Genomic DNA, 57,671 nt, shown 5'->3' with positions numbered 1-57,671 from the left:
CTCCAGGCCATGACAGGCCGCGCAGTTCTGGGTATAGGCCGAAGCGCCGATTTCCACTGCCTTGTCGTGTTCCGGAGCGGTGCGATACGGGTTCACCGCGGCCCAGCCATCGGCATCGAGCTGCACACCGGTATCTTTTATCGGGGTCAGGCCCTGGGTGGCGACGGCCTGTGGCACCACGTTGCCGTGGGCCCAGACGGAACCTGCGCCGATCAAACTGGCCAATAGGCCGGTCACGAGCAAGGCGTTGCGTTTTGTTGTCATTGTCATGCCCTCTGGATTGCACGCAAAACCTCTTGGCAGAGGCTATGGCAGCCATCTTAGAAAGCCCCGCGCCCAGACCCCATGCTGCTTTGGTGGTCGCCACCTACTCCCTTGGTCGTAAGGCGATCGTTGGACACGGGACGCGGGCCCTGGAGCCGGTCGACGCCGATCAGGGTCAGGATCAGCAGAAACGGCAGGAGCAGTGCTTTGACGATACGCATGGTCAATCCCCTCCAGATCAATGGCCGTAGTTGCCCATGCTAGAACCGCGCCGTGTGTGGCGGGCTACTACCTTGGTACTGGCCCTTCGGTACTTTCTGCATATTTTCACTGCCCCTCAGGCTTCCTATGCTGGCGCTAACGGTCATGGAGAGCCTTATGCGCCAGCTTGCCCCTTACGCCCTGATCTACCTGCTGGCGATTGCCTGCGCCGCCGGCCTGGCCACCCAAAGCCAGGCCGCCGATGCCCCTTTGCAGGTGCGGATCGGCTACCTGGGTTATCGCCCCGACCCCGGCCCATTGCTGTCCAACGTCATCCCCGAACCCACCGATGCCGGGCTGCGCGGTGCCGAACTGGCGATCACCGACAGCAACAGCACCGGGCGTTTTCTCAACCACGGCTACAGCCTGGTTAGCGCCAGCGTCGACAGCCCCGAAGCCTTGCTCGAAGCGGCGAAGGCTCAGCACGAACAAGGCCTGCGCCTGTTTGTGGTGAATGCCCCCGCGACCAGCCTGCGCCAATTGAGTGCGGCACTGCCCGACAGTTTGCTGTTCAACGCCGGCAGTGCCGATGACAGCCTGCGCACCACCGCTTGCCTGCCGAACGTGCTGCACACCTTGCCGAGCCGGGCGATGCTCGCCGATGCGCTGGCGCAGTTTCTGGTGTTGCGCAAATGGCAACGGGCGCTGCTGATCGTCGGCCCGACCCCGGACGATCAAGCCTATGCCGCCGCCCTGCGCCGCGGGGCCAAGCGCTTTGGCTTGCAACTGGTGGCGGAAAAACCCTGGAGCTTCGATAACGACCAACGCCGCAGCGCCCAGGCGGATATGCCGCTGTTCACCCAGACCACCGAGTACGACGTGGTACTGGTGGCCGATGAACGCGGCGACTTCGGTGAATACGTGCCCTACCAGACCTGGTACCCGCGCCCGGTCGCCGGCACCCAGGGCCTGACCCCGGTGGGCTGGCACAAGACCGTGGAAACCTACGGCGCCGCACAGTTGCAAAAACGCTTTGAAGCCCTGACCGGGCGCTGGATGAATGACCGCGATTTCGCCGCCTGGATGGCCGTGCGCAGCATCGCCAGCGCCGTGAGCAAATTGCGCCAGGCCGAGCCGATGGCGATCCGCACGCTTGAAATCAGCGACCAGTTGCCCCTCGATGGTTTCAAGGGTCGCAAGCTCAGCTACCGGCCATGGAACGGCCAGTTGCGCCAGCCGATTCCCATCGTCCAGCCCCGGGCGCTGGTCAGCACCTCCCCCCAGGAGGGCTTTCTGCACCCGTTCAACGAGATGGACAGCCTGGGCTACGACAAACCCGAAGTCAGCTGCCGCTTTCCCTGATCCGAACATCACAACAACAAGGAATCCGCCATGCGCCGCACCCTGCTCTCGTGCACCTTGCTGCTCGCCGCTGGCCATGCCGTTGCCAGCACCGCCTGGGTCTCCAACGAAAAGGACAACAGCCTGAGCCTGATCGACCTGCAGACCCTGCAAGTCACCGACACCCTGCCCGTCGGCCAGCGCCCCCGCGGCCTGCTGCTGTCCCACGACAACAAGCTGTTGTACATCTGCGCCAGCGACTCGGACCGGGTCCAGGTGATGGACGTGGCCACACGCAAGATCATCAAGGAACTGCCCTCGGGCAAAGACCCCGAGCAATTCGCCCTGCACCCGAACAATCGCTGGTTGTACGTCTCCAACGAAGACGATGCGCTGGTCACGGTGATCGACACCGAGACCTCCAAGGTGCTCGGCCAGATCGATGTCGGCGTCGAGCCCGAGGGCATGGCCGTCAGCCCTGACGGACAGTGGGCGGTCAACACCAGCGAAACCACCAACATGCTGCACTGGATCGACACCAGCACCCAGACCCTGGCCGACAGCACCCTGGTGGACCAGCGCCCGCGCTTCGTCGAGTTCTCCCCAGATGGCGCACAACTCTGGGCCTCGGCGGAAATCGGCGGCACCGTGACCATTCTCGATGTGTCTAGCCGCACCGTGCTCAAGACCCTGAACTTCCAGATCAAGGGCGTGCACCCGGACAAGGTCCAGCCCGTCGGCATCAAGCTCAGCGCCGATGGCAAGTACGGCTTCGTCGCCCTCGGCCCGGCCAATCATGTGGCGGTGATCGATGCCAGGACCTTCGAGATACTCGATTACCTGCTGGTGGGTCGACGGGTCTGGCAGATGGCATTCACCCCGGATCAGAAGCAGTTGCTGGCCACCAACGGCGTCAGCGGCGATGTCTCGGTGATCGATGTCGACAGCCTCAAGGTCAGCAAATCGGTGAAGGTCGGGCGCTATCCCTGGGGCGTGGTGGTGACACCATGAACGCCCTTGAAGTCAGTGACCTGAGCTTTGCCTACGGCGCCCGGGAGGCCCTGCGCAAAGTGAGTTTCAGCCTGGAGCCCGGACGTTTCGCCGCGCTGCTGGGGCCCAACGGCGCCGGCAAGTCGACCCTGATTGCCCTGCTGACCCGGCTCTATGATCTGCAGCACGGCGAGATCCGCGTCGGTGGCTGTTCATTGCGCAGCGCGGCACGCCCGGCACTCAGGCAGTTGGGCGTGGTGTTCCAGCAAAGCACCCTGGACCTGGACCTCAGCGTCGAGCAGAACCTGCGTTATCACGCGGCATTGCATGGCCTGTCCCGGCGCCAGACCGACCTTCGGGTCGACGCCGAACTGGCCCGCCAGGCCCTGACCGAGCGCCGCCGCGAACGGGTGCGCGAACTCAATGGCGGCCATCGTCGCCGGGTGGAAATTGCCCGCGCCCTGTTGCATGAGCCGCGCCTGTTGCTGCTCGATGAAGCCAGTGTCGGCCTCGACCCGGCGAGTCGCCTGGCGCTCAACCAGCACATCCGCAGCCTGTGTCGCGAGGAGCACATCAGCGTGCTCTGGACCACCCACCTGCTCGACGAAGTGCAGCCCAGCGATGACTTGCTGATCCTGCATCAAGGCCGGCTGGTGGCCAGCGGGCAGGCCGATGCCCTGAGCCTGGAGCACGGCGGTGACCTCGGTTCGGCCTTCACCCGCCTGACTACATCGGGAGCTGCCCAATGAACGCTTACTGGCAATGTTTCAGCGGTATCGTGCTGCGCGAATGGCTGCGCTTTGTGCTGCAACGCACCCGATTTCTCAGCGCCCTGGTGCGGCCGTTGCTGTGGTTGCTGGTGTTCGCCGCCGGTTTTCGCGCAGCGCTGGGGATCGCGATCATCGAACCCTACGACACCTACATCCCCTACGAGGTCTACATCATTCCCGGCCTGGCCTGCATGATCCTGCTGTTCAACGGCATGCAGGGGTCTCTGTCGATGGTCTACGACCGCGAGATGGGCAGCATGCGCGTGCTGTTGACCAGCCCCCTGCCGCGTACCTTCCTGCTGTGCAGCAAGCTGCTGGCCACGTCGCTGATTTCGCTGTTGCAGGTGTACGCGTTCCTGGCGATTGCCTGGGTCTACGGCGTGCGGCCACCGGCCATGGGCCTGTTGCTGGCGTTGCCGGCGCTGCTGCTGGTGGCGTTGATGCTCAGCGCACTGGGCCTGTTGCTGTCGAACGCGATCCGCCAGCTGGAGAACTTTGCCGGGGTGATGAATTTCGTGATCTTCCCGCTGTTTTTCCTGTCATCGGCACTGTATCCGCTGTGGAAGATGCGCGAAGCCAGCGAATGGCTGTACTGGCTGTGCGCGGTGAATCCGTTCACCCATGCGGTAGAGCTGGTGCGTTTTGCCCTGTACGAACGCTTCAATCCGCTGGCGCTGGCGGTGTGCACGGGGCTGACGCTGCTGTTCGCGTTGCTCGCCGTACTGACCTTCAACCCGCAGCATGCGGCCTTGCGTAAATCCGGGTAAATACATCCCCCTGTGGGAGCGAGCTTGCTCGCGATAGCGGCGGCACATTCAATAAATGAATTGACTGACATAACGCTATCGCGAGCAAGCTCGCTCCCACAGGGGTTCTTCATTAAGCAGGGGGAAGTTACTACTTTAGTACTGGTTTCCCTGTCTATCGTCGCATTCCCAACGCCCCCCGACTGGCATGTAATAGGTCCATAACTATAAGGACTGTACCCATGCCGCGTGCCCGAGACTGTCTACTGCGCCCTTCTTTCGCCGCCCTGTCGCTGTGCGTCGTACTGGGCGTTGCGCAAGCCGATACCCCGCTCTTCTCAGTTGACGGCTATCGCATCGACCTGTACCGCAGCCCGACGCCGAACCAGTTGCCGGGCGCGACCATCGTCGACACACCTGCCCTGCAATTACTGCTTGAGCAAACCCCGCGTCCGCTGCTGATTGACGTCTACCGCCGCCAGTGGCTGCAAGGGCAGTTCATCGAAGACCAGCCCCATGAAAACCTGCCCGGCAGCCATTGGCTGGCCAATACCGGTGACGGTGAGCTGACGCCGCAATGGCAGGACTATTTCGCCGCCAACCTGAAAAAGCTGACCGCCGGCGACCCGACGCAACCGCTGGTCTTCTATTGCCGCTCCGACTGCTGGTTGAGCTGGAATGCGGTCAAGCGCGCAGCCACCATGGGCTATAAGACCCTGTATTGGTATCGCGATGGCCTGGACGCCTGGCAAGCGGCCAATCTTCCGGTTTCGCCAGCCAGGCCCGAACCCTTTCCCTGAGCTTTACGCGTGCGTGTCGATGCCACACCATAATCAAAATAATGAGGTGAAAGGCCATGTACAAAATCCTGATTGCCGACGATCACCCGCTGTTTCGCGAAGCCATCCACAACGTCATCAGCGACGGTTTTGCCGGCAGCGAAGTAATGGAAACCGCCGACCTGGACAGTGCCCTGGCCCTGACCCAGGAACACGATGACCTGGACCTGATCCTGCTCGACCTGAACATGCCCGGCATGCACGGGCTCAATGGCCTGATCAACCTGCGTAACGAAGCGCCGACCATTCCGGTGGTGATTGTCTCCGCCGAACAGGACAAACAGATCGTGCTGCAAGCCATCACCTACGGCGCCGTGGGTTTCATCACCAAGTCTTCACCCCGTGCCCAGATGACCGATGCCATCCAGCAGATTCTCAATGGCAATGTCTACCTGCCCCCGGACATCATCCGCACCGCCAAAAGCAGCACCCACCGGCGGATGAACGACACCCCGAGCTTCCCGCCCGAACTGCTCCAGGCCCTGACCCGCAAGCAACTTCAGGTGCTGGAACGCATGACCAAGGGCGAATCGAACAAGCAGATCGCCTACACCCTGGAAATCGCCGAGACCACGGTCAAGGCCCACGTCTCGGCGATCCTGCGCAAGCTCAACGTGCACAACCGGGTGCAGGCGATCCTGAGTGCCGGGGATATTGATTTCGGGTCTTATCTGCGGCGTTGAGTCATCAAGACCGCGGCGCGCCCTTCGCGAGCAGGCTCGCTCCCACAGGCACGGTGCTGCCCCTGCTCGCGAAAAGGACTTCACATTCACCGAAGATTTCAAGGTCGGCCAAGCAAATGACTCATCGCCGTCTTCAGCTTCATCGGCCGCACCGGCTTGTGCATCAGGGTGTGGCCCAGTTCGCGGATCTGCTGCTTGAGTTCATTGCTGTAGTTGGCCGTGATCATCATCGCCGGGAGCGGTGACGCACGCCGGGCATTGATGCGCGCCACAGCGTCGACACCGTTGCGATCGTTGTCCAGGTGATAATCGGCAATCAGCAAGTCGGCCTCGGCGTTGAAATTGTCCACTTGCCGCGCCAGGTCCTCCTCCGACAGCGCCGTCACCACCCGACACCCCCACCCCTCCAGCAAGGTGCGCATGCCGGCACAGATGGTCGCGTCGTTGTCCAGCACCCATATCCGCGCCCCCCGCAGGCGCTCGAGCATCGGCTCGCTCATCTGCAACGCGAGCTGCGGCTTTGGCGCGGTGGCGCTCAAGGGCACTTCGACCGAAAACATCGAACCCCGGCCCGGCCATGAACGCACATGAATGGGATGCCCGAGGATGCCGGCAATCTTCTCTACGATCGCCAGGCCCAGGCCCAGGCCGCGATCCTGATCGGGTCGCTGCACATCACCGCGCTTGAACTCCTGGAAAATCTCCTCCAGGCGATGCTCGGCAATGCCCATGCCGCTGTCCCAGACTTCGATCGTCAGACACTGATGATGCCGCCGGCAACCGAGCACCACGCGACCACTGTAGGTATAGCGAATCGCATTGCTCAGCAGGTTGCGCAGAATCCGCGCCAGCAGCTGGATGTCACTGCGCACCAGCGCCGAACAGCCAATGAAGTGCAATTGCAGGCCTTCACTGCGCGCCACCTGGGTGTATTCGGCGGCCAGGTTGTCCAGCAGTTCACTGAGGGCGAACGGCGCAATGTCGGCCTTGATCACCCCCGCATCGAGCTTGGAAATATCCACCAGGGTGCCGAGCAGGTTCTCCACGTCTTCCAGGGAATTGCTCACGTTGCGCACCAGAATCTCGCTGGACATCGGCTCGCGCCGTTCCAGCAAGGCACTGGTAAACAGCCGCGCGGCATTCAACGGTTGCAGCAGGTCATGGCTGACGGCGGCGAGGAACTTGGTCTTCGACAGGTTGGCCTGCTCGGCTTCCTGCTTGGCCTCGCGCAAGCGTGACTCCACCAGGCGACGCTCATCGATCTCGCGCAGCAACTGGTCGTTGAGGGTGGTCAATTCCGCTGTGCGCTCGCGTACCCGCAGCTCCAGGTTCTGATACGCCTGATGCAGCGCCTCGGCGGTGCGGCGGCGTTCGGTGATGTCGCGGATCAACACGAAAATCCCCACCACCTCGCCACTGGCCAGACGGTTGGGCACATAGGAGCGCAGCATGTAGCGCTCCTGGTTGTTGACGTTGGTTTCGGCAAACTCGAACGTCACGCTCTCGCCGGCCAGCGCCCTGGCCACGTAGGGCTCCAGCCGCTGGTAATGCTGTTCGCTGTGCACTTCGCGCAGGCTCTGGCCGAGCATCACGCCGCGGGGCCAGCAGTACCACTCTTCGTAGACCTTGTTGGTGAACTCGTAGACCAGGTCGGCATTGAGGTAGGCAATCAATGCCGGCACGTGATCGGTGATCAGGCGAATCCAGTGTTCGCTTTCACTCAGCGCCTCGGCGTGCTGGTAGCGCTCGGTAATGTCGGTGAAGGTGTTGACGAAACCGCCGGTGGGCAACGGATGGGTGCGGATTTCCAGGACCCGGCCATCGTACAGGCGCTGCTCGCATTCGTGCACCGGTCGTCCGTTGCCATCGCGACTGGCCGGGGTCAGCAGGTTCAGCTCACTGTCGGCGATCACCTCGGCAAACGGGCGATGGGCCGCCACCGGCGCCAGGCCGCTCAACTCCAGGAAACGCCGGTTCCACAACTCCAGGATGCCCTCGGCGCTGACCATCGCCACCCCTTGGGACAGGTTGTCGACCGCCCGTTGCAACAGGTGCGATTTCTGCGCCACCGCCTGCTCACGGCGTACGGTTTCGCTGAGTTTGACGTCGGTGATGTCGGTGAACAGGATCACCCGCCCTCCTTCCTGGGTCGGGCGCTCGCTGACTTGCAGCCAGCGCCCGTTCTGCAGGCGGTAAAGCAGGTTTTCGTCGGCATGCCCGCGCGGCTCCTCGGTGAACAGGGCGTTGTTCATCATCAGCCGCTTGACCTCGGTCAGGCGCATGCCGGCGTTGATCCGCACCCGGCTGTTGCTCCAGAACGCCTTGAAGCGACTGTTGAACAGCACGATGCGCTGGTCGGCGTCGAACAGCACGAAGGCGTCGGAAATGCTTTCGATGGCATCGATCAGGTGTTGGTGCGCCGTTTCCGCGCGCAGGCGGGCTTCGCTGAGCAAATGATTGCCGGCCTTGAGTTCGGCCATGGCCTGGTTCAGGGCATCGGTGCGTTCGCGGACTTGCTCGGCCAGCACCACCGAATGCTGGAATGCCGCGTACGGATCGTTGCCCCGGGTTCCCCCGGACTCGACCCGTTCGATCAGCGCGCCATTGATGCGCTGCAGTTTATGGTTTTCCAGGCGCAGCCCGGCCAGTTCGGCCTGCAGTTCAGCGATGTCCTGGGGCACGGCCACGGGCAATGGCAACGCCTGTGAAGGTCTGGTTGATGTGCATGCCATTGAACTGTTCTCCATAGGTGTTGAAACCCATCACCCGCTGCTCGCGCAAAAACCTGCCGATCTGATCAAGACTGCCGTCGTCCTCGAGTTCCAGACGCCGCAGGAAACAGTCGCAACCGATGGTCAGCAGCAAATCACCCAGGCGCTCCTGCAACCCCTCGAACAGGCGCTGCAGGTTCGGCAGCATCGGCCCCGGGGTCATGGCGGTGAGGACGATGCCGTTCTCCACGGCGCAGTAGAAACTCAGGCTCAGGTCCGGATGCACCTGCTGGATGGCCCGCACGTAGTAATGCTGGTTGATCCGCACCGCCAACGGGTGCGCGGCAAAGACCCGGTGATCGAGTTGTGTCACTGGCACGCCGATGTGCCGGGCGTACTCCTCGGCGGCAGGCTCGGCATTGAGCTCGAAGACCCGGCGCAAGGTGCTGTCGGCCCCGGTGACCACCAGCTTTTCGGCGCGGGGCAGCACGTGGTGGGTGGTGAACACTTCGAAATCCAGCCAGGTATTGACCAGCACCACCACGGCCGCGCCGCTGTGGAACTCGCCATCGAAGTACACATGGGTATGGGTCAGGTAGTTATCGTCGCCGGCCGAGCCGCCGAAATGCGGAATGTCGCCCAAGGCCGCACTCAAGGCCGCCAGGACCATTTCTTCGCGGCTGGACAGGCCATCGAGCAGGGTCAGGGCAAAGCTGTTGCCCTTGATCGGGGCCAGGGTGTTGCTGCGACAGCCACTGACCAGGCGCTCGACCATTTGCTGGGCGTCGATCAGGCTGAAGTGCTCCATCTGGTCGATCAGCTCGATCGAGATGGAAAAGTGCCGGTGATCGAAACCCACCGCCGTCACGCAATTGCGCCCGTAGCCCAGCGGGGTGATTTCCCCGGCGCTGGTGCAGCCCGCCAGGCGAATGCCGCCAAAGCTTTGCTGCAAGGCCTGGCCCAGCGCCTGCAAGTCGTATTCGGCGGAACAGAAGAACAGCACGAACCCCAGGTGCGGGTGCAACAACTGTCGTGCCAGTTCCTGCGCGACCTGCCGGGCATCGGTGGCCTGGGACATTGCACTGACGACGCCTTCGCTCTGCTGCATCCTTACCTCCCGCAGGTGCGTGTGTATGAGGCACGAGTGTACGAAGTCTCTGGGGGGTGACGAATGCTACTTGGGTAGCGGGTAGCCGCTTCGATGGGATGAGACAAATAAAGCTCCCACACTAGTTTTGGTTATCCGCAGGTGTTGCGTACACCCGGTACCCTGTGGGAGCGAGCTTGCTCGCGATGGGGCCATCACAGCCAACATCCATGTCGCCTGACACCCAGCCATCGCGAGCAAGCTCGCTCCCACAATTATTTGTATTCCAGCCTGCTACCAGGTCAGCACCGCGCCCACGGCAAAGGTGTCGGTGTCTTCGTTCTGCTCGTCGGTATCGTGGCCGTTGATTTCGAACTGGTTGTACTCGGCCACCAGCTTGAGGTTGTCGTTCACGTCATGGAACAACGCGATGCCGCGGGTCTCGTAATCCGCACCGCTGCCGACCACGCCGTTGCCGTCGTCATTGGTCTTGCCGTAGGACAAGGCCAGGCGGTTCTTGCCCAGTTTGTAGGAGCCCTGCATCAGGTAGCCGTCGCTGTCGACGTTGCGCAGGGTCGGCTCGCCGGCATTGTTGGTGAAAAACGGGTTGATGCCCTTGGCCTGGAAACCGGACCCGGTGAGGGACAAGCCGCCCATCTTCGCCTGCACGCCATAACCGACCCCCTTGGAGGTGACGGTCTCGACCGTGGAATCGGTGTTGTCCGAGGTCTGGTAGCTGCCGTTGACCCAGCTGTAGATCTTTGCCCCGGCCAGGTCGAACTGATAGGTGACTTCGCTCTCGGTACGCGGGTTTTCCTGATAGGCCTTGCCCGTCGGGCTGCTGTCGTTGGTGTCCACCGGGTCCATGATGCCGACCGCCACGCGCAGACCGTCCATCACCGGCGTGCGATAGGTGATCTGCGAGGTCGGGAACGGATACGGGTAACCGGTGCCGATGTTGCCGAACGATACCCCGCCGCCATCCACCAGCCCCAACGTATCGCTGACCTGGCCGTAACCGGCGAGCATTTCGTCGAGCAGGATGTTGGAACGGGCGAACAAGCCGAAGTCCTTGCCGATCAGCACCTCGCCCCACTCCGGGTTGGCCACGGTGCCGAAGAACTGCCGCACATCGATGGCGGTGTCAGTGCCGTTGGTTTGGCTGTCGTTGATGGTGACCCAGAACGAGGCACGGGCGCCGAGCTTGAGATCGTCTACCTGCTTGCCCATGTTGAACCCCAGATAGTTGGGCAAAAAGCCCATCTTGACCCGTGACTGCCGACGGTCGTACTGATCGCTGGCACGGTCGACATCGCTGTTTACGTAGAAGGCGTTGATGTAGCCGTCGGTGGAGAACGTGGTCTGGTCCTTGTCGTACAGCATGATATCCGCCTCAGCCATCTGGCCCAGGCCCAGGGCAGACAGGCTGGCGATAAAGGCTGGCAGAAAACGATGCGTGACGTTCTTATTGTTGTGCATGGCGCGCTCCGAAACGGGGGACTGAGTGTCGGAGGCGATTATCGAAACCTGACGGGCGGCGCCATACGCTGCCTTGGGGCTGGTTTTGAGGTGCTTTGGATTGGCTGGCGGCGCGTGACCGCTATGGCGTAAGACCGCTCGTCAGCGAGGCTCGCCACTTAGGGCGTAGGCCTGTGGACCCGACTGGCATCCACAGGAACCGCTACCGGCTAGGCGTTGGCCTTGAGCAACATGTAGGCGGCGACCACCACGCAGATGCTGGCGAACCCGATCTGCAACGCCCGCGCCGGCACCCGGGCGCAGAGCTTGCGGCCGATGATCATGCCGATGATGCTCGCGCCAATGAAGGTGGCGCCCACGCTGTCGATGCGCACGCCGGCATGAAACGCGCCGATCACCCCGATGGCGGAAATCAGGCTGATCACCATCAGCGAGGTGGCAATGATTCCGCGCATCTGCACATCAGTCAGTTGCTTGAACGCCGGGACAATCAGGAAGCCGCCGCCCACCCCCAGCAATCCCGAGACCACACCCGTGACCGCTCCGAGCGCGGCGAGGGTCGCGGTGCATTTGGCGGTCCAGGAAAAGCGCCCGGTCTGTTGATCGAGCATGCAGTTTTTCTGGCCCCAGTTGGCGTGCCCGTGGTCGCTCGGGCCTTCGTCCTTGCGTTCACGACGCAACATCCGCCAGGCCACCATGACCATCAGCAGGCTGAACAGGATCATCAGGATTTTTTCCGGCAACTGATGGGCGAAATAAATGCCCACCGGCGAAAACACCGCACCGAGCGCGGCGATCAGCAACGCCGCGCGATACCGCACCAGGCCATGGCGCAATCCATCGATGGCGCCGACCGCCGCCGCACTGCCCACCGCAAACAACGCCACCGGAGCGGCCTGGGTCATGCTCCAGCCCAATCCCAGTACCAGGGCCGGCACCGCGAGAATCCCGCCGCCCGCTCCAGTCAACCCCAATACCAACCCCATCACCACGCCAAACAGACTTGCCAGCAACATAGGGAGTTCTCAGTCGACCCTGGACAGACGCGTCAGCCACTCGCGACCCTTGAGCATACCGTTCCAATAGAACCACGGTAGCAGTGTTGCCTTGAGCCACCACGCCGAGCGGCGCGGCGTCGTCGGGTCAAGGGGAAAGGTCGGCAGCAATTTGCCCGCATAACCGAACTCGGCCAGGATCACCTTGCCCTTCTCCACCGTCAGCGGACAGGAGCCATAGCCGTCGTACTTCAGCGGCAGTGGTTGTTGCTTGCGCAAGGCCAGCAGGTTTTCGGCCACCACCACTATCTGCTTGCGCACCGCCGCGGCGGTTTTTGCATTGGTGGTGCCGCAGATATCACCCAGTGCGAAGACGCCTGGATAACGCGGATGTTGCAGGCTGTGGGGATCGACCTCGCACCAGCCGGCGGCGTCGGCCAGCGGACTCCGGGCGACGAAATCCGGGGCCACCTGAGGCGGAACGACATGCAGCAGGTCAAAGGTTTTTGCCTGGCGGGTGACAGTGCCCTCGGCGTCCTTGACCTCGAACCACGCGGTTTTCGCCGGGCCGTCGACCTTGACCAGATTCGAATTGAATGCCAGCCGGGCGTTGTACTTTTCGATGTACTTCATCAGCGGCGGGACAAAGGTCGCCACGCCGAACAACGCCGCGCCCGCGAGATTGAACTCGACGTCAATGTTGTTCAGCACACCGGTCCTGTTCCAGTGATCACAGGACAGGTACAGCGCTTTTTGAGGCGCTCCCGCACATTTGATCGGCATGGCCGGCTGGGTGAACAGCACCTTGCCGCCGCGCAGTTTCTGCACCTGGTCCCAGGTGTAGGTCGCGTGCCGGTAGCTGTAGTTGGAGGTCACACCGTGCTGGCCGAGGGTCTCCTCCAGGCCTTCGATTTTTTCCCAGGCCAGGCGCAGGCCGGGGCAGACGATCAGGTTCTGATAGCTGACCGTGCGCGCGTCACTGAGGATCAGCCGGCAATGCTCTGGATCGATGCCGGTCACGGCAGCCTGCACCCAATTGACCCCGCGGGGCATCACCGACGCCATCGGCCGCACGGTGTTTTCCATGTTGTAGGCGCCACCGCCGACCAGCGTCCAGGCCGGTTGATAGAAGTGCCGGGAGTCGGGCTCGATCAGGGTGATGTTCAGCTGCGGGTTACGCTTGAGCAGGCTGGCGACAAGGCCTATGCCCGCCGTACCGCCGCCGATCACCACGATATCTGCACTGATGGATGGGCCCCAGTGTTGATCGTTCATTGCTTGTTCCTTTTGCTGCACGCAAGGATTTTTCCAGTCAACACACAAAACTACTGTGGGAGCGGGCTTGCTCGCGAAGGCGGTGTGTCAGTAGACATTAACGTGGCTCACACACCGCCTTCGCGAGCAAGCCCGCTCCCACAGGTTCGGTGTGTTAAACAAGATCAAGGTTGAACCCAGCTTTTAAGCACCGCCCCGCAATACAGCCCGGAGAGGGTTTTCATCACCTGGATCACTTCGTGACTGGCGAGACCGTAAAAAATGTACTTGCCTTCACGACGGGTCGCGACCAGTCCTTCATCGCGCAGGATCCCCAGTTGCTGGGACAGGGTCGGTTGGCGCACGCCGGTCATTTTTTCCAGCTCGCCGACGTTGCGCTCGCCCTGGGTCAGCTGGCACAGGATCAACAGGCGATCCTCATTGGCCAGGGCCTTGAGCAGCGCACAGGCCTTGGAGGCCGAGGCGCGCAGTTGGGCGACTTCACATTCGGTCAGACTGGATTGCATTTGCAGGATGCCTTCAACGTCACTTAAGCTGCGAACATTATGTTTTTACATAAAGTGTTGCAACTGACTTTTCCACCCCTGCACAGGTTCGTGTCCATGCCCGCACTGATTGAAGCTTTCCTCGACCCCGCCTCCTCGACCTACAGCTACGTGGTCTACGAGGCCGATGGCGGGCAGTGTGCGATTGTCGACCCCGTGCTCGACTACGACGGTGCGGCCGGGCGTACCGCGACCACCCAGGCTGACAAAATCGTCGCCTTCGTCCGCGCCCACACACTGCAAGTGCAATGGCTGCTGGAAACCCACGCCCACGCCGATCACCTGTCCGCCGCGCCCTATCTGCGCGAGCAGCTGGGGGGAAAAATCGCCATCGGCGAGTCGATCATCAAGGTCCAGGACGTGTTCAAAGCGCTGTTCAATCTGGAGCCATCATTTCGCGTCGACGGTTCGCAGTTCGATCATCTGTTCGCCCCCGACGAATCGTTCATGATCGGCAACCTCAGGGCGACCGCCCTGCATGTGCCCGGCCATACGCCGGCGGACATGGCCTACCTGATCGACGCAGAACAAATCCTCGTTGGCGACACCCTGTTCATGCCCGACGTCGGCACCGCCCGCTGCGATTTCCCCGGCGGCAATGCTCACCAGTTGTTTGCCTCAATTCGAAAATTGCTGGCCTTCCCTGCCAGCGTGAAGCTCTACGTCTGTCACGACTACCCGCCGGCCGACCGGTCGGCCCACTGCCAGACCACGGTCGGCGAACAACGCAAAAGCAACATTCATGTGCATGACGGGATCGATGAGGCCGCATTCGTCGAGATGCGTACACGGCGTGACGCGGGGCTGGGCATGCCGACGCTGTTGCTGCCGGCGATCCAGGTGAATGTGCGGGCGGGGAACTTGCCGCCGGCCGAAGGCAATGGCGTGACCTACCTGAAAATCCCCGTCAATCAGCTCTAACCCCTCTGCGATCTTTTGATTCTGGCGAAAGGTGGATCCCTGAAGATCAAAAGATCGCAGCCTTCGGCAGCTCCTACAGAACGCGATCCTTGATTTCAGTTGCCCAACGTCAGGCCATTGGCCGCACCTGAAAATCCCCATCAATCAGCTATGACCCTGTAGGAGCTGCCGCAGGTTGCGATCTTTTGACTCTGGCGACCGATGGCTCTCTGAAGATCAAAAGATCGCAGCCTTCGGCAGCTCCTACACAGTGCGATCCTTGATTTTCAGTTACCCAACGTCAGGCCATTGGCCGGCAGCGGCAGCGCGGTTTTGTACCTCACTTGCTTGAGGGCAAAGCTCGATCGAATGTTCGCCACCCCCGGCACCTTGGTCAGAAAATCCATCATGAAACGCTCCAGCGACTGGATGGTCGGCACCAGCACCCGGATCAGGTAGTCCGGGTCGCCGGCCATCAGGTAGCACTCCATCACCTCGGGGCGGTCGGAAATCGCCTCTTCGAAATGCTGCAACGCCTCCTCCACCTGTTTCTCCAGGCTGACGTGAATGAACACGTTCACATGCAACCCCAACAGGTCGGCATCGAGCAGCGTCACTTGCTCGCGGATCACCCCCAGTTCTTCCATGGCCTTGACCCGGTTGAAACACGGCGTCGGCGAGAGGTTCACCGAGCGTGCGAGGTCGGCGTTGGTGATGCGCGCATTCTCCTGAAGGCTGTTGAGAATGCCGATATCGGTACGGTCCAGTTTGCGCATGAGACAAAACCACCTGTTTTTTATGCTTATGCAGGTTTTTTATCTGCAAATGATCTTTAGCGCAACGAAACAGAGAGAAATATTCTTCTTGGGCGGGCCTATGATTGTTGTAGGACAAGATTTCTTCTACCGAACGAAATCTGTCAGCTCACTACAAGAAATTCACAAGATCGAGCGTAGAAGCCATGACCCAAGCGTATGAACCGCTGCGCCTGCACGTCCCCGAACCCTCGGGCCGTCCCGGCTGTAAAACCGACTTCTCCTACCTGCATCTGACCGATGCCGGCACGGTGCGCAAACCCCCAATCGACGTTGAACCGGCTGACACGGCTGACCTGGCCCGTGGCCTGATCCGCGTGCTCGACGACCAGGGCAATGCCCTTGGGCCTTGGGCCGAAAACGTGCCGGTGGAGATCCTGCGCAAGGGCATGCGCGCCATGCTCAAGACCCGCATCTACGACAACCGCATGGTGGTCGCCCAGCGTCAGAAAAAGATGTCGTTCTACATGCAGAGCCTCGGCGAGGAAGCCATCGGCAGCGCCCAGGCCCTGGCCTTGAACATCGACGACATGTGCTTCCCGACCTACCGCCAGCAAAGCATCCTGATGGCCCGCGACGTGCCGCTGGTCGACCTGATCTGCCAGCTGCTGTCCAACGAGCGCGATCCGCTCAAGGGCCGGCAATTGCCGATCATGTACTCGGTCAAGGAGTCCGGCTTCTTCACCATCTCCGGCAACCTCGCCACCCAGTTCATCCAGGGCGTGGGCTGGGGCATGGCCTCGGCGATCAAGGGCGACACCAAAATCGCCTCGGCCTGGATCGGCGACGGCGCCACCGCCGAGTCGGACTTCCACACCGCCCTGACCTTCGCCCACGTGTACCGCGCGCCGGTGATCCTCAACGTGGTCAACAACCAGTGGGCGATCTCCACCTTCCAGGCGATCGCCGGCGGTGAAGCCACCACCTTCGCCGGTCGCGGCGTCGGTTGCGGCATTGCCTCCCTGCGGGTCGACGGCAACGACTTCTACGCGGTCTACGCCGCCTCCGCCTGGGCCGCCGAACGTGCGCGCCGCGGCCTCGGCCCGACCATGATCGAATGGGTCACCTACCGTGCCGGCCCGCACTCGACTTCCGATGATCCGTCGAAGTACCGCCCTGCCGATGACTGGAGCCACTTCCCGCTCGGCGATCCGATTGCGCGCCTCAAGCAGCACCTGATCAAGGTCGGCCAGTGGTCCGAAGAGGAACACGCCGCGGTCAGCGCCGAGCTCGAAGCCGAAGTGATCGCCGCACAGAAAGAAGCCGAGCAGTACGGCACTCTCGCCGGTGGCCAGATTCCAAGCGCTGCGACCATGTTCGAAGACGTCTACAAAGAGATGCCGGAGCACTTGAAGCGCCAGCGTCAAGAGTTGGGGATCTGACATGAACGATCACAACAACAATATCGAGCTGGAAACCGCCATGACCACGACCACCATGACCATGATCCAGGCCCTGCGCTCGGCCATGGATGTGATGCTTGAACGTGACGACAACGTCGTGGTCTTCGGCCAGGACGTGGGCTACTTCGGCGGCGTGTTCCGCTGCACCGAAGGCCTGCAGAACAAGTACGGCACCTCCCGGGTGTTCGACGCGCCGATCTCCGAAAGCGGCATCGTCGGTGTCGCCGTGGGCATGGGCGCCTACGGTCTGCGCCCGGTGGCCGAGATCCAGTTCGCCGACTACGTCTACCCGGCCTCCGACCAGATCATTTCCGAAGCCGCCCGCCTGCGTTATCGCTCGGCAGGCGAGTTCACCGCACCGATGACCCTGCGCATGCCGTGTGGCGGTGGCATCTACGGTGGCCAGACCCACAGCCAGAGCATCGAGGCGATGTTCACCCAGGTCTGCGGTTTGCGCACGGTGATGCCGTCCAACCCGTACGACGCCAAGGGCCTGTTGATCGCCTCCATCGAAAACGATGACCCGGTGATCTTCCTCGAGCCGAAACGCCTGTACAACGGCCCGTTCGACGGCCACCACGACCGCCCGGTAACCCCGTGGTCGAAACACCCTGCCGCGCAAGTGCCGGACGGTTACTACACCGTGCCGCTGGACGTCGCCGCCATCACCCGTCCGGGCAAGGACGTCACCGTGCTGACCTACGGCACCACCGTGTACGTCTCGCAAGTCGCTGCTGAAGAAAGCGGCGTTGACGCCGAAGTCATCGACCTGCGCAGCCTGTGGCCGCTGGACCTGGAAACCATCGTCAAATCGGTGAAAAAGACCGGCCGTTGCGTGGTGGTGCACGAAGCGACCCGTACCTGCGGTTTCGGTGCCGAACTGGTGTCGCTGGTGCAAGAGCATTGCTTCCACCACCTGGAAGCGCCGATCGAACGCGTCACCGGTTGGGACACCCCTTACCCGCACGCGCAAGAGTGGGCGTATTTCCCAGGGCCGTCCCGAGTGGGCGCGGCGTTGAAACGGGTCATGGAGGTCTGAATGGGCACGCACGTCATTAAAATGCCGGACATTGGTGAAGGCATTGCAGAAGTTGAATTGTCGGTCTGGCACGTCAAGGTCGGCGACATGGTCGTCGAAGATCAGGTGCTGGCCGATGTCATGACCGACAAGGCGATGGTCGATATCCCGTCGCCGGTGCATGGCAAGGTGATTGCCCTCGGTGGCCAGCCGGGCGAAGTCATGGCGGTTGGCAGTGTGCTGATCAGCATTGAAGTCGAAGGCGCGGGCAACGTTAAGGAGTCGGCGCAACCGGCTCCCGTTAAAGAAGCGCCAGTCGCAGCACCTAAAGTCGAAGCCGTGGTTGAAAGCAAACCGGTCGCGGCCCCAGCGCCGAAAGCGGCTGTATGCCAGGGCCCGATGGTGGCTCGCGCGGCCGATGAACGTCCGCTGGCCTCCCCGGCCGTGCGCAAGCATGCGTTGGACCTCGGCATTCAGCTGCGCCTGGTGCGTGGCAGCGGCCCGGCCGGTCGCGTGCTGCATGAAGACCTGGACGCCTACCTGGCTCAGGGTCAGTCCAATGCATCGACGGTCAGCAGCGCTTACACCCAGCGCACCGATGAACAGCAGATCCCGGTGATCGGCATGCGCCGCAAGATCGCCCAGCGCATGCAGGACGCCACCCAGCGCGCCGCCCACTTCAGCTACGTCGAGGAAATCGACGTCACCGCCGTGGAAGAGCTGCGCGCGCACCTCAACGAAAAACACGGTGCGACTCGCGGCAAGCTGACCTTGCTGCCGTTCCTGGTCCGCGCCATGGTCGTCGCCCTGCGCGACTTCCCGCAGATCAACGCCCGCTACGACGACGAAGCCCAGGTCATCACCCGCCTCGGCGCCGTGCATGTCGGTATTGCCACCCAAGCCGATATTGGCCTGATGGTGCCGGTGGTACGTCACGCCGAAGCCCGCAGCCTGTGGGACAGCGCAGCGGAAATCTCGCGCTTGGCCACCGCCGCGCGCAACGGCAAGGCCAGCCGCGATGAGCTGTCCGGCTCGAGCATCACCCTGACCAGCCTCGGCGCCTTGGGCGGCATCGTCAGCACGCCGGTGCTGAACCTGCCGGAAGTGGCGATTGTCGGCGTGAACAAGATCGTCGAACGGCCGATGGTGATCAAAGGCCAGATCGTGGTCCGCAAGATGATGAACCTCTCCAGCTCCTTCGATCACCGCGTGGTCGACGGCATGGACGCGGCGCTCTTCATCCAGGCCATTCGTGGCTTGCTCGAACAACCCGCCACGCTCTTTGTCGATTAAGCATTTGTGGAGAAAGTCATGCAGACACTGAACACCACGCTGCTGATCATCGGCGGCGGTCCTGGCGGTTATGTGACGGCGATCCGTGCCGGCCAGCTGGGCATCCCGACCATCCTGGTGGAAGGCCAATCCCTGGGCGGCACCTGCCTGAACATCGGCTGCATTCCGTCCAAGGCACTGATTCACGTCGCCGAGCAGTTTCATCAGACTCAGCAGCACCATCAGCTTTCGGCCTTGGGCATCAGCGTTTCGGCGCCGACCCTCGACATCACCAAGAGCGTCGAATGGAAAGACGGCATCGTCGATCGCCTGACCACCGGCGTTGCCGCGCTGCTGAAAAAGAACAAGGTCCAGGTCGTTCAAGGCTGGGCCAAAGTGGTTGACGGTAAAACCGTCGAGGTCGGCGACACACGCATCCTGTGCGAGCACCTGGTGCTGGCCACCGGTTCGAAAAGCGTGAACCTGCCGATGTTGCCGATTGGCGGGCCGATCATCTCGTCCACCGAAGCCCTGGCGCCGACATCCGTGCCCAAGCGCATGATTGTGGTCGGCGGTGGCTACATCGGTCTGGAGCTGGGCATTGCCTATCGCAAGCTCGGTGTCGAGGTCAGCGTGGTGGAAGCGCAGGAGCGCATCCTGCCGGCCTACGACGCCGAACTGACACAGCCTGTGCACGACGAACTGCGAAAACTCGGTGTAAAGCTTTACTTGAAGCACAGCGTGCAAGGCTTTGATTCAAAAGAAAATACCTTGCAAGTATTGGCCCCGAACGGCGCGACCCTGAACCTGGAAACCGATCAGGTGCTGGTGGCCGTCGGTCGCAAGCCGAACACCCAGGGCTGGAACCTCGAAGCACTGAACCTGGACATGAACGGTTCGTCGATCAAGATCGACAACCGCTGCCAGACCAGCATGCGCAACGTCTATGCCATCGGCGACCTGAGCGGCGAACCGATGCTCGCGCACCGGGCCATGGCCCAGGGCGAGATGGTCGCCGAGCTGATCAGCGGTAAATCCCGCGAATTCAACCCAACCGCCATCGCCGCCGTGTGCTTCACCGACCCGGAACTGGTGGTGGTCGGCAAGACCCCGGACGAGGCCAGGACTGCAGGCCTGGACTGCATCGTGTCGAGCTTCCCGTTCGCCGCCAATGGCCGGGCAATGACCCTGGAGTCGAAAAGCGGCTTCGTGCGTGTGGTCGCCCGTCGGGACAATCATGTGATTGTCGGCTGGCAGGCGGTGGGTGTCGGCGTGTCCGAATTGTCCACGGCGTTCGCGCAAAGCCTGGAGATGGGTGCGCGGCTGGAAGACATCGGCGGCACCATCCATGCGCATCCGACGCTCGGTGAGGCGGTGCAGGAAGCGGCGTTGAGGGCTCTGGGCCACGCGTTGCACCTTTGATTCAGGGTGATTGATGGTGGCTGTGATGGCCTCTTCGCGAGCAAGCCCGCTCCCACAGGGGAATGCATTCCAAATGTGGGAGCGGGCTTGCTCGCGAATTCTCAAGGTCAATGCGAATTATCTGCCGATCAGCCGATAGTCTGGGCTGCGAAATTGGCCCGGAATGAAGTATTGTTGTCCCCATCCAAAAAACGTCAGAAGCCTTGAACCGTTTCGGCGGTTGTTAAGTGATAGAGGGTGTCATGGGTAACGAAAGCATCAATTGGGACAAGCTGGGTTTTGACTACATCAAGACCGACAAGCGCTATCTGTCGTACTTTCGCAATGGCGAATGGGACAAGGGCACCCTGACCGAAGATAACGTGCTGCACATCAGCGAAGGCTCCACGGCCCTTCACTATGGCCAGCAATGCTTCGAAGGCATGAAGGCCTATCGTTGCAAGGACGGCTCGATCAACCTGTTCCGCCCGGATCAGAACGCCCTGCGCATGCAGCGCAGCTGCGCCCGTCTGCTGATGCCGCAAGTCGACACCGAGCAATTCATCGAAGCCTGCAAGGCCGTGGTCCGCGCCAACGAGCGTTTCATTCCGCCGTACGGCACCGGCGGCGCGCTGTACCTGCGCCCGTTCGTGATCGGCGTGGGTGACAACATCGGCGTGCGTACCGCCCCCGAGTTCATCTTCTCGATCTTCTGCATCCCGGTCGGCGCCTACTTCAAGGGTGGCCTGACCCCGCACAACTTCCAGATCTCCAGCTACGACCGCGCTGCGCCACAAGGCACCGGTGCGGCCAAGGTCGGTGGCAACTACGCCGCCAGCCTGATGCCGGGCTCCAAGGCCAAGAAAGCCCACTTTGCCGACGCCATCTACCTGGATCCGATGACCCACACCAAGATCGAGGAAGTCGGTTCGGCCAACTTCTTCGGGATCACCCACGACAACAAGTTCGTGACCCCGAACTCGCCATCGGTACTGCCGGGCATCACCCGCCTGTCGCTGATCGAGCTGGCCAGGACCCGTCTGGGCCTGGAAGTGGTTGAAGGCGACGTGTTCATCGACAAGCTCTCCGACTTCAAGGAAGCCGGTGCTTGCGGTACTGCGGCGGTGATCACGCCAATTGGCGGCATCGACTACAACGACCACCTGCACGTGTTCCACAGCGAAACCGAAGTCGGCCCGGTCACCCAGAAGCTCTACAAAGAGCTGACCGGCGTGCAAACCGGCGACATCGAAGCGCCAGCGGGCTGGATCGTCAAGGTCTGACCTGACGCCAGACGCACAAAAAGCCCCCCATCGGGTGACCGACGGGGGGCTTTTTGTTTGCATCGTACTGACGAGTCCCCCCTGTGGGAGCGGGCTTGCTCGCGAAGGGGCCGTCAGATTCGACATCATCATTGCCTGACACACCGCTTTCGCGAGCAAGCCCGCTCCCACACTGGTTTTGTGTCGTTCGCAGATCTTGTGCACACTGAAAATCCCTGTGGGAGCGAGCCCGCGAAGGCAGTATGTCAGTCACCACAGAAGCAACCGGAAAAATGCTATTGATCGTTAATGGATGCACCTGGTGTGGTCGGAGCTGCCGCGATTGGTAATCTTTTGCCATTACCTTCAACCAGCAGCCGCCACTCAAGCCCAAACCGCCCCGCCATCTCCTTGCGCCCCAACGCCGTCAACGCCAACGCCCGACTGTCCAGATCCTGGGTCACCCACTGGCGCTTGAGCGCCGTTTGCAGCAACGCCGCCCCCAGCGACCCGCCCAGATGCGGCCGGCGCATGCTCCAGTCCAGGCACGGGCAGGCAAAGCGGCGGCGCAGCGTGCTCAGATCCTGCACTTCAATCCCGAGCCCCTGAAACATTGCCGAACCACTGTCACTCAAGCGATAGGCCTGTTCGTCGGTTTCCTCCAGCCAGCCCGCCTCGAGCATCCGGTCATGCAACAGCACCGCCAAGGTGCCCGCCATGTGGTCGTAGCAGGTGCGGGCAAACTGCAGGCGATCCGGGGTCCGCGCCTGGAAGCGTGGCGCCGTGTTCTGGCCGATCACCATCAGCGCTTCCAGGGCCTGGGCGACGCGTTTGTCCGCCAGGCTGTAATAGCGGTGACGTCCCTGGACGTGCAGCCGCACCAGCGCAAGCTCCTTGAGTCTGGCCAGGTGGGCACTGGCGGTCGACGCGCTGACTTCGGCCACCGCCGCCAGCTCGGTACTGGTGCGGGCGTGGCCATCCATCAGCGAACAGAGGATTTTCGTCCGCGCCGGCTCGGCGATGGCCGCTGCCACCTGCGAGACGCCCATGTCGTGTTGTTCTGCGCTCATATTTCGCTCCCGGACGAATCAACGCCCTTTCGGACTGGAGATAGTAGCAACACTTTCCAACAACAAAAGGCTGTGACCCATGGACCCGATCATCGCTGCGACCCATGCAGATCCTTACCCCTACTACGCACAACTGCGTGCCGAGGGCGGGCTGGCTTTTCATCCGGGGCTGAACATGTGGGTGGCCAGCAGCGCCCGGGCGGTGGCTGCCGTGCTGGCGCATGCCGATTGCCATGTTCGCCCCGCGCAGGAGCCAGTCCCCAAGGCGATTGCCGATGGCATGGCCGGCCAGGTGTTCGGCCAGTTGATGCGCATGAATGAGGGTGAGCGCCAGCAATGCCCACGGTCGGCGATTGCGCCGGGGCTGGATGTGATCGATACGCGGGAAGTCGAGAGCCTGGTCAGCGCCCGGTTGATCAGCGCCGACGCCATCGGCCTGCACAACGCCATGTTCCGTGGGCCGGTGTGCGTGGTGGCGGCGTTGCTGGGATTCACCCCGGCTCAGGGCCGAATCATCAGCGAACTGACGGCGGACTTCGTGGCTTGCCTGTCGCCCTTGAGCACCTCGGCACAGCTGTCTGCCGCCCATGCCGCCGCCGAACAACTGAGCGGTTACTGTGTCGAGCTGTTGGCCGACCCGGACAACCACAGCCATCTGCTTGCAGGCATCCGCCAGCGCTTCACCGGCGGCGCACCGCAAACGCTGATCGCCAACCTGATCGGTCTGTTTTCCCAGACGTTCGAGGCCACGGCCGGGCTGATCGGCAACGCGGTGCTGGCGTTGATTCAACACCCGTGGTTACTCAGCCAATCACCCCATGTCGACGATCTGCTGGCCGAAGTGCAGCGCTTTGACCCGCCGGTACAGAACACCCGCCGCTTCGTCGCCGCCCCCTGCGAGATTGACGGCACAAGGCTGAATGCCGGGGACATGATCCTGGTGCTGCTGGCCTCGGCCAATCGCGACCCACAGTTCAACGACAACCCCGACGCACTCCTGCTCGACCGCCCGAACCGGCGCAGCTTCACCTTTGGTACGGGGCGCCATCAATGTCCGGGGCAGACTCTGGCGTTGAGCATTGCCGGCGCTACCGTCCGGCAAATTCTGGCGATGAAGCCGGGACTGGACCGCCTGACCTGGGATTACCGCCCGTCCGCGAATGGGCGAATTCCGCTGTTCAGGGATTGGCCGGTGGCTTGATCGACGATCAGTCCAACTGTCCAACCCGTGCAGCATCCGGCCAGAACAACGCCGCCTGCCCCAAACGCACACCCTGCTGATCAACCAGCGTCCACACCTTGCCTTCATGAATCATGAAGGCATTGCCCTGCCGATCCACCCGATAGCCACTGTAGCCATGAGCAATGCCATGGGCCGTGACCTGCTCCAGAAGCGTCTGGCGCATGTCCCGGTCCAGCGGTGATGCACTGAAACGCGAAGGCATGCCGATGAACTGCTCGCGCGGGTACTTGAAACTGGCGAGGGCCTGCTCGTTGGCGTAATAAAACAGCGGATCGGCCTCGGTGCCATGGGCCAGCAAAGCAAAAGGCGCATGTGCATGCAGCCAGGCCAGGCGCTCGTCTTCGCTCAGCGATTGCGGAGCAGGCAAGCGCGCACCGGTCCAGTGCCGGTAAGCGACATCCAGCTGTTGAACCATCTCCAGAAATTCATTGGTTGGCGACATGGGCTTCCTGTAAGGCGGGTGAGTTCAAACACAACACCTGTGGGGGGCGAGCTGGCTCGCGACGGTGGCGTGATATTCAACATCATTTTTGACCGACCTGTCGCTATCGCGAACCAGCTCGCACAAGGACCCGGTACGGAACCGAACGCGCGGTGCCCGGATCACATCAGTATCGACCGCTGTCACGCCAGGGATGCACTGATGAACGACTCACCAGCACTGCGCAGTTTTATCCCGCCCTACATTCTCAACCGCATCATCGCCCACGGTTCAGAGCCGCAGCGCACGGCGGCGATGATCACTCTGCATCACGTGCAAAACCTGCTGCCCAATCCCGGGCCACCTTCGCGGCCGCCGGAGCGGGCGATTCTGCCGCCGCCCGGAAAGCCGGGAGTGGCCCAGCGCAGCCTGCACGACGCCCAGAACAAAATGCTGTTGCCGGGGATGCCGGTGCGAATGGAAGGCCAGCCGGCCACAGGCGATGCGGCCGTCGATGAAGCCTACGATGCCCTGGGTGCCAGCTATGATTTCTTCTGGAAGGTGCTGCGCCGCGACTCGATCGATAACAAGGGATTTGCCTTGGTTGGCAGCGTGCATTATGGCCAGGGATACGAAAACGCCTTCTGGAATGGTGCGCAAATGGTCTTCGGCGACGGTGACGGGGAAATTTTCCAGCGCTTCACCCGCTCGCTGGATGTGGTCGCCCATGAACTGGCCCATGGCGTGACCGAAAGTACGGCCGGGCTGATCTACGCCAACCAGTCCGGTGCCTTGAACGAGTCGCTGTCGGATGTGTTCGGCATCCTCACCAAGCAATTCGTCCTTGGCCACACCGTCGAGCAGGCGGACTGGCTGATCGGGGCTGACTTGCTGACGCCAAAGATCAATGGCAGAGGCCTGCGCTCGATGTCCCATCCGGGCACGGCCTACGACGACCCGCTGTTGGGCAAGGATCCGCAACCGGATCACATGCGTGAATTCGTCATCACCCAGGAGGACAATGGCGGTGTGCACATTAATTCCGGCATCCCCAATCGCGCGTTTTATCTGGCGGCCAGAGCGCTTGGCGGGTTCGCCTGGAAGAAAGCCGGGGTGATCTGGTACGACGCCCTGTGCGACAAACGCCTGAATCCGGACGCCGATTTCGATGCCTTCGCCCGGCTGACCGTCGACCATGCCGGCCAACGCTTCGGTGCGCGAGAAGTCGAGGCCGTGCGCCAGGGCTGGGCTCAAACGGGCATCGAAATCACGGAGACCCTATGAAAACCCTGCCTGCATTGGGCGACGACGCCCGGGTTCGCCTCTCCCGCCAGGGTGGTTTCGCGGCGATTCACGCCTTGAGCCGCCCTCGGGAAATCGAGTTTGCGCAATGCGACATCAGCCAGCGCACCCGCATCTGCTCGGTACTGGAGGGTTGCCTGACCCTGGACAGCACGGTATCCGGGCGTGGCGACCAGCGCTTTTACCAGATAGAGGTGAACTATCGGTCAGGCGAACAGGAAGACCGGATGGTGCTTAAAGTGCCGGAGGACCAGGCACCGGGAGAGCTGGTCCATCTTTGGGACACGGGGCAGTTGCTGTAGATCTCCCCGCCCCCACCGGTCAATCATCCCGCGTCAGCACTTCCAGCAATTCAATTTCGAAGATCAGGTTCGAATTCGGCGTGATCTTGCCCATGCTGCGTTCGCCATAGGCCAGGTGCGCCGGCACCAGCAACTTGCGCTTGCCACCGACCTGCATGCCCAGGATGCCCTGGTCCCAGCCCTTGATGACCCGCCCGGTGCCGATCACGCACTGGAAGGGTTTGCCCCGGCTATAGGAAGAATCGAATTCACTCCCGTCCTCCAGCCAGCCACGGTACTGGGTGGTGATCAGCGCGCCTTTTACCGCGGCTTTTCCGTCACCCACCTGAAGATCGATTACCTGAAGCTCGTCATTCATTGAATTCACTCGTATGCTCACTCGCCCTCAAGGGCCTGATGGGCGCCGTTTTCCCAGATTTGCCCGCGATTGGCAACCATTGCCGTCTCCGCGCGCTGCGTTTAAAGCGGTTTGCTGAACTAAAATAATCAACTATTACCCGTACGGTTCAACGCCCTGATGGCCATGCCCGAATGATCCTGCTCTGGACCAGCGTCATCCTTGGTTCAATGACGCTTACCCTGATCGTCGCGCTGGTCTGGCGCGAACGCTCGCTGCACAAGCAACTGGCGCAGTACCGCGCGATCATCAACAGCCTGTCCGAAGGCCGGAACATCCACCAGGATGGCGACGCCGAGCGCTTCAAGCGTAGCCAGTATTTCGCTCGCATCGGCACCTGGGACTGGGAGGTCGACACCGACCGCCTGTACTGGTCAGACGCGATCTTCGGCATGTTCGGGTTCAAGATCGGCGAAGTGACGCCCTCCTACGCCCTGTTCTGTTCCTGCGTGCACCCAGACGACCGGCAGAGGGTCCGGGCGGGCGAACTGCGTTGCCTGGAAACCGGCGAAAACCATGATGAGGAATACCGCGTGGTCTGGCCCGACGGCACGATCCGCTGGCTGCGGGAAACCGGCAACGTGGTCAAGAATGACCACGACGAAACGATCAAGATGATGGGCGTGGTACGCGACATCACCGAAGAAAAGGCCTCGGCCAACTACCTCAAGCACCTGGCCCATTTCGACCCGCTGACCGGTCTGCCCAATCGCCTGGTGCTCGAAGAGCGCCTGTCCGAAGCGCTGGAGCAGGCGCGCGCCAGCGCCACGCGGGTGGCGCTGGTGTTTGTCGATCTCAATGGATTCAAGGCCATCAATGACCACTATGGTCACGCGGCCGGCGACCGCGTGCTGGTCACTACCGCGACACGGCTCAAGCGCATTCTGCGCGGCACCGACACCGTCGCGCGGATCGGTGGCGACGAATTCGTGGTCATCCTCCAGGGCTTGCCCCAAGGCGAAAACCTGCAAGACGAAGCGCGCAACATCTGTCAGAACATCTTCGCCGAGCTCTCCCCGCCCATCACCATCGGCAACGACCAGCGCCACATCGGCACCAGCCTGGGCGTCGCCGTGTTCCCCGATCATGCGCCGAGCATTGACCGCCTGCTGCACATTGCCGACCTGGCGATGTATGAGGCCAAGCGCAGCGGGAACAATCAGTATCGGCTGGGCACCGAGAGCGTGGTGCGGGCGCACAGCGAATAGCGTTAGCTCCTCGAATGCATTGATCCGCTTTGCACATCAATGCATGCCAACAATGCAATTAACATATCGGCACCCCTGCTCCACTATCCGCCCTAATAAGAACCGTGCGCCGCGTCCAGCCGGCGCACGTCATAAAAGCGGTGGAGTACAGTTCAATGACAGCATCAATCCAACGGCCCGCGACTGCCGGTCGCTCCCGGGCCAGCGCAATCTTCCGGGTCACCTCGGGCAACTTCCTCGAACAGTTCGACTTCTTTCTTTTTGGTTTCTATGCCACGCAGATCGCTGCCGTGTTCTTTCCGGCCAGCAGCGAATTCGCCTCGTTGATGATGACCTTCGCCGTGTTCGGTGCAGGCTTCCTGATGCGTCCGTTGGGCGCCGTGGTGCTGGGTGCCTATATCGATGACGTGGGTCGACGCAAAGGCTTGATCGTGACCCTGTCGATCATGGCCAGCGGTACGGTCCTGATTGTGCTAGTGCCCGGTTACGAAACCATCGGTTTGTTCGCCCCGGCCCTGGTGCTGATCGGGCGGCTGCTGCAGGGCTTTTCCGCCGGTGCGGAACTGGGTGGCGTGTCGGTGTATCTCGCCGAAATCGCCACACCCGGCCACAAGGGCTTTTTCACCAGTTGGCAGTCGGGCAGCCAGCAAGTGGCGATCATCGTCGCCGCCGCACTGGGCTACGCCTTGAACCAGTGGATGGCGCCGAGTGTGATTGCCGACTGGGGCTGGCGCATTCCGTTCTTCGTCGGCTGCATGATCGTGCCGTTCATCTTCCTGCTGCGTCGCAACCTGGAGGAAACCGAAGAGTTCGCCACCCGTAAACACCGCCCGAGCATGGGTGAGGTGTTCCGCACCCTGGGGCAAAACTGGCTGATCGTGTTCGCCGGCATGATGATGGTCGCCCTGACCACCACCGCCTTCTACCTGATCACGGTGTACGCACCGACCTTCGGTAAAACCGTCCTGCACCTGAGCACGTCCGATGCGCTGCTGGTGACATTGCTGGTGGGTGTTTCGAATTTCATCTGGCTACCGATTGGCGGTGCACTCTCGGACCGTATCGGTCGACGCCCGGTGTTGATCGCCATGGCCTTGCTGGCCATCGCCACCACTTACCCGGTGCTGACCTACCTGGTGAACGCGCCCAGCTTCATCCACATGCTGCTGGTGCTGTTGTGGCTGTCGTTCATCTACGGCCTGTACAACGGCGCGATGATCCCGGCGCTGACAGAGATCATGCCTGTGGAAGTCCGGGTGGCCGGCTTCTCCCTCGCCTATAGCCTGGCCACGGCCGTGTTCGGCGGGTTCACCCCGGCGATGTCGACCTTGCTGATCCAGTACACCGGCGACAAGGCGGCGCCGGGTTACTGGATGAGCTTTGCAGCACTGTGCGCGTTGTGCGCGACGCTCATGCTCTATCGCCGCGCTTCGAATCATCTGCAACCGGTGGTGTCGTGAACCTGCCCTTGATCGAGAACACAATCATGAAAAAACAGTTCGGTTTTGCCGCCATCGCGTTGGTGGCCAGCCTTGGATTGAGCGGCATTGCCCAGGCTGAAGAGATCCGTGTGATGACCTCCGGCGGCTTCACGGCGGCCTACAAGATCCTCGGCCCGAAGTTCGCCGCCGCTACCGGCAATACCCTCGACACCGCACTCGGTCCCTCCATGGGCAAGGCGCCGGAAGCGATTCCCAATCGCCTGGCCCGCGGTGAGCAAGCCGACGTGGTGATCATGGTCGGCTACGCACTGGACGATCTGATCAAACAAGGCAAGGTCGACCCTGCTTCACGGGTCGAACTGGCGGATTCGCGCATTGGCCTGGTGGTGCGCGAAGGTGCACCGAAGCCGGACATCGGCAATGTCGAGGGCCTGAAAAAGACATTGCTCGAGGCGAAATCGGTGGCCTACTCCGACAGTGCCAGCGGCGTGTACATCGAGCAGCAGTTGTTCAAGCGCCTGGGGATCGAAGACCAGCTCAAGCGCAAATCGACCATGGTGCCGAAAATCCCCGTGGGCTCCGTGGTTGCCACCGGCGACTATCAGTTGGGCTTTCAGCAGGTCAGCGAATTGTTGCCGGTGCCGGGGGTCAGTTTCGTGGCGAAGATTCCGGAGTCCGTGCAATCGGTGACCCGGTTTGCCGCCGGCATCCCGGTAGGGGCACAGCACCCGGCCGAAGCAAAAGCCTTGCTGGAATATATGGCCTCGACCCAGGCTCAACCGGATGTGAAAGCGACCGGACTGGACTCGGTCAGTCGCTGACCGACGGCTGCAGGACTTTCATCTCCACCACCAGCCGTTCCAGCTCCAATGCCGCCGGGGTCAGGGTTCGACCCCGGCGCTTGATCAGACCGACGCTGCGCATCACTTGCGGATCGGTCAGCGGCACCCGCGTCAGGATCGGATGATCCGCCGCGGGCATCGCCATCAACGGCACCGCCGCCACGCCCAACCCGGCCTCCACCAGGCCGATCATGGTGGTCACATGGCGGGTTTCACAAATACTCGACCGCTGCGGCACCACGCCGGTCAACGCCTGATCCAGCAGAAAACGGTTGCCCGAGGTTTTATCCAGCGAGATGTAATCCTGCCGATAGAACTCGTCCCAGGTGACACTGCTTCGCCCCGCCAGCGGATGATCGCGCCGGCACGCCACGACATACCCTTCCTGCACCAGGGGCTCGAAATCCACTTCGGCCTCCAGCGTGCCCATGAAGCTCAGGCCGAAATCCGCTTCGCCATTGACCACCGCGCTCAAGACGTCGTGGGCGCTGGAGTCCAGCACCTTGACCTTGATCCGCGGAAACTGCCGGTGATAGTGCGCGATCACCCGCGGCATGAAGTAGTAAGCCGCCGAGGGTACACAGGCGACCGTGACATGGCCGAGCCGGGTCGAAGCGACTTCGCTGATGCCCAGCAATGCGACGTCCAGATCGTCCAGCAGGCGCTCGACGCTGGGCATGAAACCCCGTCCGGCCTGGGTCAGGCTGACCTTGCGTGTGGTGCGCTCGAACAGGCGCACGCCAAGGGCATCTTCGAGTTTTTCGATCCGCCGGCTCAAGGCGGGCTGGGAAATGCGCACCGTATCGGCGGCCTTGCGAAAGCTGCCCTGCTCGACCACGGCACGGAAGGCTTGCAGGTCATTGAGGTCGAAGTTGATCGCCATGGCGTTACCCGGAAAGGAGGCAGATTGATCAGCTTATTCTATGAATGTAACCAATTGATGCAAAGCTTTGTGGGTTGAGCCGGTCATTTTCATCGGGATTTGATTTTTTTCAGATCAATTGAGAAACGGCCGATCGGCCCTCATACACATGACGCGCAGCAGAAGCCCGACCGGTTGAATCCACAGCCAGAAGCGCACAGTCGAGCGTGAGCCCGAAGCCAAAGCGCCGGCATCTCCCCGCCTGTTTTTTTGTTGAATAGTCTGTTTGAGGTATTACCGAGGGCTGAGTTTGATCAACCATGAAGCCAGTTTTTTTCCCCACGTGTCTGCACGGTTGCTTCATCCAACAATCACAACGAGGCGCTTGATCGCTATGGAAAAAGTCATCTATCTGCTGTGGCGTGATGCTCAAGTCAGTCCTGAGACCTTCAGCCATCGCCTGCGCAGTGAAGTCGCCGGGCAATTGCTGGCACTCGGTGCCTGTGGTGTGCAATTGAACCTGTCCGATGTCGATGTGCAGCCCGCAGCCGGACTGCGCCAGGAAAACAACCGACCACTGCCCGATGCCAGCCTGTCGCTGTGGCTGGACAGTGCCAACGGGCCCGCTCGTCGTCCTTTCGACAGCGTCATCACGGCCGCAACGGCACGCATGGCTGCCTACCTGGTATGCGAATCGGTAGCCATCGCCAATACTCGCTTCCCTTCAACGCCCGGTGAACGCACTCACGGGTTCGCCCAGTTGGCCCTGCTGACCCGACCTCCGCGTCTGACGCCGGAAGCCTGGCTGGACATCTGGCGCAACCATCACACTGAGGTGGCCATAGACACCCAGGACAACTTCCAATACGTGCAAAACCTGGTGGTGTTGGCGCTGTCGCACGGTGCGCCAAGGATCGATGCCATAGTCGAAGAATGTTTCCCACCCGCTGCCATGACCGATCCCCGGGCCTTTTTCGATGCAGTGGGCGACGAAGCGAAATTCCAGCGTAACCTGTCGACGATGATGGACAGCTGCAGCCGATTCATCGATTTCGACAAGATCGACGTGCTGCCTACCAGCCAGTACTGTCTGTAGGACCGGGTAATCGCCAAGCGTACCCCCGGATCACAGCCTTATTCAGACGACTGAGTGAGGTGGTTATCGAAACCCCTTTGCTGACTTCGATGGGATGACCGCTTGACGCGCTGAGCAAGTCAGTCAACCCACATCGAAGTTCTTGAGAATACCTCCCACAGGCCCCATCGTGGATTTATCCGCGATGGGGCCTGCAACCGCGTAGCAACGGGCGGCCGGCAGCAAAAGCATCAAACCGCCAGGATAAAGTCCGCCTGATCGATACCTGCGCTGCTGACCCCGACAAGGCGAATGGAGTCCACGCCGATCCCGATCACCGTGTCCGCCCCATCAGCCGCAATGCTCACGTTGGCAGCGAACGTCTCGCTGTTGATCCCCGTCCCCGCAATATTGAGCAAGTCCTGCCCTCCGCTCGGATTGAGGTCGAAGTCCTGGATCGAGTCGTTGCCAAAGCCTTCGGCAGCAAACATGAAAGTGTCGTTGCCGAGACCGCCATAGAACGTGTCGTTGCCCTGCCCGCCGAGGAACAGATCGTCACCCGCACCGCCGACCAGCGTGTCGTTGGCCAGACCGCCCAGCATCCTGTGGTTTGCCGCCGCGGCATCGTAGGCCAGTTCACTGCCACTGCCCTCGGCGTTCGCCTGCAACCCCGCCGCCGCGTATTGGCCATTCAGCGCGATCTGCGCCGCCTGCGCACCGTCGCTCACCATCAGCAGGCCGCCGGTGCCTGTGTCATTCGCTGCATAAGTGATCTGCGTATCGGCGCCGAACGCCACATCGCCAAAGTCCAGCTTGTCACCTGCGGCAAAACCGCTGACGCTGCCACTGAACGCCGTCGACACATCGAGCTTGAGCGTGCCTGCCGCGCCGCTGTCGAACGTCACATGCTGATCGGAGGCCGCACCGAACTCCAGTATCGCCGAACCGCTGATAGTCGCGATTCCCGCGCCTGCGGCATCACCATGGATGGTGACATTGCCATCGTTCGCCCACAGGTTACCGCTGTTAACCAGCGCACTTTCAATCACCAATCCGCCGCTGCCGCTGGCTTGCAGCACTCCCGTGTTGGTGACGGCGCTACTGCCGGTATCGATCACCAGCGCATTGACGCCGCTGGCAAGGATCAGGCCCGAGTTGACCAGCATCATCTGCCCCGCGCCCAACTGGCCGGCACCCGAGATGGTGTTGTCGGCATTGGTGAGCACCGTGTCCGCGCTGCCACCAAAAATCACGTTTTGCGCGTTGTCGGATAGCAGCACCTGGCCGCCACCGGTCAAGGTCGCGCCACGGAACAGAATCTCAAGGCTGGTCTCGTTGCCGCTGGAGTCGAGCTCGATGGTGCCGCTGTTATGGATGCTGCCACCGAACGGCATGATCGCGCCGTCGGCAATGGTGAGGGTGCCGGCGTTGTTGGTGAGCGGATCGACATCGAACTGGAAGTTCGCTTCACTCAAGTTCGCGGCATCGACACCTTTCAGGGTGACCGTCTGACCCGAGCTTATGCTGACCAATGCATTGCCATTGGCGTCGTTAGTGATACTCAAGTCAGCAAAGCCGGTGACGCCCGTGAAGCCGATCATGTCGATCTTGTCTGCCGTGGCATCGAAACTGTAGATCTGATTGTTGCCGATCGGCTGGGCGAAGACGAAGGTGTCGGTACCGGACGAACCGGTCAGGTTGTCGTCAGCGGACAGGGCGAAGATCGGCGTGTCGGGGGCAAAGGCCTCGACGTTATTGAATACATAGGAACTGCCCACACTGCCGTCGGCGTTAGTCCAGGTCATGTTGATGTGGAGTACCGCAGCGCCCGCGAAGCCTTCTGGTGTTGTCACGGTCAATGCTCCGGGATCGCTGGTCTGCACGGTCCAGGTGCCGTCGCCGTTGTTGATTCCGGCGTTTAGAGTCCAATTTGACGGAACGTCGGCAATTGTGACAACAAAGCTATCGCTCAGGCCTGCCGATGGATCAGCAATCGCAAGGTTAATTGCTTCTCCGGACACTCCCGCAGGGTAAGTCAGGCTAATGCTAGTTGCAGCACTCACGTTGCCTGCCGCGTCCATAGCCGTGACAAATAGCGTCTTGGTACCCGTAAACTTGCCAGCCAAATCAATATTGGCGAATTGACCGCCGGTATTGGTCGTTCCGGTCCCAATTTCTGTGTCGCCGGCGCCAAACACGCCATTGCCATTGTCCAGGTAAACCTTAATGAATGAATTAGCTTCGGCGCTCCCTGAAAGCTTATGGTTTGTACCGGAGTTGTTGTAAGTCAGCCCAGTCGGTGAAGCTGGCGGTGTTGTATCAATCGTAGTTTCAACGACGTTCTGCACGTTTACCGTAATCGTCTGCGTATCGATTCCGCCACTGGCGTCGGCCACCTGAACATCCACAACGTAGGCGTTGTCGCCATCGGTACCACCGACATCCTGGGGACTCTCGTAATCGGGCGCCGAATTGAACGTCAGCACCCCATTCGAACTGATCGAGAACTTGCTGAAGTCCGTCCCGGCCGTATTCAGGATCGAGTAGCTCAGCGTCTGCGCTGGTAGATCAGCATCGGTCGCCGCCACTGTCGAGACCGCCGTGGTGTTCTCCGCCACGTTGATCGAAGCCGTCGCACCGCCACCGTTGGAAATGATCGTCGGTGAGTCGTTGCTGCCGAGGATATTCACGGTGACCGAAGTGAGGGTGCCGTCGGCACTGCTCACCGCGAAGGTATCGGTGTAGGTGGTGCCGGCGGCGAACTCGTTGTGCGCGGAGCTGGTGACGTAGGTCCAGGCACCGCCGGTTCCGATGGAGAACTGGCCATAGCTGCCGGCGGTGTTGGTTTGGGCGACGAAGGTGGCGGCGCTGTCGACGTCGCTGATGGTCAGGGTACCGGTGGTGGAAATGTCGACGGCGGCATTAGTCTCGGTGAGGTTGGCGATGTCGGCGGACAGCACGGCCGCATCGTTGGTGCCGAGGATATTCACGGTGACCGAAGTGAGGGTGCCATCGGCACTGCTCACCGCGAAGGTATCGGTGTAGGTGGTGCCGGCGGCGAACTCGTTGTGCGCGGAGCTGGCGACGTAGGTCCAGGCACCGCCGGTGCCGATGGAGAACTGGCCGTAGCTACCGGCGGTGTTGGTTTGGGCGACGAAGGTGGCGGCGCTGTCGACGTCGCTGATGCTCAGGGTACCGGTGGTGGAAATGTCGACGGCGGCATGGGTCTCGGTGAGGTTGGCGATGTCGGCGGACAGCACGGCCGCATCGTTGGTGCCGAGGATATTCACGGTGACCGAAGTGAGGGTGCCATCGGCACTGCTCACCGCGAAGGTGTCGGTGTAGGTGGTGCCGGCGGCGAACTCGTTGTGGGCGGAGTTGGCGACGTAGGTCCAGGCACCGCCGGTGCCAATGGAAAACTGGCCGTAGCTGCCGGCGGTGTTGGACTGGGCCTGGAAGCTTTCCGGGCTGTCGATATCGCTAATGGTCAGGCTGCCGCCGGTGGTCAGCGGAGCATTGGTTTCGCTCAGCGTAACGCTGGCCGAGGACAGCACGGCGGCGTCGTTGCTGCCAGTGACGATGATCGTCACCAACTGGGTGTCGACGCTGCCCAGGCCGTCGCTGACCTGCACGCTGAACACTTCGTTGTGACTTTCTCCCGCCTTCAGTGACTGCACTGCACTGGCGACCCCATTGGTGCCATTGGCCAGGGTGTAGGTCCACTGGCCGCTGTTGTCGACGGCGATCGAACCGTAGGTGCCGGTTGGCGAGCCATTGATGCTCCAGGTCGCCGTGGCGTCGTGATCGATGTCGGCCGAACTGAACTGGCCGGTCACGCTGAGCGTGGTGTCTTCCTGCGCCGCGCCGGCATCATTGCCCGTTGCGAAACTGAGTACGGGTGCGTCGTTGCTGCCGGTGATGGTGACGGTCACCTGCTGGGTGTCGACGCCGCCCAGGCCGTCGCTGACCTGCACGCTGAACACTTCGTTGTGACTCTCGCCCGCCTTCAGCGCCTGCACTGCACTGGCCACCCCATCGGTGCCATTGGCCAGGGTGTAGGTCCACTGGCCGCTGTTATCGACGGCGATCGAGCCGTAGGTACCGGTATTTGACCCGGCAATGCTCCAGGTCGCCGTGGCGTCGTGATCGATGTCGGTCGAACTGAACTGGCCTGTCACGCTGAGCGTGGCGTCTTCCTGCACCGCGCCCGCATCATTGCCCGTCGCGAAACTGAGTACGGGTGCGTCGTTGCTGCCGGTGATGGTGACGGTCACCTGCTGGGTGTCGACGCCGCCCAGGCCGTCGCTGACCTGCACGCTGAACACTTCGTTGTGACTTTCTCCCGCCTTCAGCGCCTGCACCGCACTGGCCACCCCATCGGTGCCATTGGCCAGAGTGTAGGTCCACTGGCCGCTGTTATCGACGGCGATCGAACCGTAGGTGCCGGTTGGCGAGCCATTGATGCTCCAGGTCGCCGTGGCATCGTGATCGATGTCGGTCGAACTGAACTGGCCTGTCACGCTGAGTTTGGTGTCTTCCTGCGCCGCGCCGGCATCATTGCCCGTTGCGAAACTGAGTACGGGTGCGTCGTTGCTGCCGGTGATGGTGACGGTCACCTGCTGGGTGTCGACGCCGCCCAGGCCGTCGCTGACCTGCACGCTGAACACTTCGTTGTGACTCTCACCCGCCTTCAGCGACTGCACTGCACTGGCAACGCCATCGGTACCGTTGGCCAGCGTGTAGGTCCACTGGCCGCTGCTGTCCACGGCGATCGAGCCGTAGGTGCCGGTTGGCGAGCCATTGATGGTCCAACTGGTCGTGGCGTCGTGATCGATGTCGGCCGAGCTGAACTGGCCTGTCACGCTGAGCGTGGCGTCTTCCTGCACCGCGCCCGCATCATTGCCCGTCGCGAAACTGAGCACGGGTGCGTCGTTGCTGCCGGTGATGGTGACGGTCACCTGCTGGGTGTCGACGCCGCCCAGGCCGTCGCTGACCTGCACGCTGAACACTTCGTTGTGACTTTCTCCCGCCTTCAGCGCCTGCACCGCACTGGCCACCCCATCGGTGCCATTGGCCAGGGTGTAGGTCCACTGGCCGCTGTTATCGACGGCGATCGAACCGTAGGTGCCGGTTGGCGAGCCATTGATGCTCCAGGTCGCCGTGGCGTCGTGATCGATGTCGGTCGAACTGAACTGGCCTGTCACGCTGAGTTTGGTGTCTTCCTGCGCCGCGCCGGCATCATTGCCCGTTGCGAAACTGAGTACGGGTGCGTCGTTGCTGCCGGTGATGGTGACGGTCACCTGCTGGGTGTCGACGCCGCCCAGGCCGTCGCTGACCTGCACGCTGAACACTTCGTTGTGACTCTCACCCGCCTTCAGCGACTGCACAGCACTGGCAACGCCATCGGTGCCGTTGGCCAGCGTGTAGGTCCACTGGCCGCTGCTGTCCACGGCGATCGAGCCGTAGGTGCCGGTTGGCGAGCCATTGATGGTCCAACTGGTCGTGGCGTCGTGATCGATGTCGGCCGAGCTGAACTGGCCTGTCACGCTGAGTTTGGTGTCTTCCTGCACCGCGCCCGCATCATTGCCCGTTGCGAAACTGAGCACGGGTGCGTCGTTGCTGCCGGAGATGGTGATGGTCACTTGCTGGGTGTCCATACCGCCCAGGCCATCGCTGACCTGCACGCTGAACACTTCGTTGTGACTTTCTCCCGCCTTCAGCGCCTGCACCGCACTGGCCACCCCATCGGTGCCATTGGCCAGCGTGTAGGTCCACTGGCCGCTGTTGTCCACGGCGATCGAGCCAAAGGTGCCGGTATTTGACCCGGCAATACTCCAAGTGGCGGTGGCATCGTGATCGATGTCGGCCGAGCTGAGCTGGCCAGTCACTCTGAGCGTGGTGTCTTCCTGCACCGCGCCGGCATCATTGCCCGTCGCGAAACTGAGTACGGGCGCGTCGTTGGTGCCGGTCAGGGTGATCATCACCGTCTGCGCCACCGAGGTCGCGTTGCCCGTCCCGCTGTTGTCGCTGGCCACCACGGTGTAGGAGAAGCTGATGGTTTCACCGGCGCTCAGGAAGTCCAGGTTCTCGCTGCTGCTGTAATTCCAGCCGGCCTGATCGACCGAGAAGCCGGCGACCAGCGCCGCGGCTTGCGCCGCACCGAGGGTGCCGCCACTCCAGGCGATGTCGTTGTTGGCGGTCTGGCTGACCGTCACGATGTCGTTGCTGTCCAGATCGGCAAAGCTCAGCGCTCCGCTGTCGCTCAGCGTGGCTGCGCCATTGCCTTCGGTCATCGCCCCGGTCGTGTCGTCGATGCTCAGCGTCGGCTGGTCGTTGGTGCCGGTCAGGGTGATCATCACCGTCTGCGCCACCGAGGTCGCGTTGCCCGTCCCGCTGTTGTCGCTGGCCACCACGGTGTAGGAGAAGCTGATGGTTTCACCGGCGCTCAGGAAGTCCAGGTTCTCGCTGCTGCTGTAGTTCCAGCCGGTTTGATCGACCGAGAAGCCGGCGACCAGCGCCGCGGCTTGCGCCGCACCGAGGGTACCGCCGCTCCAGGCGATGTCGTTGTTGGCGGTCTGGCTGACCGTCACGATGTCGTTGCTGTCCAGATCGGCAAAGCTCAGCGCCCCGCTGTCGCTCAGCGTGGCTGCGCCATTGCCTTCGGTCATCGCCCCGGTCGTGTCGTCGATGCTCAGCGTCGGCCGGTCGTTGGTGCCGGTCAGGGTGATCGTCACAGCCTTGGTCACCGTCGCCCCGAAGTCGTCGGTCAGCGTCACCGTGAACACTTCGGTCTTGCTCTGGCCCTCGGCCAGGTACTGCGCCGCGCTGTTGTTCAGCGTATAGGTCCAGCCCACGCTGCCCGCCGCGTCGCCCGTGCTCTCGTCGCTCACAGTGGCCACCAGCGTACCCAGCGCACCGGACGGCGCGCTCACGCTGGCCACATGGGCGTCATCGGCCAGGTCCACGTCACCGAAGGTGAAGCTGCCGCTGGCCACCGTGGTGCCGTCTTCGGCCACCGCAGCGCTTTCGACTTCTGCCGCCGTCACCGTCGGCCCGTCGTTGGTGCCGGTGATGGTGATAGTCACATTCTGCGTTGCCGACGAACCATGACCATCGCTGATGGTGACCACGTAGGTTTCGGTAACTGTCTGTCCCTGGGCCAGGTACTGCGCCGCCACATTGCTCAGGTTGTACGTCCATTGCACCGAACCGTTGGCCGCGTTCGCGGCTTCGCTCACCGGCGAGAGCACGAACGTACCAAGATGAGTAGCGTTGCCCGCCACCGGTGCGAACGTCGCCATGTGCGTGTCACTCAGGTCGACGTCGTTGAACACAATCGTGCCGCTGGCCGTCAGCGAGTCGGTCGCGCTCGCGGTGGTGTCGGCGTCTTCGGTCACCGTGCCGGCCTGCGGGCCGAGGCTGATCGTCACACCATCATTCACGCCCGAGAACTGCACTGTCGCGGTGGCCCAACTGAGCGTGCCGTTGCCCAGACGTATCGCATAGGTAAAGCTGTCCGTCAGGACATCGCCAGCAGCAAGCGCCTGGAGTTGCGCCTTGAAAGCAGGGGTGAAAGTAGCGGCGTCGTAGCCGACCTTACCGTCCGGGGTGATCCAGATCCTGGCCCCATTCAAACTGGTGTCAGAACTCATCGCCTCAGCCCTCGCCGTATCCTGGGTCAGGAGGTCGGCCGGAGCAGAAACCTTGGTGGCAGTAGAAAGACTGTCCGCGTTGTCGAGTGACCAGAGTGTCTTCGCGTTACCGCCGAGGTCATTGGACATGACGTCCCAATACACGACCCCCAGCAGATTTTCAGTGGTGGTGAAGACGTCATCCTTCGCCTGCGGCGTGTTGGAAAACGAGGTAACGGTTCCGCCGCTGGTAGTGGTGGTGCTAGCCATGTCTTTCTCCCAAGAATGTCACTCAGAGCAAAAAACCGCTGTGGGCCGCCAACAGCCGCAAGCCGATCCTCGCTCAACCCACAAACACTTCACTCCACCGGTACCAGCCGGCTGGCCAGTAGCTTCACGCCCACCCCGGCCCTGCCGCCCAGCGACTCAATGCGCACGATTTGTCCTCGCGCCTTGAACTTCATGGGGCCGCCGGGAGTGTCGAGCTCGATCTCGAAGTCAATCAAGCTACCCACCTGCTGCTCGCTATCGGTTTCGAAATACAAACCGGAGGCGCTGATGTCACGGGTGACACCGTTGCCCCCGCCGATCAGTTGCAGCGACAGGGTGACGTGTTCACGGGGCTCAATGCGGAGTGTGTCTTTCATGTCGGCAGTCTAAAAACCACCGCTGTTTATTACATGAGCGCGCTATCCCTTTTTTTCTGGGAGTCAATCACCCATCAAAACAGTGTTTTACGGGACAAATGTCATGGGAGGGGGGGGCTGCAGCGCTATTGAAAATACTAAGGACTGCAACGATTGCTATCATGATCAGCTAACACAACCCGCCTAAAGGGGCAGCGACACGCATGCCAATTCAAGTTCTGTTGGTAGCTCTACCGCTCGTGGCCTGGGGCCTTGAGCGTCTGGTGGAAAGCGCTCGACCAAGGTTGGCGCTGGCGGGTTCGGTGTCGTCGGTGGCGCAATACCTGCTTTCGCCGCACCAATACGCGCCGGATGTGGTGGTGCTGGACCTGGACAGCGAGGGCTGTATCGAGTCGCTGGCCGACTTGCACAGCCAGACCAAAGCCAGGATTCTGGTCGTGACAGGGTCGAGCGACGTGGCGCTGCATGACAGTGCGGTGCTGGCGGGCGCACGTGGCGTGGTGGATAAGCGGGAGCCGGCATCCGCATCAACATTGCTCAAAGCCATAGAAAAAGTGCATGAGGGCGAACTCTGGATTGACCGCAATGCGACCAGCCGTATCTTTCTTGAACTGGCACGCAATAAAGCCGAGCGCGATATAGACCCGGAGCAACAAAAAATCGCCAGGCTGACGCGCCGCGAGCAGCAAACCATTGCGTCGCTGGCCCGCGACCCCTCAGCGCCTGGCAAGTTGGTGGCCGAAAAGCTGCACATCAGCGAGCACACGCTGCGCAACCATTTGACATCGATCTACAGCAAGCTGGGCCTGACGAACCGCGTAGATCTGTACGCCTATGCACACAAGCATGGGCTTTCCACAGCCGACTGAGGACGGCGGCAACACGCCGCGCGTGTTACCGCAACCTGACCTTGTCCCGAAACTCCAGCACAGGACATTCGCCGATTCTTTCCAGACTTATCGAGAACCCGATCTACCCCACCCCTCTCCTGCGAGGCCGGCAAGATTCGCCATCGATCTGCATGACAGACCACTCCTGCAGTGGATCTTCACAGAACCCAACCTTTATCCTTGACGCCCCCCGCTGTCCCGAGTCCTGGAGTTTCGCCCATGCCCCATGAAGGCAACCTGCTACAAGCCGCTGTCGTATTCCTGATGGCGGCCGTGCTCATCGTTCCGTTAGCCAAGCGCCTGCAACTGGGGGCGGTCCTGGGCTATCTGTTCGCCGGGGTGATCATCGGCCCGTCGGTGCTGGGGTTGATCGACAACCCGCAAAGCGTCGCAAACATTTCCGAACTCGGCGTGGTGTTGCTGCTGTTCATCATCGGCCTGGAGCTGTCGCCGCGACGCTTGTGGGTGATGCGCAAATCAGTGTTCGGCGTAGGTCTGGCGCAAGTGCTGCTGACCGGCACGGTGATTGGCGTGGTGGCTTTGTGGTTGTTTGGCCAACCGTTGAACACCGCGATCGTCCTCGGTCTGGGCCTGGCGCTGTCGTCCACGGCGTTCGGCCTGCAAAGCCTGGCTGAACGCAAGGAGCTGACCAGCCCCCACGGGCGATTGGCGTTCGCAATCCTGTTGTTCCAGGACATCGCCGCGATCCCCTTGATTGCCATGGTGCCGCTGCTGGCCGGTGGCGATCACAGCACCAGCGTCAGCGAAAACCTGAACCACGGCCTGCAAGTGCTGGCCAGCATCGCCGTGGTGGTGATCGGCGGGCGTTACCTGCTGCGACCGGTATTCCGCGTGGTGACCAAGACCGCATTGCCGGAGGTCTCCACCGCCACGGCGTTGCTGGTGGTGATCGGCACGGCCTGGTTGATGGAACTGGTCGGTATTTCCATGGCCCTTGGCGCCTTCCTCGCCGGCCTGCTGCTGGCGGACTCCGAGTATCGCCATGAACTGGAAGCCCAGATCGAACCGTTCAAGGGCCTGCTGCTGGGCTTGTTTTTCATCAGCGTCGGCATGGGCGCGAACCTGAGCCTGTTGCTGAGCATGCCGGTCGCGGTGCTGGGCCTGACCCTGTTGCTGATCGCGATCAAACTGCCGCTGCTGTTTATCGTCGGTCGCCTGGCCGGAGGGTTGAAGAACGTCAGTGCGATCCGCCTGGGTATCGTGTTGGCGGCCGGTGGTGAATTTGCCTTTGTGGTGTTCAAGATCGGTCGCGATCATGGGCTGTTCACCGCCCAGCTGTCTGACTTGCTGGTGTTGACCATCACCCTGTCCATGGCCGTGACGCCGCTGTTGCTGCTGGTTTGCGCACGCCTGGTCAGCCCGAAAGTGCAACCGGTGGAAGTACCGGAGAAGTTCCGTGAAATCGACACCGACGCACCACGGGTGGTGATCGCCGGCATGGGCCGCATGGGCCAGATCGTTGCGCGAATCCTGCGCGCACAGAACATCAAGTTCGTGGCCCTCGACACCTCGGTGGAAACCATCGAACTGTCCCGCAGCTTCGGTGGCGTGCCGGTGTTCTACGGCGACCCGATGCGCCCGGAAATCCTCAGCGCGGCCAAGGTCGGCGAAGCGGAGTTTTTTGTGATCGCCACCGACGACCCGGACACCAACATCAAGACCGCCGAGCTGGTGCGCAAGCTCTATCCGCATATGAAAATCATCGCCCGCGCCCGTAACCGTCAGCATGTGCACCGGCTGATGGACGTCGGTGCCCACGCCGTGCGCGAGACCTTTTTCTCGAGCCTGGAAATGAGCCGGCAAACCCTGATCGGCTTGGGATTGACCCAGGCCCAGGCCGATGCGCGGATCAAGCGTTTCAAGCAGCACGACGAAGAGGTGCTGGAAGCCCAGCACGCGGTGTATGACGACGCGGTGAAAGTGATGCAGACAGCGCAGGAAGCGCGGGTGGAACTGGCCAGGTTGTTCGAGTCGGATCAACTGCAGGAGCAGGCGGGCAAGAAATGAGGTGACCGTGAAGGCCTCTTCGCGAGCAGGCTCGCTCCCACATTGGATCTTTGTCGCTCATACGCTCTTCTGTGGGAGCGAGCCTGCTCGCGAAGAACGATAACGCGGTGTGACGGAATAACCACAATTTCAAAGGAATCCACCATGGCTGACGAATCCTCCCCCGCCCTCAAGGAAATCTTCAACACCGAGCGCCTCCAGCACATCGCCACAGAAATGACGGCGGTGTACCCCGATTTTGACGACAGGAAATTCCTCAAGCTGGCCCAATCCGGCCTGGCAGACCTCAGCGTCATGCAGCGCATGGCCCGGGTCAGCGAATGCCTGCATGCAGTGTTGCCGCTGGACTATGAAGCATCGCTGCAGGTGCTGCGCGCCCTCGCCCCGCGCCTGAACAGCGGTTTCGTCAGCATGTGTCTGCCGCACTACGTCGCCCGCTACGGCGCCCATGCGTTCGAGCAGTCGATGGACGCACTGAAGTACTTCACCGCTTTCGGCTCTTCGGAATTCGCGATCCGCCATTTTTTGCGCAGCGACCTCGAGGGTTCGCTCAAGCTGATACACGAGTGGTCACTGGATGCCAACGAACACGTACGACGCCTGGCCAGTGAAGGTTGCCGCCCACGCCTGCCCTGGTCATTCCGCCTGGAACCCGTCCAGGCCGACCCGACACTCGCCGCGAAAATCCTCGACAACCTCAAGGCCGACACCAGCCTGTACGTGCGCAAGTCCGTGGCCAACCACCTCAACGACATCACCAAGGACCACCCCGACTGGGTGCTGGACCTGATCGAAGGCTGGTCGCTGGACAACCGGCACACTGCATGGATCGCCCGGCACGCCCTGCGCAGCCTGATCAAACAGGGCAACCAGCGGGCACTGGCGATCATCGGTGCCGGTGGCAAGCCTGAAGTCGAGATCGTCGATGTGAAAGTCGAACCGCCGGTGATTGGGCTGGGAGAAAAGATCACCCTGTCGTTTGCCATTAGATCCACCGTTGAAAGCAGCCAGCGCCTGGTGATCGACTACGCCATCGATTACGTCAAGGCCAACGGCAGCACCTCGGCGAAGGTCTTCAAGCTCAAGGCGCTGACACTGCCCGGCAACGCCAGCGAAGCCGTCAGCCGTGGGCAGCAGATCAAGGAACTCACCACCCGCCGGCATTATGCGGGGCGCCATGCGGTGCATGTCATGGTCAATGGCGAGCGGTTGGCCAGCACGGCATTTGAGATTCTCGGTTAAACCATCCGATCAATTGTGAATGTTACGACGCCTTCGCGAGCAGGCTCGCTCCCACAGGGGGTAGAGTTGCCACATACTTTGCGAACGACGCTAAACCAGTGTGGGAGCGAGCCTGCTCGCGAAGGCGGCAGTTCAGGCACCGCCTAACAACAACCCCTGCTCCCGCTCACACAACTCCACCACATAATCCCAAAGCACCCGCAACCGCACCGATTTGTGCAACTCCCGGCGAGTGCTGATCCAGTAACTGCGCTGGATGCTTTCATCCGGCAACAGCGGCACCAGCCCCGGATCGGCACTGGCCATGTAGCACGGCAACACCGCGATCCCCAGGCCTGAGCGCGCAGCCTGCTGCTGGGCGATCACGCTGGTGCTGTGAAACACCACCTGCGGGTTACGGCAGAAGCTGTTGAGGAACATCAGTTCCTGGCTGAACAGCAGGTCGTCGACGTAGCCGATCCACGCATGACGCCCCAGGTCCTCGCGACTGCGCAACGGCGGCGAACGATCGAGGTACTGCTGGCTGGCATACAACGCCAGGCGATAGTCGGTGAGTTTGCGGGTGACCAGCATGTCGGCGGCCGGGCGCTCGAGGTGGATGCTGATTTCCGCCTCACGGTTGAGGATGCTGACAAACCGCGGCACCGCCACCAGTTCCACTTCCAGCCCCGGATAGCGCTCGAACAAGCCGTTCATGCGACTGGCGAGGAACATGATGCCCAGGCCTTCGGTCACCCCGACGCGGATCTTGCCCAGCGGCGCAGTGGATTGGGTGATTTCCTCCTGGGCCAGCAGCGCCACGTTCTCCATCGCCTCGGCGTGTTTAAGCAACGCCTCGCCCGCCGGGGTCATCTCATAGCCCTGGGCATGCTGGACGAACAACGCCGTACCGAGGCTCTTTTCGATGGCCTCGATGTGCCGCGCCACGGTGGCATGGGTGGTGTTCAAGCGCCGGGCAGCCGTGAGTAAACGCCCGCTGCGCTGCAATTCGAGAAAAAACCGCAGGTCATTCCAGTCGAACATGAAGCGTCCTTGTTCGTTGCCGTTCGGGATGCTGTTTAAAAACGCACAGCGGCTGCGCAAAAACTAACATTCTTTTGACGAAAGCTAACAACTAGGATGACAGACAACAAGAACAACAAAACGAGGTCAGGGATGCAGGCTTCCCTTGATGAATACGATTACATCGTGGTCGGAGCCGGGCCGGCCGGGTGTCTGCTGGCCAATCGACTGTCGGCCAACCCTCGACATCGCGTGTTGTTGCTCGAAGCCGGCGGCCGCGACAACTATGCGTGGATTCACATCCCCGTGGGTTACCTGTACTGCATCGGCAACCCGCGCACCGACTGGTGCTTCAAGACCGAAGCGCAACCGGGCCTGCAAGGTCGCGCCCTGAGTTATCCGCGCGGCAAGGTACTGGGCGGCTGCTCATCCATCAACGGCATGATCTACATGCGCGGGCAGGCCGGTGACTACGACCGCTGGGCCGCCGACGGCAACCCCGGCTGGAGCTGGCAGGACGTGTTGCCGCTGTTCAAGCAAAGTGAAAACCACTTCGCCGGCGCCGCCGAATTTCACGGCGACGCGGGAGAATGGCGAGTCGAACGCCAGCGCCTGTCGTGGCCGATTCTCGACGCCTTCCGCAGTGCCGCCGAACAAAGCGGCATCGCCAGCATCGATGACTTCAACCAGGGCGACAACGAAGGTTGCGGCTATTTCCAGGTCAATCAGAAGGCCGGCATTCGCTGGAACGCGGCCAAGGCGTTTCTCAAACCGATTCGCCAACGCTCCAATCTCACCGTGCTGACCGGGGTCGAAGTCGACCGCGTGCTGCTGGAAAACGGCCGCGCCTCGGCAGTCAGCGCCCGCTGGCAAGGCGCGGTGAAGACCTTCAAGGCGCGCAAGGAAATCGTCCTCTGTGCCGGCTCGGTCGGGTCGCCAGGCATCCTGCAACGCTCCGGCATCGGCCCGCGTCCACTGCTGGAACGGCTGGGTATTGGCGTCGCCCATGAACTGCCCGGTGTCGGTGGCAACCTGCAGGATCACCTGCAACTGCGGCTGATCTACCAGCTGGAAAATGCCCGCACCCTGAACCAGATGGCTGGCAGCCTGTGGGGCAAGCTGGGCATGGGCCTGCGCTACCTGTATGACCGCAGCGGCCCGCTGTCCATGGCGCCGAGCCAGTTGGGCGCCTTCGCCCGCTCGGGGCCGGAACAGGCTTCAGCCAACCTCGAATACCACGTGCAGCCGCTGTCGCTGGAGCGCTTTGGCGAACCGCTGCATGGGTTCCCGGCGTTCACCGCATCGGTCTGCGATCTACGCCCGCAAAGCCGTGGCCGGGTGGATATCCGCTCGGCTGACCCGCAACAAGCACCGCTGATCCAGCCCAATTACCTCAGCCACCCGGAAGACCTGCGGGTCGCCGCCGACGCCATTCGCCTGACCCGGCGCATCGTCGCCGCGCCGGCCCTGCGCGCCTTCAATCCGGTGGAATACCTGCCCGGCGCCAGCCTGCAAAGCGAGGAACAACTGCACGAAGCCGCCGCGCGCATCGGCACCACGATTTTCCACCCCGTGGGCACCTGCCGCATGGGCAATGACGCCGACGCCGTGGTCGATGCACAACTCAAGGTCCATGGCATCCCTGGCCTGCGCATCGCCGATGCCTCGATCATGCCGCGCATCACCTCGGGCAACACCTGCTCGCCGACGCTGATGATTGCAGAGAAGGCTGCGCAGATGATCCTGGCCACGCCAGAAACGCTTTCTGTGGGAGCGAGCCTGCTCGCGAAAGCGGTGGATCATTCACATTGATGTTGAATGACACGACGCCTTCGCGAGCAGGCTCGCTCCCACAAGGACCGCATCAGATTCACGGACACTGAGCATTACCCCTGAAATGGAACACGCAACACCAGTGGAACAACAAAAACAATCACTGTGAGGGATACCGGTATGTCAGAACACGTTCAGCCCCTGGAAGCCGTGCGCAGCGCGGGCACCAGCCAGGAAACCCAGAAAGTCATCTTCGCCTCGTCCCTCGGGACCGTCTTCGAGTGGTACGACTTTTTCCTCTATGGCGCCCTCGCGGCGGTCATCAGCAAGCAGTTCTTCGCCGGGGTCAACGACACCACGGCGTTCATCTTTGCGCTGATGGCCTTCGCCGCCGGCTTCATCGTCCGGCCGTTCGGCGCGCTGGTGTTCGGTCGATTGGGGGACATGATCGGGCGCAAGTACACCTTCCTCGCCACCATCATCCTCATGGGCCTGGCGACGTTCTGTGTCGGGCTGCTGCCGACCTACGCCAGCATCGGCATCGCCGCGCCGATCATCCTGGTGGTGCTGCGCATGCTCCAGGGCCTGGCCCTGGGCGGTGAATACGGTGGCGCCGCGACCTATGTCGCCGAGCACGCGCCCATGGGCAAGCGCGGCTTCCACACCAGCTGGATTCAATCCACCGCGACCCTGGGCCTGCTGCTCTCGCTGCTGGTGGTGCTGGGCTGCCGCTACTTCACCGGCGACCAGTTCGAAGTCTGGGGCTGGCGCATTCCGTTCCTGTTTTCCATCGTGCTGCTGGGTATCTCCACCTGGATTCGCCTGAGCCTGCACGAGTCGCCGGCCTTCGTGAAAATGAAAGAGGAAGGCAAGCTGTGCAAACAGCCGATTCGCGATTCCTTCGGCAAATGGGAAAACCTCAAGGTGGTGTTGATCGCGCTGTTCAGCATCAATGCCGGGCAAGCGGTGACCTTCTACGCCGCGCAATTCTATGTGCTGTTCTTCCTCACCCAGTTCCTGAAAATGGACCCGGCCGTGGCCAACGGCTTGCTGATTGTCAGCGTGACCATTGGCGCCCCCTTCTTCATTTTCTTTGGCTGGCTGTCGGACAAGGTCGGGCGCAAACCGGTGCTGATGATCGGCCTGCTGCTGGCCACCGCGCTGTACTTCCCGATCTTCAAGACCCTGGCCCACTACGCCAACCCGGCCATTGACCAGGCCAGCCGCCAGGCACCGATCACCGTGATGGCCGACCCGGCCACCTGCACCTTCCAGTTCGACCCGGTGGGCAAGGCGAAATTCGACAGCCCGTGTGACAAGGTCAAGACCTTCCTGGTCAAGCAGGGCCTGCCGTACCAGAGCGCAGCGGCCCCGGCCGGCAGTGACGTGCAGGTGAGCGTCGGCGACGTGAAGATCGATGGTTTCGACGAAGCCGCCCTGCGCGGTGCCGTGACCCTCGCCGGCTACCCGCAACAGGCGGACATGCAGCAGATCAACAAACCGATGATCGTGGCGCTGATTGTCGCGCTGATCATCATCTCGGCCATGTGCTACGGCCCGCTGGCGGCGTTGATGGTCGAGCTGTTCCCGACCCGCATCCGCTACACCTCGATGTCCCTGCCCTACCACATCGGCAACGGCTGGTTCGGCGGCTTCCTGCCGACGGTGTCGTTCGCGCTGGTGGTGTACACCGGGGACATCTTCTACGGGCTGTGGTATCCGGTGGTGATCACCGGGGTAAGCCTGGTGGTGGGGATGATATGTCTGCGTGAGACGCGTAACGTGGATCTCGACAAGAACTGAGGTTATGCCTGCCGACGAGGGAGCATGCTCCCTCGTCGCGGCGATCAGCTCCAATCAAACTTCGGCATCAAGCAACTCGAACTTCACCTGATCCGGATAGAACGCCAGATACCCGCGGATTTGCTCCACCGACACCTTGGGGTCTTCGTAGCTCCACACCGCATTGGCACTCTCATGCCCCGGCACCTGCAAACTGAAATAACTCGCATCGCCCTTGTACGGGCAATAGCTGGTGTGGTCGGTGCGGGCGAAATATTTCTCGTCGATATCCTCCCGCGGCACGTAGTACACCGGCGGGTAGTTGGCCTCCAGCAACACCAGGGCCCGCGCCGAGGCGGCGACCTGAATGCCGTGGAACCTCACCAGCAGACAGCCAGGCTGCTCGGCGATGGTGATGACAGGGCTAGGACCGGAGCTTTTCATGGAAAACGTTCCTCATGACGGTGATGGACCTGCAAATCGATGATGTGGGAGCGTGCCTTGCCCGCGATGGGCTGCGCAGCAGCCCCAAAACCTGAGACCACGATTTATCAGGTATAACCCAAGTTTTACCCTCGCGACTGCTTCGCAGCCGAACGGGAGCGACACACCAAGCTGTACATCCATACAGATAAAGATTGCTCCATCGTCCATCAAGCGCCATTCTGTGCACCCCTGACACATAGATCGACGATGGTGGTTATGCGGCTGTACCTCTGTGAAAAACCTTCCCAGGCCAAAGACATTGCGGCAGTCCTCGGCGCCCGGCGCCGGGGCGATGGCTGTTGGCTGGGAACGGATGTCACGGTGACCTGGTGCATCGGCCACCTGCTGGAAACCGCACCGCCGGATGCCTACGACGCGCGCTACAAGCGCTGGGTGCTGGCCGACCTGCCGATCATTCCCGAAAAGTGGAAAATGACCGTCAAGCCACGCACCGCCAGCCAGTACAAGGCGGTCAAGCGCCTGCTCGGTGAGGCATCCGAACTGATCATTGCCACGGACGCCGACCGTGAGGGCGAGATGATCGCCCGGGAACTGGTGGAGCATTGCCGCTATCGCGGGCCGATCCGCCGCCTCTGGTTGTCGGCCCTGGACGATGCGTCCATCCGCAAGGCCCTCGCGGCATTGAAACCGGGCAACGAGACGTTCAGCCTCTATCACTCGGCCCTGGGGCGTTCCCGGGCCGACTGGCTGATCGGCATGAACATGAGCCGGCTGTTCACCTTGCTGGGGCGCCAGTCCGGCTATCAAGGCGTGCTGCCGGTGGGCCGGGTGCAAACGCCGACCTTGCGCCTGGTGGTGGATCGAGATCGCAGCATTGCCGACTTTGTGCCCGTCCCCCACTGGGCCATCGATGTGCAACTGCTGCACAACGGCACCCCGTTCACCGCGCAATGGCGAGCGGCATCCGAGGTTTGCGACGATCAGGACCGCTGCCTGAACCAGGCGCTGGCCCAACAAGCAGCAGACGCCATGCGCGGCGCGGCCAGTGCGCGGGTGATCAAGTTGCGCACCGAACGGATGCGCGAAGTGGCCCCGCTGCCGTTCGACCTGGGCACCCTGCAGGAGGTCTGCTCTAAGAAACTCGGCCTCGGCGCCCAGGAAACCCTGGACATCGCCCAGGCCCTGTACGAAACCTACAAGGTCATCACCTATCCGCGCAGCGATTGCGGCTACTTGCCCCTCAGTCAGCACAGCGAGGCGCCGGCCATTCTGGCGGCGCTGCGCCAGGCCGACCCGGCGTTGAACGCCTTGCACGATCACCTCGATCCACAACGGCGCTCACGGGCCTGGAACGATGCCAAGGTCAGCGCTCACCACGGCATCATCCCCACCGCTGCGGCGAAGAACCTCGACAAGCTGGCAGGCAAGCAGCGCGCGGTCTACACGCTGATCCGCGCGCGGTATCTGGCGCAGTTCCTGCCCAATCACGAATACGACCGCACCCAGGCCGACTTCGATTGCGCAGGCGAAGCCTTGCGCGCTGTCGGCAAGCAGATCATCGAGCCGGGCTGGAAACGCGCCCTGCCCGAGGCATTGGCGCCGACCAAGGGACGCGAAGCTCCAGCGCCACAGACACTGCCCAAACTGGCCGAAGGCATCGATTGCGTAGTGGCCGGCGTGCAACTCAAGGACCTCTGGACACAACCGCCAAAGCCGTTCACCGAAGGCGATCTGATCAAGGCCATGAAGAACGTCGCCAAACTGGTGGAAGACCCGCTGCTCAAGCAAAAGCTCAAGGACACCACCGGCATCGGCACCGAAGCGACCCGGGCGTCGATCATCCAGGGCCTGCTCGACCGTGGTTATCTGGTCAAGAACGGCAAGGCCCTGGCCGCCACGCCGGCCGCGTTCAGCCTGATCGACGCCGTGCCGCGGGCCATTGCCGACCCGGGCACCACGGCGATCTGGGAACAGGCCCTGGACATGGTGCAAAGCGGGGAAATGAGCCTTGAGGAGTTCGTCACCAAACAGGCGGCGTGGATGAGCAAGCAGGTCAGCCGTTGCGCCGGACTGAGCCTGACCATCAGCGGCCCACCGCCCAGCGGATCCGCCGCAGCCCCCTGGAAGAAAAAGCGCAAAGGCACTGCGCGCAAACCTGCGAGCGGCACCAAGCGCAGGGCAAAACCGGCAGTCAAAACGTAGACCTGACACTGAGCCCTTGTGGCGAGGGAGCTTGCTCCCGCTGGACTGCGCAGCAGGCCCAATGATTTTGTTTGAAAGCGAGAGCCGCTTCGCGACTCCACGGGAGCAAGCTCCCTCGCCACAGTTCGTGCGACGCCGACCATAATCAAATGTGTCCCTTGGCCGATCGGGAGCCACCCCCGTATGTCTTCGATAGCACTACACGCCGCCCAACGCGACGAACTGGAAACCATCGAAAACCTGATGCAGTTCTACACCTACGACTTCAGCGAATGGCTGCCGCTAAAGCTGGGCGAATCCGGATTCTTCAACATCCTGCCCATGCCGGAGTACTGGCGACACCCGGCCACCCGACCTTTCCTGATCAAGGTCGACGGGGACCTGGCCGGCTTCGTGACCGTGGATGACCGGACTCATCTCCCCGGTGCCGACTACAACATCGGCTATCTGTTTGTCAGTCGACGCTTTCGTGGCCGGGGTGTCGCGCGATTTGTCGTTTCCACCCTCTTGAGTCAATTCCCCGGTCAATGGCAGATTTTCCATCTCGAGGCGAATCAGCCGGCACGCCTGTTCTGGGCCACCGTGATGCCGGGGCTCGGCGTTGGCGCGTTCACCTTGCATCAGCAGGTGGTAGACGGTCATCCCTGCACTTTTTACCGCTTTGCGTGCCCGCCTTTGTCGTCCTGATCGACACGCCCTCGCCTCCCGCCGCTAATTCCGAACAGCTTTGTCCGACAATATGTAGTGACTGAAAATAATCACTACAAAACCGTTGACGCCTCCGTTTTGCCCTTGCATGATGCAGACGTCTCCCCGATCGGGAGTACAGGCAACACGTTTGAGCAAGCTCGTCTGACCGCCGAGCTGTTTTTCCCGGATACACGCTGCCCACAAGGCAGATTGAAGAAGCTGACCTGGCCTGAACGTCCAGTACAAGGGCGAGAAGTCTTGGCGAGCAATCCTCATGATGCTTGTGGCCGACCCTGAAAATGTCGGCAGTGGCCTTAAGGTTTTCGCCGCTTCTCTTCGTTGTGACGCTATTGCGTAGCAGTTATTCAACACGACTACATGCAACAGACGCAGGACCCCGCCCGATAAGGCGGTCGAACGCTGACGTCCTGGTTTCGGTGCCAGGGATCAACTAACCGATGGGCTACCTGTATTAGCGAATCAACTTTGAAAGATCACCAATTGGTCAAGGGGCTTTATGATGAATCTGAACAATCAACCAACTATCGATGAACTGGCTCGTATGTTCGCTGCCAAGAAAGACAGCCACGACAGCCATATTCTCTGGATCAGCAAGTGTGGCCAGGTTCATATCGACCCTCTGTCGCCGCACGCCCATGAAGCAGAGTTCGACCAGAACAACCAGAACCTGCTGGCCCGACTGAAGATGTACCGTCGCGGCCAGGGCTATGTCGGCAAGAAGGCCGCGGCCGACAAGGACTTCATCGGTAATGTTCTGCAAACCCTGAAACAGGCCTGGGCCTCGATGCAGAATCAGAACGAAGTTCGGGTGATTGACCGGTTCTACTAATTGAATGAGTCGTCACTGACTTACTGAAAAACAGGGCCTGCTCCCAATAAGGAGCAGGCTTTTTTTATGCCTGAATGAAGATCAACTGTGGGAGCGGGCTTGCTCGCGAAGGCGGCGTGTCAGTTGAAATATTGTAATCTGACACACCGCCTTCGCGAGCAAGCCCGCTCCCACAGGGTTTTGTAGTGGTCATGAGAAATCGGTCCCCAACACCAGATCCACAAACGCCACCGACGCCGCACTGTGGTAGTTGTTCTTGCGCCGCAGCAACGCAGCCCCGCGTTCTGGCGCTGCCCCCTGCATGGATAGCTTGCGCAATACCCGATCCTGCGTGGCGATAGGTTCCGGCAGGATAGTGGCAATGGCGGAATGCCGGATGACTTCCAGCAGCGTGTTGACCGAGTTCACTTCAATCACCACTTTGGGCGTGATTTGCGCCTTGGCGAAAAACTCATCGATGCACGTGCGGGTGATGTAATCCGGGGTCAGCAGCGCAAACTCCAGTTGAGCCACCTCTTGCGCGGACAACGCTTCCTGATGCTCGTAAAGCGGATGATCGCGCCCGACCATCAACCCCAGGGTCTCGGTAAACGCCGGGATCGATTCGATGTCGGTGCTGCGCACCTGATCAAACGCAATCGCGATATCCAGCGAATCATCCGCCAGCCCGGCTTCGATCCCGTCCATCGACAACTCGAAAATCTCCAGGTGGATGTTCGGGTAGCGCGCCACGTAGTCGCGCACCAACGGCCCGACCAGATAAGCCATGAAGGTCGGTGTCATGGCCAGGCGCAAGGTGCCGCGGGACAAATCCTTCACGTCATGCAACGCACGCCTGCCCGCCTCCAGCTCCACCAGTACCCGCCGCGCGCATTCAATGTAAGCCTGGCCGGCATCGGTGGGCCTGACCGTGCGCGAGGTGCGGTCGAACAGGCTCACACCCAGTGATTCCTCCAGTTGGCGGATCTGCTGCGACAAGGTCGGCTGGGACACATGCAGCACCTCGGCGGCGCGCGTGAAACCACCCTGGTCGGCCACCGCCAGCAGGTAACGCAAATGGCGAAGCAACATCGGACTCTCCATCTATAGGCAGTACTTATGCATTGCATTGTATATCGGTCTTGGACGCTATGGATGGATCGGCAGAAGATGGCCCCACACCCAAGCAACGCCACTCCCGATAGGAGAATCACCATGCAACAGTCCCATGCCTACAACGACCCAAGCCTGGCCCTGACCACTTCTGTCCTTGATGCCAAGGCGCGCAAGAACCTGTCGTGGCAGGACCTCGCCGACGGCACCGGCTTGAGCCTGGCCTACGTCACCGCCGCCCTGCTCGGTCAACACCCGCTGCCGGAAAGCGCCGCCAAAGTGGTCGGCGACAAACTCGAACTGGACGCCGACGCCGTGGCCCGGTTGCAGATCATCCCGCTGCGCGGCAGCCTCTCGGGTGTGCCGACCGACCCGACCATCTACCGCTTCTACGAAATGATCCAGATCTACGGCACCACCCTCAAAGCCCTGGTCCATGAGCAGTTCGGCGACGGCATCATCAGCGCGATCAACTTCAAGCTCGACATGAAAAAAGTCGACGATCCGGAAGGCGGCTCCCGCGCCGTCATTACCCTCGACGGCAAGTTCCTGCCGCTGCGTCCTTTCTAAGTTGATACCGGCCCGCACGCCCCGTGCGGGCCGAACCCTGCCCCCCCATGAGGACGCGATCATGAAAGCGCTCATCGACGGTTTCCTGAAGTTCCAGAAAGAAGCCTTTCCACAACGTACCGACCTGTTCAAACACCTGGCCACCACCCAGCATCCGGGCACGCTGTTCATCACCTGCTCCGACAGCCGTGTCGTGCCGGAACTGCTGACCCAGCAAGAGCCCGGTGAACTGTTCGTGATCCGCAACGCCGGCAACATCGTGCCGTCCTACAGCCCGCATCCGGGTGGCGTATCGGCCACGGTCGAATACGCCGTCGCGGTGCTCGGCGTGACCGACATCGTGATCTGCGGCCATTCGGACTGCGGCGCCATGACGGCGGTGGCCAAGTGCACCTGCATGGATCACCTGCCCGCCGTCAGCGGCTGGCTGCAACACGCCGAGTCGGCGAAAGTGATCAACGAAGCCCGGCCACATGCCAGCGAAGCGGCCAAGGTCAGTTCGATGGTGCGGGAAAACGTCATCGCCCAACTGGCCAACATCCAGACACACCCGAGCGTGCGCCTGGCCCAGGAAAAAGGCCTGTTGAACCTGCATGGCTGGGTGTACGACATCGAGACCGGTTCGATCGACGCGCTGGATGCCGACAGTCGCAGCTTTGTGTCACTGGTCGAGTATCCGGGCACTTGTGCGGTATCGGCCAAGGCGATCAAAGCCGCTTGACCGGAACCACCGACACTTCAAAAAAGTGACCGCCCTTGCAGCGGTCACTGGTTCCGCTGTCTCAGCGTTTGACGCCCAGATCGATCTGGGTCATGCGGCTACGGATGGTGAACACGCCATCACCCGAGAGAATCGCACTGCGCGCAAACAGGCGCCCGCTCTCCCAGTTCGAAAGACCGAGTTCCGGCTTGTTCAACGCGTACTGGCCGTCGACCCAACGGGTGATGCCATTGCCGACAAAAGGCGCGTTGACCGCGTTGTAGAAACGCTCCTGGGTCTCGGCACTTTCACTGATCAAGGACACAGTGAACTGCGGACTGTAGCGATTGAACAAGGCGATGGCACTGTCCAGGTCGTCGACGATTTTCAGGCTGACCTCCGGGGTTTCTTCCCATTCCCATTCGCGGCCCAATTGATCTTCCGGCAACGGCTCGGCCTGGGCTTCGGTCTGATAGCCTTCGGCGCGATACACCTCCACCGTTGCGGTCAACCAGTCTTGCGCCAGGTGCGACTCGCTGCCTTCGACGATGTGCAGCTTGCAGCCCTGCCCCCGCGCGGTGCCGGCCTGCTTGAGTGCGTCGAGGAACAGCGGCACCAGTTCAGCGGCGCGTTCGCGGTGGATCAGGCAGACGTTCAGGGTGTTGCAGACTTTGCGGTCCAGGGAGTTGCGCACCACGGCGGCAAAGCGCTCGGCGTCGGCATCGGCGTTGGCGATCAGCCAGGCGCCACCGGTGCCGTGCAGGCTGACCGCCGTGCCAGACTGCTGCGCGATGCTGCCCAACTGGCTGACGGCGCGCCCCGAACCACGGGCTACCGCCAATGACAGGCGCCGGTCAGCGAACATCGCCCAACCGGCGGCGTGGTTGACGCTTTCCACCAGCGACACCGCACCGGCGGGCAAGCCGGCGTCGCTCAGTGCCGGGTTCAGTGCATGGGTAACGATCGCCTGGGCGGTGCCCAACGCATCGCTGCCGATGCGCAGTACGGCAGTGTTGCCAGTGCGCAACACACCGGCCGCATCGGCAAACACATTCGGCCGGCCTTCGAAGACGAACGCGACTATGCCCAACGGCGAGACCACTTGCTCGACCTTCCAGCCATCGTGCTCGACGCAGCTGATCACCTTGCCCCGAGTGGCCGCGGCATCACGCCACGCGCGCAGGCCGGCGATCATGTCGCGACGCATGCGCTCATCGGCCAGCAACCGGGTGGTCGAGCGACCGCGTGCCTTGGCCCGTTCGATGTCGGCCAGGTTGGCGGCCTCGATCAAGGTCCAGCATTGCGGGGTTTCCAGACGTTGGGCAAACAGGTCGAAGAAAGCGCTGATCGCTTGATCAGACACCGCCGACAGCGCGGTAAACGCCGCTTGGGCGCGCTCGATCGCGACGTTGGCCGCTTGCTGGTCAGCCACGGGGATCAACAACAACTCGCCGCTGACCTGCTCCACCAGCAGGTGATCACCGGGCTGGAAGCGTTGCGCCAGCTCGGGGCTGACGACGGTGACACGATTACCGGCGAAAGGAATGGGCGTACCAGCGACTAGACGTTCGAGCGCGAGAGACATGAAGCGGTTTCACCATGCAGGGGGCGGCCGGAAAATGTATAGCAATTTCCCTGTGGGAGCGAGCCTGCTCGCGAAGAGGCCATTCCATCCAACATCAATAGCGCCTGACACTCCGCTATCGCGAGCAAGCTCGCTCCCACATTTGTTTGGCGTCGACCAAATCCAGCCCACGACCAACATCCACTGTGGGAGCGAGCTTGCTCGCGATAGCGACAGGACAGTCAGAATTGATGTCGACTGACACACAGCCTTCGCGAGCAAGCTCGCTCCCACATTTGTTTGGCGTCGACCAAATCCAGCCCACGACCAACATCCACTGTGGGAGCGAGCTTGCTCGCGATAGCGGCAGGACAGTCAGAATTGATGTCGACTGACACAC

The 57,671-nt window shown here is 61.8% G+C and carries 48 protein-coding genes (1 of these 48 running past the window's edge); 29 read left to right on the top strand and 19 right to left on the bottom strand.

What is annotated here, in order from left to right; all coding sequences use genetic code 11:
* Together pedF and KW838_RS27015 are read right to left on the bottom strand one after the other, a co-directional pair.
* Positions 1 to 264, bottom strand: the 5' portion of a protein-coding gene (pedF, locus tag KW838_RS27020) for a cytochrome c-550 PedF (RefSeq protein WP_102701831.1). The gene continues 198 nt to the left of window position 1, outside the view; the window shows 264 of its 462 coding nt (coding positions 1-264); the start codon lies at positions 262 to 264; its stop codon lies beyond the left edge, outside the window.
* Positions 265 to 320: 56 nt separating this feature from the next.
* Positions 321 to 485: a hypothetical protein gene (locus KW838_RS27015; RefSeq protein WP_218504103.1), complete on the bottom strand. Its 165-nt coding sequence runs from the start codon at positions 483 to 485 to the stop codon at positions 321 to 323.
* Positions 486 to 642: 157 nt separating this feature from the next.
* On the opposite strand from KW838_RS27015, the gene KW838_RS27010 reads away from it, so the two are divergent.
* The 6 genes from KW838_RS27010 (at position 643) to KW838_RS26985 (ending at position 5,834) form a co-directional block, all read left to right on the top strand.
* Positions 643 to 1,827 (top strand): ABC transporter substrate-binding protein, encoded by a 1,185-nt coding sequence (locus tag KW838_RS27010; RefSeq protein WP_218504102.1) that lies wholly within the window; start codon positions 643 to 645, stop codon positions 1,825 to 1,827.
* Positions 1,828 to 1,857: 30 nt separating this feature from the next.
* Complete coding sequence (locus KW838_RS27005; protein WP_218504101.1) at positions 1,858 to 2,817, top strand: YVTN family beta-propeller repeat protein; 960 nt, start codon at positions 1,858 to 1,860, stop codon at positions 2,815 to 2,817.
* On the top strand, positions 2,814 to 3,545 hold the full coding sequence (locus KW838_RS27000; RefSeq protein WP_095967638.1) for an ABC transporter ATP-binding protein: 732 nt from the start codon (positions 2,814 to 2,816) through the stop codon (positions 3,543 to 3,545). The genes KW838_RS27005 and KW838_RS27000 overlap by 4 nt, the downstream gene beginning before the upstream one ends.
* Positions 3,542 to 4,333 carry an ABC transporter permease gene (locus tag KW838_RS26995; RefSeq protein ID WP_102701828.1) on the top strand — a complete coding sequence of 264 codons (792 nt, stop codon included), beginning with the start codon at positions 3,542 to 3,544 and terminating at the stop codon, positions 4,331 to 4,333. Before KW838_RS27000 ends, KW838_RS26995 begins: the two co-directional genes overlap by 4 nt.
* 221 nt (positions 4,334 to 4,554) lie before the next feature.
* Positions 4,555 to 5,112: a PQQ-dependent catabolism-associated CXXCW motif protein gene (locus tag KW838_RS26990; RefSeq protein ID WP_102701827.1), complete on the top strand. Its 558-nt coding sequence runs from the start codon at positions 4,555 to 4,557 to the stop codon at positions 5,110 to 5,112.
* A 56-nt stretch (positions 5,113 to 5,168) separates the two neighbouring features.
* A complete protein-coding gene (locus KW838_RS26985) occupies positions 5,169 to 5,834 on the top strand; it encodes a response regulator transcription factor (RefSeq protein ID WP_007976602.1) in 666 nt (221 codons plus the stop codon).
* A 98-nt stretch (positions 5,835 to 5,932) separates the two neighbouring features.
* On the opposite strand, the gene nahK is transcribed toward KW838_RS26985, so the two are convergent.
* From nahK to KW838_RS26955, 6 genes are all read right to left on the bottom strand, one after another.
* Positions 5,933 to 8,566 carry a hybrid sensor histidine kinase/response regulator NahK/ErcS' gene (nahK, locus tag KW838_RS26980; RefSeq protein ID WP_256358983.1) on the bottom strand — a complete coding sequence of 878 codons (2,634 nt, stop codon included), beginning with the start codon at positions 8,564 to 8,566 and terminating at the stop codon, positions 5,933 to 5,935.
* The gene (gene nosP, locus KW838_RS26975) at positions 8,496 to 9,653 is read right to left on the bottom strand and encodes a nitric oxide-sensing protein NosP (RefSeq protein WP_218504100.1); all 1,158 of its coding nucleotides are present in this window, start codon (positions 9,651 to 9,653) and stop codon (positions 8,496 to 8,498) included. The genes nahK and nosP overlap by 71 nt, the downstream gene beginning before the upstream one ends.
* 273 nt (positions 9,654 to 9,926) lie before the next feature.
* Positions 9,927 to 11,111 (bottom strand): porin, encoded by a 1,185-nt coding sequence (locus KW838_RS26970; protein WP_218504099.1) that lies wholly within the window; start codon positions 11,109 to 11,111, stop codon positions 9,927 to 9,929.
* 209 nt (positions 11,112 to 11,320) lie between these two features.
* Positions 11,321 to 12,127 (bottom strand): sulfite exporter TauE/SafE family protein, encoded by an 807-nt coding sequence (locus tag KW838_RS26965; protein WP_102701823.1) that lies wholly within the window; start codon positions 12,125 to 12,127, stop codon positions 11,321 to 11,323.
* A gap of 9 nt (positions 12,128 to 12,136) precedes the next feature.
* Complete coding sequence (locus KW838_RS26960; RefSeq protein WP_102701822.1) at positions 12,137 to 13,381, bottom strand: FAD/NAD(P)-binding oxidoreductase; 1,245 nt, start codon at positions 13,379 to 13,381, stop codon at positions 12,137 to 12,139.
* A 164-nt stretch (positions 13,382 to 13,545) separates the two neighbouring features.
* Positions 13,546 to 13,887: a helix-turn-helix transcriptional regulator gene (locus KW838_RS26955; RefSeq protein ID WP_007976596.1), complete on the bottom strand. Its 342-nt coding sequence runs from the start codon at positions 13,885 to 13,887 to the stop codon at positions 13,546 to 13,548.
* Positions 13,888 to 13,983: 96 nt separating this feature from the next.
* Here KW838_RS26955 and KW838_RS26950 point away from each other — a divergent pair, with 96 nt between their 5' ends.
* Positions 13,984 to 14,847, top strand: coding sequence for an MBL fold metallo-hydrolase (locus KW838_RS26950; RefSeq protein ID WP_218504098.1), 864 nt, complete (start codon positions 13,984 to 13,986; stop codon positions 14,845 to 14,847).
* 266 nt (positions 14,848 to 15,113) lie between these two features.
* Here the strand turns inward: KW838_RS26950 and bkdR are convergent, their stop codons facing one another.
* Complete coding sequence (gene bkdR / locus KW838_RS26945; protein WP_007976593.1) at positions 15,114 to 15,602, bottom strand: Bkd operon transcriptional regulator BkdR; 489 nt, start codon at positions 15,600 to 15,602, stop codon at positions 15,114 to 15,116.
* 185 nt (positions 15,603 to 15,787) lie between these two features.
* On the opposite strand from bkdR, the gene KW838_RS26940 reads away from it, so the two are divergent.
* The 5 genes from KW838_RS26940 (at position 15,788) to KW838_RS26920 (ending at position 22,018) form a co-directional block, all read left to right on the top strand.
* The gene (locus KW838_RS26940) at positions 15,788 to 17,023 is read left to right on the top strand and encodes a 3-methyl-2-oxobutanoate dehydrogenase (2-methylpropanoyl-transferring) subunit alpha (protein ID WP_103393721.1); all 1,236 of its coding nucleotides are present in this window, start codon (positions 15,788 to 15,790) and stop codon (positions 17,021 to 17,023) included.
* A 1-nt stretch (position 17,024) separates the two neighbouring features.
* Positions 17,025 to 18,083 carry an alpha-ketoacid dehydrogenase subunit beta gene (locus tag KW838_RS26935; protein ID WP_015095444.1) on the top strand — a complete coding sequence of 353 codons (1,059 nt, stop codon included), beginning with the start codon at positions 17,025 to 17,027 and terminating at the stop codon, positions 18,081 to 18,083.
* Positions 18,084 to 19,355: a dihydrolipoamide acetyltransferase family protein gene (locus tag KW838_RS26930; RefSeq protein ID WP_102701818.1), complete on the top strand. Its 1,272-nt coding sequence runs from the start codon at positions 18,084 to 18,086 to the stop codon at positions 19,353 to 19,355.
* Positions 19,356 to 19,373: 18 nt separating this feature from the next.
* Positions 19,374 to 20,756, top strand: a complete 1,383-nt coding sequence (gene lpdA, locus KW838_RS26925) for a dihydrolipoyl dehydrogenase (protein WP_218504097.1) — start codon at positions 19,374 to 19,376, stop codon at positions 20,754 to 20,756.
* A gap of 242 nt (positions 20,757 to 20,998) precedes the next feature.
* On the top strand, positions 20,999 to 22,018 hold the full coding sequence (locus tag KW838_RS26920) for a branched-chain amino acid aminotransferase (RefSeq protein WP_102701816.1): 1,020 nt from the start codon (positions 20,999 to 21,001) through the stop codon (positions 22,016 to 22,018).
* Between the two features lie 275 nt (positions 22,019 to 22,293).
* Here the strand turns inward: KW838_RS26920 and KW838_RS26915 are convergent, their stop codons facing one another.
* Positions 22,294 to 23,067 carry a helix-turn-helix transcriptional regulator gene (locus tag KW838_RS26915; protein ID WP_218504096.1) on the bottom strand — a complete coding sequence of 258 codons (774 nt, stop codon included), beginning with the start codon at positions 23,065 to 23,067 and terminating at the stop codon, positions 22,294 to 22,296.
* Positions 23,068 to 23,146: 79 nt separating this feature from the next.
* Between KW838_RS26915 and KW838_RS26910 the strand changes: the two genes are divergently transcribed.
* Positions 23,147 to 24,268, top strand: a complete 1,122-nt coding sequence (locus tag KW838_RS26910; protein WP_218504095.1) for a cytochrome P450 — start codon at positions 23,147 to 23,149, stop codon at positions 24,266 to 24,268.
* Positions 24,269 to 24,275: 7 nt separating this feature from the next.
* Here KW838_RS26910 and KW838_RS26905 read toward each other — a convergent pair whose 3' ends face one another.
* Complete coding sequence (locus KW838_RS26905; RefSeq protein ID WP_218504094.1) at positions 24,276 to 24,752, bottom strand: MEKHLA domain-containing protein; 477 nt, start codon at positions 24,750 to 24,752, stop codon at positions 24,276 to 24,278.
* 201 nt (positions 24,753 to 24,953) lie between these two features.
* Here KW838_RS26905 and KW838_RS26900 point away from each other — a divergent pair, with 201 nt between their 5' ends.
* Both KW838_RS26900 and KW838_RS26895 read left to right on the top strand, forming a co-directional pair.
* On the top strand, positions 24,954 to 26,015 hold the full coding sequence (locus KW838_RS26900) for a M4 family metallopeptidase (protein ID WP_218504093.1): 1,062 nt from the start codon (positions 24,954 to 24,956) through the stop codon (positions 26,013 to 26,015).
* Positions 26,012 to 26,335 (top strand): protealysin inhibitor emfourin, encoded by a 324-nt coding sequence (locus tag KW838_RS26895; RefSeq protein ID WP_218474451.1) that lies wholly within the window; start codon positions 26,012 to 26,014, stop codon positions 26,333 to 26,335. Before KW838_RS26900 ends, KW838_RS26895 begins: the two co-directional genes overlap by 4 nt.
* Positions 26,336 to 26,354: 19 nt before the next feature.
* Here KW838_RS26895 and KW838_RS26890 read toward each other — a convergent pair whose 3' ends face one another.
* Entirely contained in the window at positions 26,355 to 26,693 is a 339-nt protein-coding gene (locus KW838_RS26890; RefSeq protein ID WP_218504092.1) for an FKBP-type peptidyl-prolyl cis-trans isomerase, read from the bottom strand.
* A 173-nt stretch (positions 26,694 to 26,866) separates the two neighbouring features.
* Between KW838_RS26890 and KW838_RS26885 the strand changes: the two genes are divergently transcribed.
* The 3 genes from KW838_RS26885 to KW838_RS26875 all read left to right on the top strand — a co-directional run bounded on the left by KW838_RS26885 (position 26,867) and on the right by KW838_RS26875 (position 30,203).
* Positions 26,867 to 27,940 (top strand): sensor domain-containing diguanylate cyclase, encoded by a 1,074-nt coding sequence (locus KW838_RS26885; RefSeq protein WP_218504091.1) that lies wholly within the window; start codon positions 26,867 to 26,869, stop codon positions 27,938 to 27,940.
* A 155-nt stretch (positions 27,941 to 28,095) separates the two neighbouring features.
* Positions 28,096 to 29,400, top strand: coding sequence for an MFS transporter (locus KW838_RS26880; RefSeq protein ID WP_218504090.1), 1,305 nt, complete (start codon positions 28,096 to 28,098; stop codon positions 29,398 to 29,400).
* 26 nt (positions 29,401 to 29,426) lie between these two features.
* The gene (locus KW838_RS26875; protein WP_218504089.1) at positions 29,427 to 30,203 is read left to right on the top strand and encodes a substrate-binding domain-containing protein; all 777 of its coding nucleotides are present in this window, start codon (positions 29,427 to 29,429) and stop codon (positions 30,201 to 30,203) included.
* Here KW838_RS26875 and KW838_RS26870 read toward each other — a convergent pair.
* Positions 30,193 to 31,107 (bottom strand): LysR family transcriptional regulator, encoded by a 915-nt coding sequence (locus KW838_RS26870; protein WP_102701806.1) that lies wholly within the window; start codon positions 31,105 to 31,107, stop codon positions 30,193 to 30,195. The two genes, KW838_RS26875 and KW838_RS26870, sit on opposite strands and share 11 nt — an antisense overlap.
* 373 nt (positions 31,108 to 31,480) lie before the next feature.
* Between KW838_RS26870 and KW838_RS26865 the strand changes: the two genes are divergently transcribed.
* Positions 31,481 to 32,182 carry an EthD domain-containing protein gene (locus KW838_RS26865; RefSeq protein ID WP_218504088.1) on the top strand — a complete coding sequence of 234 codons (702 nt, stop codon included), beginning with the start codon at positions 31,481 to 31,483 and terminating at the stop codon, positions 32,180 to 32,182.
* 230 nt (positions 32,183 to 32,412) lie between these two features.
* Here the strand turns inward: KW838_RS26865 and KW838_RS26860 are convergent, their stop codons facing one another.
* On the bottom strand, positions 32,413 to 40,062 hold the full coding sequence (locus KW838_RS26860) for a VCBS domain-containing protein (RefSeq protein ID WP_218504087.1): 7,650 nt from the start codon (positions 40,060 to 40,062) through the stop codon (positions 32,413 to 32,415).
* Positions 40,063 to 40,151: 89 nt separating this feature from the next.
* Positions 40,152 to 40,439 (bottom strand): PilZ domain-containing protein, encoded by a 288-nt coding sequence (locus KW838_RS26855; RefSeq protein WP_218474468.1) that lies wholly within the window; start codon positions 40,437 to 40,439, stop codon positions 40,152 to 40,154.
* 311 nt (positions 40,440 to 40,750) lie between these two features.
* Here KW838_RS26855 and KW838_RS26850 point away from each other — a divergent pair, with 311 nt between their 5' ends.
* The 3 genes from KW838_RS26850 to KW838_RS26840 all read left to right on the top strand — a co-directional run bounded on the left by KW838_RS26850 (position 40,751) and on the right by KW838_RS26840 (position 44,599).
* Positions 40,751 to 41,308 (top strand): LuxR C-terminal-related transcriptional regulator, encoded by a 558-nt coding sequence (locus KW838_RS26850; RefSeq protein ID WP_371317893.1) that lies wholly within the window; start codon positions 40,751 to 40,753, stop codon positions 41,306 to 41,308.
* Between the two features lie 240 nt (positions 41,309 to 41,548).
* Positions 41,549 to 43,357 (top strand): monovalent cation:proton antiporter-2 (CPA2) family protein, encoded by a 1,809-nt coding sequence (locus tag KW838_RS26845; RefSeq protein ID WP_102702614.1) that lies wholly within the window; start codon positions 41,549 to 41,551, stop codon positions 43,355 to 43,357.
* Positions 43,358 to 43,501: 144 nt separating this feature from the next.
* Entirely contained in the window at positions 43,502 to 44,599 is a 1,098-nt protein-coding gene (locus tag KW838_RS26840) for a DNA alkylation repair protein (protein WP_218504085.1), read from the top strand.
* Between the two features lie 132 nt (positions 44,600 to 44,731).
* Here the strand turns inward: KW838_RS26840 and KW838_RS26835 are convergent, their stop codons facing one another.
* Positions 44,732 to 45,622, bottom strand: a complete 891-nt coding sequence (locus tag KW838_RS26835; protein ID WP_218504084.1) for a LysR family transcriptional regulator — start codon at positions 45,620 to 45,622, stop codon at positions 44,732 to 44,734.
* A gap of 132 nt (positions 45,623 to 45,754) precedes the next feature.
* Between KW838_RS26835 and KW838_RS26830 the strand changes: the two genes are divergently transcribed.
* Both KW838_RS26830 and KW838_RS26825 read left to right on the top strand, forming a co-directional pair.
* On the top strand, positions 45,755 to 47,413 hold the full coding sequence (locus KW838_RS26830) for a GMC family oxidoreductase (protein ID WP_218504083.1): 1,659 nt from the start codon (positions 45,755 to 45,757) through the stop codon (positions 47,411 to 47,413).
* A 141-nt stretch (positions 47,414 to 47,554) separates the two neighbouring features.
* Positions 47,555 to 49,177 carry an MFS transporter gene (locus tag KW838_RS26825; protein WP_102702610.1) on the top strand — a complete coding sequence of 541 codons (1,623 nt, stop codon included), beginning with the start codon at positions 47,555 to 47,557 and terminating at the stop codon, positions 49,175 to 49,177.
* A gap of 54 nt (positions 49,178 to 49,231) precedes the next feature.
* On the opposite strand, the gene KW838_RS26820 is transcribed toward KW838_RS26825, so the two are convergent.
* On the bottom strand, positions 49,232 to 49,600 hold the full coding sequence (locus KW838_RS26820) for a DUF427 domain-containing protein (RefSeq protein WP_008046975.1): 369 nt from the start codon (positions 49,598 to 49,600) through the stop codon (positions 49,232 to 49,234).
* Between the two features lie 258 nt (positions 49,601 to 49,858).
* On the opposite strand from KW838_RS26820, the gene KW838_RS26815 reads away from it, so the two are divergent.
* The 3 genes from KW838_RS26815 (at position 49,859) to KW838_RS26805 (ending at position 53,345) form a co-directional block, all read left to right on the top strand.
* Positions 49,859 to 51,805 (top strand): DNA topoisomerase III, encoded by a 1,947-nt coding sequence (locus KW838_RS26815; RefSeq protein ID WP_256358982.1) that lies wholly within the window; start codon positions 49,859 to 49,861, stop codon positions 51,803 to 51,805.
* Between the two features lie 183 nt (positions 51,806 to 51,988).
* Positions 51,989 to 52,492, top strand: coding sequence for a GNAT family N-acetyltransferase (locus tag KW838_RS26810; RefSeq protein ID WP_218504081.1), 504 nt, complete (start codon positions 51,989 to 51,991; stop codon positions 52,490 to 52,492).
* A gap of 523 nt (positions 52,493 to 53,015) precedes the next feature.
* Entirely contained in the window at positions 53,016 to 53,345 is a 330-nt protein-coding gene (locus tag KW838_RS26805) for a hypothetical protein (protein ID WP_033047536.1), read from the top strand.
* A 189-nt stretch (positions 53,346 to 53,534) separates the two neighbouring features.
* Here the strand turns inward: KW838_RS26805 and cynR are convergent, their stop codons facing one another.
* The gene (gene cynR / locus KW838_RS26800; RefSeq protein WP_218504080.1) at positions 53,535 to 54,416 is read right to left on the bottom strand and encodes a transcriptional regulator CynR; all 882 of its coding nucleotides are present in this window, start codon (positions 54,414 to 54,416) and stop codon (positions 53,535 to 53,537) included.
* Positions 54,417 to 54,539: 123 nt separating this feature from the next.
* Here cynR and cynS point away from each other — a divergent pair, with 123 nt between their 5' ends.
* Positions 54,540 to 55,007, top strand: a complete 468-nt coding sequence (gene cynS, locus KW838_RS26795; protein WP_102702606.1) for a cyanase — start codon at positions 54,540 to 54,542, stop codon at positions 55,005 to 55,007.
* Between the two features lie 61 nt (positions 55,008 to 55,068).
* Positions 55,069 to 55,728, top strand: coding sequence for a carbonic anhydrase (locus KW838_RS26790; protein WP_102702605.1), 660 nt, complete (start codon positions 55,069 to 55,071; stop codon positions 55,726 to 55,728).
* A 61-nt stretch (positions 55,729 to 55,789) separates the two neighbouring features.
* Here KW838_RS26790 and KW838_RS26785 read toward each other — a convergent pair whose 3' ends face one another.
* Positions 55,790 to 57,292, bottom strand: a complete 1,503-nt coding sequence (locus KW838_RS26785) for an aldehyde dehydrogenase family protein (protein ID WP_218504079.1) — start codon at positions 57,290 to 57,292, stop codon at positions 55,790 to 55,792.
* Positions 57,293 to 57,671: the final 379 nt, after the last annotated feature.

The organism is Pseudomonas sp. PDM27 (genome assembly GCF_019219205.1).
Taxonomy (GTDB): domain Bacteria; phylum Pseudomonadota; class Gammaproteobacteria; order Pseudomonadales; family Pseudomonadaceae; genus Aquipseudomonas; species Aquipseudomonas laurylsulfatiphila.
This window is presented reverse-complemented; position numbering and strand designations above follow the sequence as displayed.

Bases quoted from the DNA above. Each gene is read 5' to 3' on its own strand.
- KW838_RS26935 (WP_015095444.1), top strand. From the start codon at position 17,025: ATGAACGATCACAACAACAATATCGAGCTGGAAACCGCCATGACCACG.
- KW838_RS26785 (WP_218504079.1), bottom strand. From the start codon at position 57,292: ATGTCTCTCGCGCTCGAACGTCTAGTCGCTGGTACGCCCATTCCTTTC.
- KW838_RS26805 (WP_033047536.1), top strand. From the start codon at position 53,016: ATGAATCTGAACAATCAACCAACTATCGATGAACTGGCTCGTATGTTC.
- KW838_RS26870 (WP_102701806.1), bottom strand. From the start codon at position 31,107: ATGGCGATCAACTTCGACCTCAATGACCTGCAAGCCTTCCGTGCCGTG.
- KW838_RS27010 (WP_218504102.1), top strand. From the start codon at position 643: ATGCGCCAGCTTGCCCCTTACGCCCTGATCTACCTGCTGGCGATTGCC.
- nosP (WP_218504100.1), bottom strand. From the start codon at position 9,653: ATGCAGCAGAGCGAAGGCGTCGTCAGTGCAATGTCCCAGGCCACCGAT.
- KW838_RS26985 (WP_007976602.1), top strand. From the start codon at position 5,169: ATGTACAAAATCCTGATTGCCGACGATCACCCGCTGTTTCGCGAAGCC.
- KW838_RS26885 (WP_218504091.1), top strand. From the start codon at position 26,867: ATGATCCTGCTCTGGACCAGCGTCATCCTTGGTTCAATGACGCTTACC.
- KW838_RS26790 (WP_102702605.1), top strand. From the start codon at position 55,069: ATGAAAGCGCTCATCGACGGTTTCCTGAAGTTCCAGAAAGAAGCCTTT.
- KW838_RS26855 (WP_218474468.1), bottom strand. From the start codon at position 40,439: ATGAAAGACACACTCCGCATTGAGCCCCGTGAACACGTCACCCTGTCG.
- KW838_RS26955 (WP_007976596.1), bottom strand. From the start codon at position 13,887: ATGCAATCCAGTCTGACCGAATGTGAAGTCGCCCAACTGCGCGCCTCG.
- KW838_RS26920 (WP_102701816.1), top strand. From the start codon at position 20,999: ATGGGTAACGAAAGCATCAATTGGGACAAGCTGGGTTTTGACTACATC.
- KW838_RS26960 (WP_102701822.1), bottom strand. From the start codon at position 13,381: ATGAACGATCAACACTGGGGCCCATCCATCAGTGCAGATATCGTGGTG.
- KW838_RS26905 (WP_218504094.1), bottom strand. From the start codon at position 24,752: ATGTCGCCAACCAATGAATTTCTGGAGATGGTTCAACAGCTGGATGTC.
- KW838_RS26835 (WP_218504084.1), bottom strand. From the start codon at position 45,622: ATGTTCGACTGGAATGACCTGCGGTTTTTTCTCGAATTGCAGCGCAGC.
- KW838_RS26900 (WP_218504093.1), top strand. From the start codon at position 24,954: ATGAACGACTCACCAGCACTGCGCAGTTTTATCCCGCCCTACATTCTC.
- KW838_RS27005 (WP_218504101.1), top strand. From the start codon at position 1,858: ATGCGCCGCACCCTGCTCTCGTGCACCTTGCTGCTCGCCGCTGGCCAT.
- KW838_RS26895 (WP_218474451.1), top strand. From the start codon at position 26,012: ATGAAAACCCTGCCTGCATTGGGCGACGACGCCCGGGTTCGCCTCTCC.
- KW838_RS26880 (WP_218504090.1), top strand. From the start codon at position 28,096: ATGACAGCATCAATCCAACGGCCCGCGACTGCCGGTCGCTCCCGGGCC.
- KW838_RS26825 (WP_102702610.1), top strand. From the start codon at position 47,555: ATGTCAGAACACGTTCAGCCCCTGGAAGCCGTGCGCAGCGCGGGCACC.
- cynR (WP_218504080.1), bottom strand. From the start codon at position 54,416: ATGTTGCTTCGCCATTTGCGTTACCTGCTGGCGGTGGCCGACCAGGGT.
- KW838_RS26990 (WP_102701827.1), top strand. From the start codon at position 4,555: ATGCCGCGTGCCCGAGACTGTCTACTGCGCCCTTCTTTCGCCGCCCTG.
- lpdA (WP_218504097.1), top strand. From the start codon at position 19,374: ATGCAGACACTGAACACCACGCTGCTGATCATCGGCGGCGGTCCTGGC.
- cynS (WP_102702606.1), top strand. From the start codon at position 54,540: ATGCAACAGTCCCATGCCTACAACGACCCAAGCCTGGCCCTGACCACT.
- KW838_RS26840 (WP_218504085.1), top strand. From the start codon at position 43,502: ATGGCTGACGAATCCTCCCCCGCCCTCAAGGAAATCTTCAACACCGAG.
- KW838_RS26965 (WP_102701823.1), bottom strand. From the start codon at position 12,127: ATGTTGCTGGCAAGTCTGTTTGGCGTGGTGATGGGGTTGGTATTGGGG.
- KW838_RS26930 (WP_102701818.1), top strand. From the start codon at position 18,084: ATGGGCACGCACGTCATTAAAATGCCGGACATTGGTGAAGGCATTGCA.
- KW838_RS26830 (WP_218504083.1), top strand. From the start codon at position 45,755: ATGCAGGCTTCCCTTGATGAATACGATTACATCGTGGTCGGAGCCGGG.
- KW838_RS26845 (WP_102702614.1), top strand. From the start codon at position 41,549: ATGCCCCATGAAGGCAACCTGCTACAAGCCGCTGTCGTATTCCTGATG.
- KW838_RS26875 (WP_218504089.1), top strand. From the start codon at position 29,427: ATGAAAAAACAGTTCGGTTTTGCCGCCATCGCGTTGGTGGCCAGCCTT.
- KW838_RS26995 (WP_102701828.1), top strand. From the start codon at position 3,542: ATGAACGCTTACTGGCAATGTTTCAGCGGTATCGTGCTGCGCGAATGG.
- KW838_RS26915 (WP_218504096.1), bottom strand. From the start codon at position 23,067: ATGAGCGCAGAACAACACGACATGGGCGTCTCGCAGGTGGCAGCGGCC.
- nahK (WP_256358983.1), bottom strand. From the start codon at position 8,566: ATGGCATGCACATCAACCAGACCTTCACAGGCGTTGCCATTGCCCGTG.
- KW838_RS26860 (WP_218504087.1), bottom strand. From the start codon at position 40,062: ATGGCTAGCACCACCACTACCAGCGGCGGAACCGTTACCTCGTTTTCC.
- KW838_RS27015 (WP_218504103.1), bottom strand. From the start codon at position 485: ATGCGTATCGTCAAAGCACTGCTCCTGCCGTTTCTGCTGATCCTGACC.
- KW838_RS26820 (WP_008046975.1), bottom strand. From the start codon at position 49,600: ATGAAAAGCTCCGGTCCTAGCCCTGTCATCACCATCGCCGAGCAGCCT.
- KW838_RS26865 (WP_218504088.1), top strand. From the start codon at position 31,481: ATGGAAAAAGTCATCTATCTGCTGTGGCGTGATGCTCAAGTCAGTCCT.
- KW838_RS26950 (WP_218504098.1), top strand. From the start codon at position 13,984: ATGCCCGCACTGATTGAAGCTTTCCTCGACCCCGCCTCCTCGACCTAC.
- KW838_RS26890 (WP_218504092.1), bottom strand. From the start codon at position 26,693: ATGAATGACGAGCTTCAGGTAATCGATCTTCAGGTGGGTGACGGAAAA.
- KW838_RS26815 (WP_256358982.1), top strand. From the start codon at position 49,859: ATGCGGCTGTACCTCTGTGAAAAACCTTCCCAGGCCAAAGACATTGCG.
- KW838_RS26810 (WP_218504081.1), top strand. From the start codon at position 51,989: ATGTCTTCGATAGCACTACACGCCGCCCAACGCGACGAACTGGAAACC.
- KW838_RS26940 (WP_103393721.1), top strand. From the start codon at position 15,788: ATGACCCAAGCGTATGAACCGCTGCGCCTGCACGTCCCCGAACCCTCG.
- KW838_RS26910 (WP_218504095.1), top strand. From the start codon at position 23,147: ATGGACCCGATCATCGCTGCGACCCATGCAGATCCTTACCCCTACTAC.
- KW838_RS26970 (WP_218504099.1), bottom strand. From the start codon at position 11,111: ATGCACAACAATAAGAACGTCACGCATCGTTTTCTGCCAGCCTTTATC.
- bkdR (WP_007976593.1), bottom strand. From the start codon at position 15,602: ATGCGCAAACTGGACCGTACCGATATCGGCATTCTCAACAGCCTTCAG.
- KW838_RS27000 (WP_095967638.1), top strand. From the start codon at position 2,814: ATGAACGCCCTTGAAGTCAGTGACCTGAGCTTTGCCTACGGCGCCCGG.